Genomic DNA, 57,352 nt, shown 5'->3' on the forward strand with positions numbered 1-57,352 from the left:
GGCCCGGGAATTCGAATCGTCACAGGCAGAGCCGCTGACTCATGACCACGTCCTCAGGACGTGGTTTCCCAAGTGCGAATGAATTCGCTCCCACCGGGCCATCCTGCGAAGCTTGCATGCCATCGGCGATGCAGCCTATTTGGCGAACAGCTGGCCTATATCCTTGAAAGCCTTGAATTCCAGGGCGTTGCCGCAGGGGTCGAAGAGGAACATGGTGGCCTGCTCGCCGACCTGGCCCTTGAAGCGGATGTAGGGCTCGATCACGAACCTGATATCGAAGGATCGCAGGCGCTCGGCCAGGGCCTCCCACTGGTCCCACTCCAGGACGACGCCGAAATGCGGTACCGGTACGTCATGGCCATCGACCGGGTTGCTGTGGACGCTCTCCTGCGAGGAGGTCTTGGGATGCTCGTGGATCACCAACTGGTGGCCGAAAAAGTTGAAGTCCACCCACTGGGTGCTGGAGCGGCCTTCCTCCAGGCCGAAAACCTCGCCGTAGAAGGCTCGGGCGGCGGGGAGGTCGTAAACGGGAATCGCCAGATGGAAGGGGGAAAGGCTCATCGAATTCTCCGGTAGGGATGTTGTCGTTGCGGCGCGAGGCTATATGGGCAGGCAGGTCGAGCGTTTGATCTCCTTGAGCGAGAAGCCGGTGTACATCTCCTTGACGTTGCCCAGGGTGCGGATGCGATGCAGGGCGAGTTCGTGGAAAGCCGCCATGTCCTTCACGACGACCTGCAACAGGTAGTCGTAGCGTCCCGAGACAGTGTGGCAGGCCACGACGTTCGGCAGCTTCTGGATGCCCTGTTCGAACTTCAGCATCGCCTCTTCCGAGTGGGAGTCCAGGGTGATGTTGATGAAGGCGAAAAGGCCAAGCCCCAGGGCCTCCTGATTCAAGGTGGCGTGATAGCCGACGATGACCTCTTCTTCCAGGCGCTTCAGCCGCTTCCAGCAGGCTGGCGGAGACAGGTTGATCCGGGATGCCACCTCCGCATTCGTCAGTCGGCCGTTGATCTGAAGAATCTCCAGGATCGCGCGATCGACGCTATCCAGTTCTGTCATGCCTTGTCCTCCCGTTGATGGTTGGGTCCGCCTCAGCCGCGTCAGGGCCTGCATTCCGCGGCGAATGGATAATTTTATTAACCAGAAACACGAAAAAACAAAATAAAAGGAAAGAACATTTCCTGATCAAAAAAATAACATTCAATCACGGCCCGAGCTTTCTCCGCAGTGCTGATGTCGCCTTTACCCAGGTCTTCGGCACGGAGGCAGGCCGCCTGCAGCCCAACAAAAACAAGTAGCCCCGGAGGCAGCTGTGAGCCTATTCAGAACCAAAAACCTCGACGCAATGGTCATGAGCAGCCAGGCACCTGGCGGATTGAAGAAGGTCCTCGGCCCCTTCGATCTCGTGTTGATCGGCATCGGTGCAATCGTCGGTACAGGGATCTTCGTGCTGACGGGAACCGGAGCACTGACCGCGGGCCCCGCCCTGACCATTTCCTTCGTTATCGCAGCCATGGCCTGTGCCTTCGCCGCGCTCTGCTACGCCGAATTCGCTTCTTCGGTTCCCGTTGCCGGCTCCATCTACACCTACAGCTACGCCACCCTGGGCGAACTGGTGGCCTGGATCATCGGCTGGGATCTGATGCTCGAATATGGCCTGGCCAGTTCGGCGGTATCCGTCGGCTGGTCCGGGTACTTCCAGTCATTGCTGAGCGGCTTCGGGATTTCCCTGCCGGTTGAACTCACGGCGGCCCCGGGCTCGGTTCCCGGCGTCGAGACCTGGATCAACCTGCCCGCGCTGCTGATCATGATCGGCCTGACCGCCATGCTGTCGTTCGGCATTCGCGAATCGGCGCGGATCAACAACCTGATGGTGGCGATCAAGATTGCCGTGGTCCTGCTGTTCATCGTGGTGGGCGCCAACCATGTGCAGCCGGCCAACTGGCAGCCGTTCGCACCTTTCGGCTACAGCGGAGTCTTCAGCGCGGCGGCCCTGGTGTTCTTCGCCTTCATCGGGTTCGATGCCGTGTCGTCGGCGGCCGAAGAGGTCAAACGCCCGGATCGGGACCTGCCCATCGGCATCATCGGTTCGCTGGCGGTCTGCGCCATTCTCTACGTCGCGGTGTCCATGATCATGACGGGCATCGTTCCGTACCAGGAGTTCCTCGGCGTGGACCACCCGGTCTCCCTGGCGCTGCAGCGAGCCAACGAAAACTGGTTCGCCGGCTTCATCGACCTGGGCGCCATCCTCGGCATGACCACGGTGATCCTGGTGATGGCCTACGGTCAGACCCGCATCATCTTCGCCATGTCGCGCGATGGTCTTCTGCCCCAGCGTCTGTCCAGCGTTCACCCCGGCTTCGGCACCCCGTTCTTCGCCACCTGGATGGTCGGCATCGTCTTCGGCCTGGTGGCCGCCCTCGTTCCGCTGAACGTCCTCGCCGAGCTGATCAACATCGGTACCCTGGCCGCCTTCTGCCTGATCGCCGTCGCGGTAATGGTGCTGCGCAAGAGCCGACCGGATCTCCCGCGCGCCTTCCGTTGCCCGGCCGTCCCCGTCGTGCCGCTGCTGGCCATCGGCTTCTGCCTCACGCTGATGACCTTCCTCCAGGCTGCCACCTGGATCGCCTTCGGTGCCTGGCTCGTCATCGGCCTGGCGGTGTACTTCGCCTATGCGCGCAAGCGCTCCTTGCTGAACTGACCGCTCGGGTCTCTTCACCGCCCGCCCCATCCTGCGAAGCCAGGGCATCAGGCCCGCAGGATGGGACCGGAACAGACCCTTGTGGGGGCGAATTCATTTGAACGTGGGAAACCACGTCCTGAGGACGTGGTCATGAGTCAGCGGCTCTGCCTGTGACGATTCGAATTCCCGGGCCAGCAGGATGAAGCCGATCCGGTAGGGTGCGCCGTGCGCACCGGCGGTTTGACGTGGTGCCGAAGCCGAACCCGGAATCGGTGCGCGCAGCGCACCCTAGGGTCCAGGCCAGGCGAAAGGGGGCGGCCTTGTGCACGGGGGAGGATTCGCCCCCTTCCAGGGGGCCAAGAGCAAGTCCAGGTTCTACGAACGTGGATGTTTACTCGCCAAGGGCAACGCAGTTGCCCCTAGCAACTTCTCGGAGCGTCCAAACGGTCAGACGCGTTCACGCATCTGGCTGCCGTGGTGGGCCGGCAACGCTGCGGAAATCACGGCAGCCGCGACCACGAAAGCTGTCGATGTCCAGAGGCACGCCTCCAGCCCGTAAGCCTGGAAAATCCAGCCGGACAGCAGGGTTCCGATCAGCCGTCCCAGGGCGTTGGACATGTAGTAGAAGCCCACATCCAGCGACACTCCGTCTTCCTTGGCGTAGCTGACGATCAGGTAGCTGTGCAGCGAAGAGTTCACCGCGAACAGCGCACCGAACAGCATCAGCCCCCCGAGCAGCGTGGCCTGGGCCGGCCATTGCGCGTTGATGCCCACGGCGATGGCGGCGGGCAGGCCGGCCAGCAGTGCCGCCCAGGCGAAGGCGGCGCGCCCATCCGGCACCTGCCCGCGCCGCTTGCCGGTGATGGCCGGCGCGAGGGACTGCACGATGCCGTAGCCGATGATCCAGGCGGCGAGGAAGCCGCCGACCAGCCAGAAGTCCCAGCCGAACGCCGTGCTCAGGTAAACCGGTAGCGCCACCACGAACCAGATATCCCGCGCGCCGAACAGGAACAGCCGCGCCGCCGAGAGGATGTTGATCGCCCGGCTCTTGGAGAGGATGTCGCGGAATTTGGGCTTGACCTTGGCCTTGCCGAGATCCTTCTTCAGCAGGCACAGGCTGGAGAGCCAGATCGATGCCAGCACGGCGGCCATGGCCAGCACGGAGCCCGTGAAACCGAGCAGGGCGAGCAGGGCGCCGCCGAGGAAGAATCCGACGCCCTTGAGCGCATTCTTCGAGCCCGTGAGGATCGCCACCCACTGGTACAGCCTGCCCTGCTGGCCGTCCGGTACCAGGAGCTTGATGGAGCTCTTGGCACTCATCTTGTTGAGGTCCTTGGCGATACCGGAAAGCGCCTGCGCGCCCATCACCCAGGGCACGCTCAGCAGCGGAGCCGGCACTGCAAGCATCAGCAGTGCCACTACCTGCAGGGCCAGGCCGAGGTTCATGGTGCGGTTCAGTCCCAGGCGTGCGCCCAAGTAGCCGCCCACCAGGTTGGTGACGACGCCGAAGAACTCGTAGAAGAGGAAGAGCGCAGCGATCTGCAGCGGCGAGTAGCCCAGGGTGTGAAAGTGCAGCACCACCAACATGCGCAACGCACCGTCGGTAAGGGTGAAGGCCCAGTAATTGCCGGTCACCAGCAGGTACTGGCGCACCTCCGGCGCCAAGGCTGACAAGGTTTTCACTCCTCAGCCGGCCTGGCCGACCAGCCGGGCCAGCTCGACGGTGCGGTTGGCGTAGCCCCATTCGTTGTCGTACCAGGCGTAGAGCTTCACCTGGGTGCCGTTGACCACCAGGGTGGACAGCGCATCGACGATCGCCGAGCGCGGATCGGTGCGGTAGTCGATGGACACCAGCGGACGCTCCTCGAAGCCGAGGATGCCGTTCAGCTCGTTCTCGGCGGCGGCCTTGAGCAACTGGTTGACTTCCTCCGCCGTGGTCGCGCGTTCCACCTCGAACACGCAGTCGGTCAGCGAGGCGTTGGCCAGCGGCACGCGCACGGCATGGCCGTTCAGCCGGCCGCGCAGCTCGGGGAAGATTTCCGCAATCGCCGTGGCCGAGCCGGTGGTGGTGGGAATCAGGCTCATGCCCGAGGCGCGGGCACGGCGCAGATCCTGGTGCGGCTGGTCGAGGATGCTCTGGGTGTTGGTCAGGTCGTGGATGGTGGTGATCGAGCCGTGGCGGATGCCGAGCTTCTCGTGAATCACCTTGACCACCGGCGCCAGGCAGTTGGTGGTGCAGGACGCGGCGGTGACGATGCGATGTTCGGCGGCATTGAACAGATGCTGGTTGACGCCCATGACCACATTCAGCGCGCCCTTTTCCTTCACGGGGGCGCTCACCACCACCCGTTTCACGCCCTGGTCCAGGTAGGCCTGGAGCACGGCGACGGTTTTCATCTTGCCGCTGGACTCGATCACCAGATCGCAGTCCGACCAGTCGGTGTCGGCGATGGTCTTGTTGGCGGTGACCCGGATGCGCTTGCCCCCGATCACCACGCAATCCCCCTCGGCACCGGCCTCGTGGTGCCAGCGGCCATGGACCGAGTCGAAATTCAGCAGGTGGGCGTGGGTGGCGGCGTCGCCGGCGACGTCGTTGATCCGGACGAACTCGAACTCCGGCCAATCCCAGGCGGCGCGCAGCGCCAGGCGACCGATACGGCCGAAACCGTTGATACCGACTTTGATGCTCATGCTCGTGTTCTCAGATGGCTATTGGGGGAAGTGCGAGTGCCAGCGGCTCCGCTCAATCCGCTGCCGGTGCCTGGCAGCAGAGCGTTGCCCGTTCCGGGCGGTTGCCCATCGCGTCCAGGCGCCCGGCATCGGGACTCATCCAGTGCTGGTTGGCTTCCAGTGCGGTGCGGAGCACGCTGCATACCCAACCCGGCAGATCGGGATGCAGGCGGTAGTACACCCATTGGCCCTGGCGCCGATCCGCCAGCAGGCCACAGCTGCGCAACTGCGCCAGGTGGCGGGAGATCTTCGGTTGGCTCTCCTCCAGGGCGCAGGTCAGCTCGCACACGCACAGCTCTTCCTCGCGGGTGATGAGCAGCATCAAGCGGACGCGGGTTTCATCGGCCAGGCACTTGAATACGGATGTGGGGGTCAGTCGATCAGCCATGGGGCATACCCAGACATATTCGGGAAAACGAATATATGGATTTTCGTATATAAGGCAAGACCTCCCGACCGGGAGCCTGCCTGCTGAACCTGTTCCCCTTGGCCAATTGCGGCGCTCGCAAACCGCCGACTAAACTCCACCCCATGACACGGCGCCTTCGCGTTCTCCTCATTCTGCTGATCAGCCTGACGCTTCCCCTGACCGGGATGGCGGGATTCGAGGCGCCGGCCGCCCCCTGTCCGATGCAAGCCGCTGGCCTGAGCGCCATGGCGGAAGGGGACCAGGATTGCTGCCATGACCTGGGCAAGATGGCCGAGCATGGCAAGAAGGCCTGCAAGACGGGCCAGGAATGCAAGACCGGCAGCATGCTCCAGGTGTCGGTCCTGAAGCCTCCCGTCACCCTGGCCGGGCCGGTGCTGGCCGATATGCCCCCCGCAGCGGTGCCCGACCGCTCACCTGCCGATCTCTGGCGACCTCCCTCCCTCTGATTCCTTTTCCGACCTGAACGCCTTCCCGCGTCCCTGGCGATTGCGGGTGGGTTTGCGCTCATGCGCCGAATATTCAGAGGAATCACCTGATGACTTCCGTGAGACCTTGCCCTGGGTGGGCCTTGCCTGCCACCCTGGCAATGATGCTGTTCGCCGTGCCAGGCCAGGGGGCCTCGCTGTCGCTGGACGAGGCCCTGCAGCTGGCGGAACGCAATGCTCCATCCCTGTCCGCGCAGGCCGCCAGGCTGGATGAGGCGAAGAACGCCGCGATACCCGCCGGTGAGCTACCGGACCCCAAGCTGGCCCTGGGCCTGCAGAACGTTCCCATCGAGGGTGAAGACCGCTGGAGCCTGGATCGCGACTTCATGACCATGCAGATGGTCGGCGTGATGCAGGAAGTGCCGAATCGCGACAAGCGCAGGGCCCGGGTCGAAACCGCCAAGGCCTCGATCGATCGGGCCACCGCCGAGGCCGAGGCCGAGCGCGCGAAGGTCCGCAGGGAAACCGCCCTGGCCTGGATCGCGACTTACACCAGCGAGCGCAAACTCGCCCGGTTCGACGACTTCTTCCGCGAGAACCGCCTGCTGGCAGAAGCCGTTCGCGCCCGCCTGGCGGGTGGGCGCGGGCAGGCGCAGGACGCCGTGGAGCCCAGGCAGGAGGCGGCCGAACTGGCCGAACAGCAGGACGACCTGGTGCTCCAGGTGGCCCAGGCGCGCGCAGCGCTCAAGCGCTGGATAGGCGACGCCGCCGCGGAGCCTCTTGCTGGCGACTTCCCGCGCTGGCCCATCGATGCCCCGCGCTACCTGCAGGCCCTGCATCGTCACCCCGAACTGGCGGCCTATGAGCCGATGGCGCGGGAAGCCGAGGCCCAGGTGCGCGAAGCCGAAGCGGCGAAGAAACCCGACTGGAGCTGGGAGCTGGATTACCAACGCCGGGGGCGCGAGTTCGGCGACATGATGACCGTGCAATTCACCTTCGACCTGCCGGTCTTCGCCGGCTCGCGGCAAGATCCGGCGATCGCGGCACGGCGGGCCCAGGTCAATCGACTGGAAGCCGACCGCGAGGCGCAGCTGCGTGAACACGGGCAACAGCTGGAAGCGGACCTGGCGGACTACCAGCGCCTGGAGCGGGCGGTGAGCCGCAGCCGCTCCACGCTGGTGCCGTTGGCCGAAGAGAAGGTGAGCCTCGCCCTGGCGGGCTATCGCGCCGGGAACACCGAACTGGCCAGCGTCATCACGGCACGCCGCGAGCTGGTCCGGGCCAGGCTCAAGGAGATCGACCTGCAGGGCCTCAAGGCCCTGGCTGCGGCCCGCCTGTACTTCACCTACGGGGAGGGCCGGCCATGAGTCGTGCTTCCTGGAAGTCAGTGGCGTTGATGAGCACGACGTTGCTCCTGGGGGCGGCCGGCGGGTACTGGTTCGCCGCCCGGGAGCACACGCCGGGGGCCGCCGTCGAGGCCGGCAGTGACCCGCGATCGCCCAAGGACGGTCGCCAGCCGCTCTACTGGTACGACCCCATGTTCCCGCAGCAGAAGTTCGACCAGCCCGGCAAGTCGCCCTTCATGGACATGCAGCTGGTGCCCAGGTATGCGGATGAGGCGGAGGAGGGTGCCTCCGTTCGCATCGATCCGGCCATCCGGCAGAACCTCGGCGTGCGGCTGGCCACCGTGACCCGGGGAAGACTGCAGCAAACCCTGCAGGTAACCGGTGTCCTGGCCTTCAATGCACGGGAAGTGGCGCAGGTGCAGGCGCGCGCCAGCGGCTTCGTCGAGCGCACCTACGCGCGAGCCCCGGGGGACCGGGTGGCCGCCGGCGAGCCCCTTGCCGACGTCTTGATCCCCGAATGGGCAGCGGCGCAGGAAGAGTTCCTCGCGTTGCGCCGCTCCGGCGACCCGGCTCTGGCGGCGGCGGCGCGCCAGCGCTTGCAGCTGGCCGGGATGCCAGGGGCGCTGATCGACCGTGTCGAGCGGCGCGGCAAGGCCGAACCGGTCATGACCCTGAGCAGTCCGGTCAGCGGCGTGATCCGGGACCTTGAGGTGCGCACCGGCATGGTCCTGTCCAGCGGGCAGACACTGGCCAGGATCAACGGCGTGGAGCAGGTCTGGCTGGATGTGGCCGTTCCGGAAGCCCAGTCCGGAGCGCTGAGGGTTGGCCAGAGGGTCGAAGCCCGGCTGCCGGCCCTGCCCGGCGAAGTGATCGAGGGGGTGCTGTCCAGCCTGCTGCCCGAGGCTGATCCGCAAAGCCGCACCCTGCGCGTTCGCATCGAACTGGACAACCCCGATGGCCGCCTGCGGCCGGGCATGACGGCCCAGGTACGCCTGAACCAGCAAAGCCCGGGCGATGTGCTGCTGGTGCCCAGCGAGGCGGTCATTCGCACGGGCAAACGCGCGCTGGCGATGGTTGCCGGGGAGGAGGGGCGCTTCCGGCCGGTGGAGATCCGGCTGGGGCAGGAAAGCGATGGTCAGACTGCAGTGCTCGCCGGCCTGGAGGCGGGGCAGCGGGTGGTGGCGTCCGGGCAGTTCCTCATCGATTCCGAAGCCAGCCTGAAGGGCATCGAAGCCCGGGCACTGGCAGAACCCGCGCCTGTCCAGGAGCAACCGGCCTTGCATGAAGCCGAGGGCAGGGTCGTGGAAATCGGCGAGCAGTCGCTGACCGTCGCCCACGGCCCGTTCAAGACCCTGGGCATGCCGGGCATGACCATGACCTTTCCGCTGGCCAGGCCCGAACTGGCGCAAGGACTGAAAGCGGGTGACCGCGTCAGCCTGAAGGTGCGCGAGGGCGATTCCGGACTGCTGATCGAGCAACTGAAAAAACTGGAGGCCTCGCCATGATCGCGAAGCTGATCCGCTGGTCGGTCGCCAACCGCTTGCTGGTGCTGCTGGCCACGCTGTTCGCGGTGGCCTGGGGCATCTGGTCACTGCGCGATACGCCGATAGACGCCTTGCCCGACCTGTCCGACGTCCAGGTCATCATCCGTACCAGCTATCCGGGCCAGGCCCCGCAGATCGTCGAGAACCAGGTCACCTACCCGCTGGCCACCACCATGTTGTCGGTACCGGGGGCGAAAACGGTCAGGGGGTTCTCGTTCTTCGGCGACAGCTTCGTCCATGTGCTGTTCGAGGATGGCACCGACCTGTACTGGGCGCGCTCGCAAGTGCTCGAGTACCTGAATCAGGTACAGGGCCGGCTGCCGGCCGCCGCCAGGCCTGCCCTGGGTCCGGATGCCACCGGCGTCGGCTGGATCTTCCAGTACGCCCTGGTGGACCGCAGCGGAACCCACGACCTGGCGCAGCTCCGGGCGTTGCAGGACTGGTTCCTCAAGTTCGAGCTGAAGACCCTGCCCAACGTCGCCGAGGTGGCCTCGGTGGGCGGCATGGTGAGGCAGTACCAGATCCAGCTCGACCCGACCCGCCTCGCCGGCCTGGGCATTACCCAGGCCGAGGTGGTCGAGGCCATCGGCAGGTCCAACCAGGAAACCGGGGGCGCCGTGCTGGAGCTGGGCGAAGCCGAGTTCATGGTCAGGGCATCCGGTTACCTGAAGACCCTCGCCGACTTCCGCGCCGTCCCGCTCAAGCTGACGCCCGCGGGCACCCCCGTGACCCTCGGCGATGTGGCGACCATCCAGCTCGGGCCGGAAATGCGCCGCGGCATCGCCGAACTCGATGGCGAAGGGGAAGCCGTCGGCGGCGTGGTGATCCTGCGTACCGGCAAGAACGCCCGCGACACCATCGAGGCGGTGAAGGCCAGGCTGGAGGAGCTGCGCAAGAGCCTCCCCGAGGGTGTGGAGATAGTCACCACCTACGACCGCAGCCAACTGATCGAGCGGGCCGTGCGCAACCTCGGCCAGAAGCTGATCGAGGAGTTCATCGTCGTCGCGCTGGTCTGCGCGGCGTTCCTCTGGCACCTGCGCTCGTCCATGGTGGCCATCGTCTCCCTGCCGGTGGGTGTGCTGATCGCGTTCGCGGTCATGCGCGTGCAGGGCATCAACGCCAACATCATGTCCCTCGGTGGCATCGCCATTGCCATAGGCGCCATGGTCGACGCGGCGGTGGTGATGATCGAGAACGCCCACAAGCGGGTCGAGGCCTGGAACGCCAGCCATCCCGGCGAAACCTTGCGCGGCGAACAGCACTGGCGGGTGATGACCGAGGCGGCGATCGAAGTCGGGCCGGCCCTGTTCTTCAGCCTGATGATCATCACCCTGTCGTTCGTGCCGGTTTTCACCCTGGAGGCCCAGGAGGGGCGTCTGTTCGGTCCGCTGGCCTTCACCAAGACCTATGCGATGGCCGCCGCCGCCGGCCTGGCGGTCACCCTGGTTCCGGTGCTGATGGGGTACTGGATTCGTGGCCGGCTTCCAGCCGAACGGAACAACCCGCTCAACCGCGCCCTCATCCATCTGTACCAGCCGGCCCTGGATCTCGTCCTGCGCTTCCCGAAAGCCACGCTGCTGCTGGCCTTGCTGGCGTTCCTCACCGCGCTCTGGCCCGCTTCGCGCCTGGGGGGCGAGTTTCTCCCGCCGCTGGACGAAGGCGACCTGCTCTACATGCCGTCGGCATTGCCCGGGCTGTCCGCGCAAAAGGCCTCGGAACTCCTGCAGCAGACCGACCGCCTGATCAGGACGGTTCCCGAAGTCGCCAGTGTCTTCGGCAAGGCCGGGCGCGCCGAATCGGCCACCGATCCCGCGCCCCTGGAGATGTTCGAGACCACCATAGCCTTCAAGCCGAAGGCGCAATGGCGGGCGGGCATGACCAGCGAAAAGCTGGTGGAGGAGCTGGATCGCGTGGTCCGGGTGCCAGGCCTGACCAACATCTGGATCCCGCCGATCCGCAATCGGATCGACATGCTGGCAACGGGCATCAAGAGCCCCATCGGGGTGAAGGTCGCGGGAACCAGCCTCGCGGACATCGACCAGGCGACCCGGGCCATCGAGCGTGCCGCCAGGACCGTCCCCGGCGTGAGCTCGGCCCTTGCCGAACGCCTGACCGGCGGGCGCTACATCGATGTGGACATCGATCGCCAGGCCGCCGCTCGCTACGGGATGAACATCGCCGACGTGCAGGCCATAGTCGCCAGTGCCATTGGCGGCGAGAACATCGGGGAAACGGTGGAGGGCCTGGCCCGTTATCCGATCAACCTGCGCTACCCGCGCGAATGGCGTGACTCGGTCGAAGCCCTTCGACAATTGCCCATCTATACCCGCCTGGGTGGCCAGATCACCCTCGGGACGGTGGCGAGCATCGGCATCGTCGATGGGCCGCCCATGCTCAAGAGCGAAAACGCCCGTCCCTCCGGCTGGGTCTACATCGACGTGCGCGGACGGGACCTGGCATCGGTCGTGGCCGACTTGCGTCGGACAGTGGCGGACAGCGTCAGGCTTTCACCCGGCATGAGCCTCAGCTATTCCGGGCAGTTCGAGTTCCTGGAAAGAGCCAACGCCAGGCTGAAGCTGGTGGTGCCGGCCACCCTGGCGATCATCTTCGTGCTGCTCTACCTCACCTTCGGACGTTTCGATGAGGCCTTGCTGATCATGGCCACGCTGCCATTCGCGCTGACCGGCGGGGTCTGGCTCCTCTACCTGATGGGCTTCAACCTGTCGGTCGCCACCGGCGTCGGTTTCATCGCCCTGGCTGGCGTTGCCGCCGAGTTCGGCGTGATCATGCTGCTCTACCTGAAGAATGCCTGGGCCCAGCGACAGGGCAGCGGGCAAACCACGCACGATGACCTGCTCGGCGCCATTCGGGAGGGGGCGGTGCAACGTGTGCGTCCCAAGGCGATGACCGTGGCCGTCATCATCGCCGGCCTGCTGCCGATCCTCTGGAGCGGCGGAACCGGCAGCGAGGTGATGAGCCGGATCGCCGTCCCCATGGTCGGCGGCATGATCACGGCGCCGCTGTTGTCCCTCTTCGTCATCCCGGCGGCGTACTGGCTCATGCGTCGCCGCGGGCAGCGCCATGCGACCGCGCCCGTCGAACTCGGAGAATCCACATGAGGGCGGCGGTTGCGCGATCCCGGGCTCGACAAGGACCTACGAGGTTTCACCGGCCTTCTGCGCCAGGCGTTCCCGGCAGAAATCCACGAACAGTTGTGCCGGCTTGGTCAGCTGGCCGCGCTTGAGGCGGGCGGCCACCAGGCCGGAGGTGGCCACTGGCTCGCTGATGTCGACGGTGACCACCTTCTTGCCGTCGTAGGTGCATTCCGAATGCGGGCGGGTGACCAGCAGGGAGAAGCCGAAGCCCTGGCCGACCATGCCGCGCACCATCTCGATGGATGGCGAGCTGAAGACGATATTGGGCGTCAGGCCCAGCTCGTGGAACAGGCTGACGAAGTAGGTGCGGCTGGGTTGCACGTCCAGCAGGATCATCGGCTCCAGGCAGAGGTCGCGCAGGGAGACCTGGGCCTGGCTGGCGAAGCGATGGTTTTCCGGCAGCAGGGCGTAGGGTTTCTGTGGCGGCATCAGCGGTTCGGTGGCGATGGTGCTGTCCAGGTCGTGGTCGTAGAGGAAGGCCAGGTCGAAGGTGCCGGCGGTCAGGCCCTGGACCAGTTCCTGCTGTTCGCCGTCGCGGATGCGGATGTCCACCCCCGGGTACTGTTCGCGGAAGCCGGCGATCAGCTGCGGCAGGTAGAGCGGGGCGACGGTTTCGAAGCAGCCGATGTCGATCTGCCCGGCGACTATATCGTTGTCGGCCAGGGCGTTCTGCTCGAACTCGCGGGCCACCCGCAGCAGTTCCTGGGCTTTTTCATAGAAGCGCGTGCCGCTGGGGGTCAGGGACACGCCCTGGGCGTGGTGGCGGATGAACAGCTGCACGCCGAAGCTTTCTTCCAGGCCCTTGATGGCGGTGGAGATGGACGGCTGGGCGATGTACAGCTTGCGCGACGCCTCGGCCACGCTGCCGGCTTCCACCGTCGTCACGAAATACTTGAGTTGTCGCAAGGTATAGGTAGCCACGGGCACCTCTGTCGCTGGGCCGCGGGCGCTCGCGCGGGCGGCTCGTTGTGCTTGTCGTTGTGGGTTGCACCTTACCCCAGACGGCGCCTGTGGAACCGCACGGCCTGCCGAGTTTTTTCATATGACTCGAGCATATTTTTAATAATTTTCCTCTGCCGGAAGCTGGCGCACCATCTGCCTCGACCCGAATAACAACATGACCGCGCAGACGGTCGACTGGGAGTGCAGCGTGTTCGATCTCGGCTATTGGCAGCAGCGAGCTGCCCGGCAAGCATTCAACGACAAGGCGCTGATCGGTGGCCGCCAGGTGAGTGCCGCCTCCGGCGCAACCTTCGATTCGATCAACCCGGCCACCAACCAGTTGCTGGCCCGCGTCGCCGCCTGCGGCGAGGCGGACGTGGACCTGGCCGTGCGCAGCGCGCGCCGCGCCTTCGACCAAGGCCCCTGGGCGCGCATGGCGCCGGTGGAACGCAAGAAAGTGCTGTTGCGCCTGGCCGAGCTGATGCTGGCCCACCGCGAAGAACTGGCCCTGCTGGATTCGCTGAACATGGGCAAGCCGGTGATGGATGCCTACAACATCGACGTGCCCGGCGCCGCCCATGTGTTCGCCTGGTACGGCGAGGCCCTGGACAAGCTCTACGACCAGGTGGCGCCCACCGCGCCCAATGCCCTGGCCACCATCACCCGCGAGGCGCTGGGCGTGGTCGCCGCCGTGGTGCCCTGGAACTTCCCCCTCGACATGGCCGCCTGGAAGCTGGCGCCGGCCCTGGCCGCCGGTAACAGCGTGGTGCTCAAACCCGCCGAGCAGTCGCCGTTCTCCGCCCTGCGCCTGGCCGAGCTGGCCCTGGAAGCGGGCATCCCGGAAGGCGTGCTGAACGTGGTGCCGGGCCTCGGCGAGAGCGCCGGCAAGGCACTCGGCCTGCACCCGGACGTGGATTGCCTGGTGTTCACCGGTTCCACCCAGGTGGGCAAGTACTTCATGCAGTACTCGGCCCAGTCCAACCTCAAGCAGGTCTGGCTGGAATGCGGCGGCAAGAGTCCGAACCTGGTCTTCGAAGACTGCCGCGACCTCGACCTCGCCGCCGAGAAGGCCGCGTTCGGCATCTTCTTCAACCAGGGCGAGGTCTGCTCGGCCAACTCGCGCCTCTACGTACAGCGCTCGATCCGCGACGAATTCACCGAACGCCTGCTGGCCAAGGCCCGCGCCTGGATGCCCGGCGACCCGCTGGACCCGGCCAGCCGCGCCGGCGCCATCGTCGACGCCGGGCAGACCGCCCGCGTCATGGCCTTCATCGAAGGCGCGCAAGGGGAGGGCGCGCGGCTGCTGGCCGGCGGCAAGCGCCTGACCTTCAACGGCTCCAGCAATTTCGTCGAACCCACGGTCTTCGCCGATGTGCGCGGCGACATGCAGCTGGCGCGGGAAGAGGTGTTCGGCCCGGTGCTGGCGATCAGCACCTTCGACAGCGAGGAAGAAGCCGTGCGCCTGGCCAACGACAGCATCTACGGCCTGGCCGCCTCGGTGTGGAGCGATGATCTCAACCGCGCCCATCGCGTGGCCCGCGCGCTGAAGGCGGGCACGGTATCGGTGAACACGGTGGACGCCCTGGACGTCGCCGTGCCCTTCGGCGGCGGCAAGCAGTCCGGCTTCGGCCGCGACCTCTCGCTGCATTCCTTCGACAAGTACAGCCAGTTGAAGACCACCTGGTTCCAGCTGCGCTGAGACGCCACCGGCCGCATGCCCCTGCAGCAAGCGGCCGTTCACAACAAGAAATCCAATCCCGTGCGTGGTGCACGCGCGGGCTGCGGCCTCCTGGCCACGACTGCCTCAGCAACTGACCACAACTTACAAGTAGTGAGGGAGTATCCATGTTCAAGTCCTTGCCCCCGTGCATCCGCGCCACCGTCGGCCTTGCCCTGCTGGCCGCCGCCAGCGGTTCGGCCCAGGCCCAGTCCGACAAGCTCACGGTGATTTCCTTCGGCGGCGCCACCAAGGCCGCGCAGGATGCGGCCTATTTCCAACCCTTCGAACAAAGCGGCGCCGGTAAGGTGGTGGCCGGCGAGTACAACGGCGAACTGTCCAAGGTGAAGGCCATGGTGGATATCGGCCAGGTCACCTGGGACGTGGTGGAGGTGGAAAGCCCCGAGCTCTTGCGCGGTTGCGAGGAGGGCCTGTTCGAGCGTATCGATCCGGCCGTGCTCGGCGAGTCGGCCAGCTACATGCCCGGCACCGTCAGCGAATGCGGCGTGGCCAGCTACGTCTGGTCCATGGTGCTGGCCTACAACTCCGACAAGCTGGCCGCCGCGCCCAGCTCCTGGGCGGACTTCTGGGACGTCCAGCGCTTCCCCGGCAAGCGTGGCCTGCGCAAGGGCGCCAAGTACACCCTGGAAGCGGCGCTGCTGGCCGACGGGGTGAAGCGCGAGGACCTCTACAAGGTGCTGGAGACTCCGGACGGCGTGGCCCGTGCCTTCCGCAAGCTGGACCAGATCAAGCCGCATATCCAGTGGTGGGAAGCCGGCGCCCAGCCGCCGCAATGGCTGGTGGCCGGCGACGTGGTGATGTCCGCTGCCTACAACGGCCGCATCGCCGCGGCGCAGAAGGAGGGCTCCAAGCTGGCCATCGTCTGGAACGGCAACCTCTACGACCCGGACCACTGGGCCATCGTCCGCGGCAGCCCGAACAAGGCGCTCGCCGAACGCTTCATCGTCTTCGCCAGCCAGGCCGAGACCCAGAAGACCTTCTCCAGCCAGATCCCCTACGGCCCGGTGCACAAGGACGCCCTGGCGCAACTGCCCGCCGCCACCCAGGCGCAACTGCCCACCGCACCGGCCAACCTGGCCGAGGCGCAACTGGTGAGCGCGGAGTTCTGGGTCAACCACGGCGAGGAGCTGGAAGAGCGCTTCAACGCCTGGGCGGCGCGCTGATCCATCTGCAATGGGTGGGCCGGGCGGCGTTCCGCTTCAGCCCACCCTACGTCTGAAACCTGCGTCCCGCGGACGCCGCCGGGCACGGCGGCCGAACGGGCGGATAACAAGTACAAGATCGGGAGAGTGTCATGAGTGCAAGTGTGTCCATTCCTGCCCATGGGCAGGCGGAAGCGGGCGGTTTCCGCCGTGTGCTGGGTCTGGGGGCGCTGCTGTCGGTGGCCATCGGCCTGGTGGTGTCACAGGGTGTGATGGTGCTGATGCTGCAGGGCGCCGGCTTCTCCGGCCTGGGTTTCATCGTGCCGCTGGGGCTGGCTTACCTGTTGGCCCTGAGCTATGCGTTTTCCTTCTCCGAACTGTCGCTGATGATTCCTCGCGCTGGCGGCCTCAGCAGTTACACCGAAGTCGCCCTGGGGCATTTCCCGGCCATCCTGGCGACCTTCTCCGGCTACGTGGTGGTGGCCATGTTCGCCCTGTCGGCGGAACTGCTGCTGCTCGACCTGATCGTCGGCAAGGTCTACCCGGGCGTCTTCCCGCCCTTTTCCGTCGCCTTCGGCGTGCTCGGCCTGTTCACCGTGCTCAACCTGATGGGCATCGACATCTTCGCCAAGCTGCAGACCGCCCTGGCGGTGGTGATGGTGTTCGTGCTGCTGTTGCTGGGCGTCGCCGCCATCGTCGAAGGCGCGCCGACACAAACCGCCGGCAGCGTGCTGCACGGCGACTGGAACCCCATGGGCGCCGGTGTGCTGACCCTCACCGCGCTGGCCGTATGGGGCTTCGTCGGCGCCGAGTTCGTCTGCCCGCTGGTGGAGGAAACCAAGCGGCCGGAGCGCAACATCCCTCGCTCGATGATCATCGGCCTGACGGTGATCTTCGTGACCATCGGCCTCTACTGCCTGGGCGCACTGTTCATGGTGCCGCAGGAGGCACTGACCACTGACGCGCTGCCGCACTACCTGTTCGCCACCACCGTGTTCGGCAAGGCCGGCGAGCTGTTCCTGGTGATCGCCTCGGTGACCGCCACCTTCAGCACCCTGAACTCCTCGCTGGCGGCCATCCCGCGCATGCTCTACGGCATGGCGCAGAACGGCCAGGCCTTCCCGGTGTTCAAGCGCCTCAGTCCGAATGCCCGTACGCCCTGGGTATCGGTGCTGTTCGTCGCCGCCATCACCGGCCTGCCGATCCTGGTGCTGGGGCAGGACGCCGCTTCGGTCAACCTGCTGCTGCTGGCCGCCGCCCTGGCCTGGCTGCTGGCCTACATCATCGTCCACCTGGATGTGATCGCCCTGCGCCGCCGCTACCCGGCCATCGCGCGTCCCTTCAAGACGCCCTTCTATCCGCTGCCGCAGCTGTTCGGCATCGCCGGGATGTTCTACGCCATCTGGTACGCCTCGCCGAGCCCGGACATGACCGGCAAGATCTTCGGCATCGCCGGCGTGGTGCTGGGGCTGGTGTCGCTGATCGCCGTGCTCTGGATCAAGTTCGTGATGCGCAAGGACCTGTTCCGCCCAGAACCTCTGGAGCGGATCCAGTGAGGCGCCGTTCCTGACCGCTTCACCTGGAGGCCCTGTCCCCGGCCGGCGGACAGGGCAGCTTTTTCATATAGCTCGAAGACATATTTAGTATTTTCCCTGCCCGGCGGCTTCGGCCAGCATCAAGGCAGCAGAAAACGGGACGAGGAGACCCCATCGATGAACGCAGAATTCAAGGCCCAACGCGAAACCCGTGACTACCAGGCAGCCGATGCGGCCCACCACATCCACGCCTTCCTCGACCAGAAGGCGCTGAACGCCGAAGGGCCGCGGGTGATCGTCGGTGGCGAGCGCCTCCACCTCTGGGACAACGACGGCAAGCGCTACCTCGACGGCATGTCCGGCCTCTGGTGCACCAACCTCGGCTACGGCCGCAAGGACCTCACCGCGGCCGCCACCCGGCAGCTGGAGCAGCTGCCGTACTACAACATGTTCTTCCACACCACCCACCCGGCGGTGGTGGAACTCTCCGAACTGCTCTTCAGCCTGCTGCCGGGCCACTACAGCCACGCCATCTACACCAACTCCGGCTCCGAGGCCAACGAGGTGCTGATCCGCACCGTGCGTCGCTACTGGCAGATCCTCGGCAAGCCGCAGAAGAAGATCATGATCGGCCGCTGGAACGGCTACCACGGCTCCACCCTGGGCGCCACGGCCCTCGGCGGCATGAAGTTCATGCACGAGATGGGCGGCATGCTGCCGGACATCGCCCACATCGACGAGCCGTACCACTTCGCCAATGGCGGCGACCTGAGCCCGGAAGAATTCGGCCTGCGCGCCGCGCGCCAGCTGGAGGAGAAGATCCTCGAACTGGGTGCCGAGAACGTTGCCGCCTTCGTCGCCGAACCCTTCCAGGGCGCCGGCGGCATGATCTTCCCGCCGGAAACCTACTGGCCGGAAATCCAGCGCATCTGCCGCAAGTACGACGTACTGCTGTGCGCCGATGAAGTGATCGGCGGCTTCGGCCGCACCGGCGAGTGGTTCGCCCACCAGCACTTCGGTTTCGAGCCGGACACCCTGTCCATCGCCAAGGGCCTGACCAGCGGCTACATCCCCATGGGCGGCCTGATCCTCAGCAAGCGCATGGCCGAGGTCCTGGTGGAGCAGGGCGGCGTGTTCGCCCACGGCCTGACCTACTCCGGCCACCCGGTGGCGGCGGCGGTGGCCATCGCCAATCTCAAGGCGCTGCGCGACGAGGGCGTGGTGACCCAGGTCAAGAACGACACCGGCCCCTACCTGCAGCAGTGCCTGCGCGAGGTGTTCGGCAACCATCCGCTGGTGGGCGATATCCAGGGCACCGGTTTCGTCGCCGCGCTGCAGCTGGCCGAAGACAAGGCCACCCGCAAGCGCTTCGCCAACGAGAACGACATCGCCTGGCGCTGCCGCACCATCGGCTTCGAGGAGGGCGTGATCATCCGCTCCACCCTTGGCCGGATGATCATGGCGCCGGCCCTGGTGGCCACCCGCGCGGAAATCGACGAGCTGGTCGGCAAGACCAGGATCGCGGTGGATCGCACCGCACAGGAGCTGGGCCGTCTCTGACGCCCGCTACGAAGTGCCGGTTCAGGGCCGGCGCTTCGCTCACCACAGCTGCTAGGCAGTGTTACGGCGCCCGGGATTGCTGCCCGCGCGCCGTTTTTTTGTGCCCGGGGCAGTTTTCTGTAGGGGCGAATTCATTCGCCAAGGGTTGCGAAGCAGCCCCAATGGTCGACCCAGGGCAGACCTGCGGCCTGCTTGGCGAATGAATTCGCCCCTACAGGAAAAGCACGACTGCCAGGCGGCCTGCGGTCTGCCCGCATTGTTCGCGATCCACGAACTCTGATATCGGCAAAAGCGGCATTGTTGGGGGAGGGCGCCTTTTGTAGCTTGGGCCTGCCGCACGAGCCGGCCGGCGGGGCTGCCTCCCCGCAGGGTCGCTGTCGCGGCCACAGGCAAACTCATAACAACAAGGTCAATGCCATGCGTCCTCTCTCACCTCGTTCCCGATCCATTCCGCTGGTTTCCCCCATCCTCCCGCACCAGGTGGCGCCCGACTGACGGCTGACCCCGGCGGGGCACCATCGAACCCCGCCTGATACCGGTCCCGCACCGATCACCGCAGACGCCCCATCGCGCGAGCCGCAGGTTCGCGCGAACGGGAGGCCTTTGCCCCGAAAACCAGAACACCAGCAGGAATGTCCTGAATGCGCGTCAACAACAGCCGGGTCACTTCATCGGCGCTCGGTACCCTGATGCTGGGTGCCGGCCTTCTTTCTTCCTGGAATGCCCAGGCCTCTGGCATCCCCTTTGCCGGCAACCGGCCGCAGAGCTTCCAGTTCAGCTCGGATTTCACCGAGCCCTACGACTCGTTCGGCCAGTACGTGCAGTGGAACGACGACAGCAAGCGCTTCGACGACGACGGCGACAAGGTCGACGGCAGCGGCACCGACACCTACGTCGGCCTCTCCTCGCTGTTGCATTACTGGAAGGTCGATGGCCTGCCGAACAACGGCTTCATCGCCAGCATCACCGTGCCGGAAGTGGCGGTGCGCGGGAACGGCGTGCGCGTCAGCGGCCTGGGCGATCCGCTGGTGGGCGGCCTGGTCTGGTACAACCCCGAGCCGCTGCGCACCCTCGGCGCGCAGGCCTACGTCCAGGTGCCGGTGGGCGCCGACTCGGTGAGCAGCGACACCTGGTCCTTCTGGCCGTCGCTCTTCTACAACGAGTGGTTCGGCAAGGTGAACATCGACCTGCTGGTGGGCGGCATCCTCCGTGGCGACGGCCCCCACGGCACCGAGCCGGGCAACACCTTCCACGCCAACCTGCGCCTTGGCTACAACGTGCTCGACCGGCCCACCTACCAGGTGACGCCGTTCCTGAGCTCCGACCACCAGAAGACCTGGGGTTCTGACGACCGCTGGGGCCGGATCATCCCCGACTCCGAGTCCAACGAGACGGCCGTCGGCGCCGGCGTGCTGTTCCAGCTCAAGCCGGGCATCCAGAGCCTCTACGCCCAGAAGATGTGGGACCAGGTCTCGCTGCACTACTCCAAGGGCGTGCACGGCCGCAACACCAGCGTTACCGACGGCCTGTTCCTGCAGCTCTGGCACTACTGGTGAGCCTTCCATCCCGCTGATTCCTCCCGCTGCCGAGCGCGCGGCGGGCCTTCGATCCCCTGGAGAATCGACATGAACGACGAACAGAAACTCGCCACCTCTCGGCGCAACTTCATCAAGGCCGCCGGTGCCGGCACCGCCGCCATGGCCCTCGGCGGCCTGGTGGTCGGCAAGGCCGGCGCCGCCGACAAACCCTTCGACAGCGAGCACGATATCGTGGTCTGCGGCGGCGGAGGCGGCGGCCTGCCCACCGCGCTGTTCGCCCGCTGGCTGGGCAACGACGTGGTCATCCTGGAGAAGGCCGCGAGCCCCGGCGGCACGGCGGCCAAGGCGGCGTTCTGGTACTGGGTGCCGAACAACAAGGCCATGCGCGATGCCGGCATGAGCGACCCCAAGGCCGACTTCCTGCGCTATGTGGCGCGCCTCACCCGGCCGCAATCCTTCGACCCGGCGCTGCCGAAGCTCGGCCTGAGCGACTGGGAGTACGAAATGTGCGAGGCCATCTACGACAGCGCCTCGCCCGCCGCCGAGCTGCTGGCCGAGAAGGACGCCTTGCCCTACCGCCATTGCGCCGACGTGCCGGACTACTGGTGCGAGATTCCCGAGGACAAGGCGCCCAAGGGCCGCGTGCTGGTGCCCCGCGATGCGCGCCCGAGCATGTCCGACGGCGGCCGCGTGGCGATCCGCACCCTCACCGCCGCCGCCCGCCGCGATGGCGTGGCGATCCGCACCGGCCATCGGGTCACCCGCGTGATCACCAACGAACAGGGCGCCGCCATCGGCGTCGAGGTGGAAACCGAGGAAGGCACCCTGCAGCGGGTGCGCGCGCGCAAGGCGGTGATCTTCGCCAGCGGCGGCTTCACCCACGATGCGGAGCTGCGCCGCAATTTCCTCAACGCGCCGGTCTACGGCGGCTGCGCCACCCTGACCAACGAGGGCGACTTCATCCGCATCGCCAGCGAACTGGGTGTGCAGCTGCGCAACATGAACTACGCCTGGCATTGTCCGATCCTGCTGGAGAAGGCCCTGGCCAAGGACGGTTCCATGTCCGGCATCTTCACCATGACCGGCGATTCCATGCTCATGGTGAACAAGTACGGCAAGCGCGTGATGAACGAGAAGACCGTCTACAACGAGATGGTCCCCGGCTTCTTCCAGTGGGACGGACTGAAGGCCGAGTATCCCAACCTGGTGATGATCTCCATCTGGGACCAGCGCGCCCAGACCTACTGCGCCAGCGACGAGTACGGCTCGCCCATCGTCCCGGCCGGCGGCAACGACCGTCATGTGATCAAGGGCGACACCCTGGAGGCCCTGGCCAAGGCCATCGGCGAACGCCTGGAGAAGTACCGCTCCGAGACTGGCGGGCTGACGCTCGCGGACGACTTCCTCGCCAACCTGAAGGCCAGCATCGCGCGCTTCAACGATCTGGCGAAGGCCGGCAGGGACAGCGACTTCCATCGCGGCGAACTGACCGTCGAGCAGCTCTTCAACGGCAGCGTGAAGCCGGGCGAGAACAGCGAAAACCCGACCCTTCACCCGCTGGCGGGGGAGGGGCCGTACTACGCGGCACTGATCACCGGCGGCAACCTGGACACCAAGGGCGGGCCCAAGACCAACTCCCACGGCCAGGTGCTGGACAACGCCAACCAGCCCATCCCGGGACTCTACGGCGTCGGCAACTGCGTCGCCTCGGCGTCCGGCCGCGCCTACTGGGCCGGCGGCGCGACCCTCGGGCCGATCCTGGCCTTCGCCTATCGCGCGGCGAACAAGGCCCATCTCGAATCCAGGAAGGCCTGACGGCCGCCACTTCCGCGAGGCAATCACCATGCGATACCCCTTCAAGCGCGAGCTGGCCCTGGGCCTGCTGCTCACCGTCGGCGTGGCCCAGGCCGACGACCTGGCCCTGGCCGCAAAGCTGACCAGCAACCACTGCGCGGTCTGCCACACCTTCAAGCAGGGCGAACCCCATGGCCAGGGCCCGAACCTGTACGGGCTGATCGGCCGCAAGGCGGGCAGCGCGGCCGGTTTCACCTACTCCGAGGGCTTCCGCCAGGCCATGGCCGACAAGACCTGGGACAACCAGCTGCTCGATGCCTGGCTGGCCGACACCCAGGCCGTGGCACCGGGCAATGCCATGACCTACTTCCAGGACGACCCGGCCAAGCGCGCGCGGATCATCCAGTACGTCCAGTCCCTGCACTGACCCTTTCATCGCCAACCGGGAGATTCCCATGCTGAGCACACAGACCATGACCGACGAGCAGCGCAAGTCGGTCGCCCTGGAATACCTGAAAGCCTTCGACAATGGCGGCATCACCTCCACTGGCGGCAGCATCCTCGACCTCTTCGCCGAGGACGCCCAGGTGCTGTTCCCCAAATGGGGCCTGGCCACCGGCCGCGAGCAGATCGGCCGGATGTTCGGCGACCTCGGCGGCCGCCTGAAGTCGATCACCCATGATTACTCGCACTTCAACTGGATCTTTTCCGGCTCCGACCTGGTGGTCTGCGAAGGCACCAGCTTCGGCGAGCATGTCGACGGCCCCTGGCGCGCCGGCGTGCCGAGCTGGGGGGCGGGGTGCTGGTGCGACGTGTTCGAGATCCGCGACTGGAAGATCCAGCGCTGTTTCATCTACCTCGACCCCGACTACGGCGGCCGCGACACCGCGCGCTATCCCTGGCTGAACCGCTGAGGGCGCGGGCGGGCGTTCCCGGCGAACGCCCGCCTCATCCGACTTTCCCGCGAGGAGAAACACATGGGTATCACCGACTGGAAGCACTGGCTGGTCATCATCGTCGTCGCCGTCCTGCTATTCGGCAGCAAGCGCCTCAAGACCCTCGGCCCGGACCTGGGCGAGGCCATCAAGGGCTTTCGCCGGAGCATGGGCCCGGAGGCGGCGGACAGCCCGCCGGAGGTGCCGGCCCCGTCGCCCGCCATTGGCCAGACGGTGGCGCAGGCGTCCACCCCTGGTGCCGAGGTACCGGCATCCTCGCAAAGGGGTTGAAGTGGTTCAACGGGGCGACGAGTGGTGGTATGAGCTATATTGCGCTCATAATATTACGTGTGTAATTTAAGTCAGACGCTCGGATTCCCGAGCCCTTTCCCTGGAGACAGAACCATGAGCGAACAGAAGCACCAAGGCGTTGCCCTGATCACCGGCGCGTCCACCGGCATCGGTGCCACCTATGCCAAGCGCCTGGCGGAGCGAGGCCACGACCTGCTGCTGGTCGCCCGTGACCTGGAGCGCCTGGAAGCCCTGGCGGCCCAGTTGCACGAGCAGCATGGGGTGCAGGTGGAAGTGCTGAAGGCCGACCTCACCGACAGGGCCGACCTGAATCGCGTGGCCCAGCGCCTGCGCAGCGATCCCGCCATCAGCACGCTGGTGAACAACGCCGGCGTGGCCCTCAGCGGCAGCCTGCTGGATACCGACCTGGACCGTTTCGACGCCATGATCCAGCTCAACGTGGTGGCCGTGACCCACCTGGCCGCGGCGGCCGCCGCCAACTTCGTCGCCCAGGGGCGCGGCACCCTGATCAACATCGCCTCGGTGCTGGCCCTGGCCCCGGAAATGTTCAACGGCACCTACAGCGGCACCAAGGCCTATGTACTCAACCTCAGCCAGTCGCTGAACAAGGAAGTGGGGGACAAGGGCGTGCGCGTGCAAGTGGTGCTGCCGGGGGCGACCCGTACCGAGATCTGGGAGCGCTCGGGCACCGGCATCGAGAACATCCCCCAGGAAATCCTCATGGACGTGGGCGAGATGGTGGACGCTGCGCTGGCCGGCCTGGACCAGGGCGAGCTGGTGACCATTCCCGCATTGCCGGACAAGGCCGACTGGGAGCGCTTCACCGCCGCGCGCTTCCACATGGCGCCGAACCTGTCCCTGTCCAGGGCCGCTGCGCGCTACAAGGCGTAAGCGCCCAGGAAGCCGAAGGCCGGGCGAATGAATCGGCCCTTACAGGAAGCGCGCAGACCCTCGGGGGTTGCACGGACTGCCCCCTCTCCCTCCGGGAGAGGGTTGGGGTGAGGGAAGCCATCGGCCGGCTCGGAGCCAATCCTTCTCGCGAATGAATTCGCTCCCACGGGCTACGGCACTGCGATAACGGATCGATGGGTTTCGCTTCGCTCTACACCATCCTACGGGGAATGCGCTTTGTAGGATGGGGCGGGCGGCGCTCCGCTAGAGCGAAGCGATACCCATCAAGGCGGTCGGCGCCGCCTTCAATGCGTGCCCGAGGTGTCGTGTTCCTCGCCGCGGCCATAGACGTCGTCCAGCCGCGTGATGTCGTCCTCGCCCAGGTAGCTGCCGGTCTGCACCTCGATCAGCACCAGCGGGATCTTGCCGGGATTGGACAGACGGTGGACCGAGGTGATGGGAATGTCGGTGGACTGGTTCTCGGTGAGCAGGAATACCTTGTCGTCGCAGGTCACCTGGGCGGTGCCCGAGACCACTATCCAGTGCTCGGCACGGTGGTGGTGCATCTGCAGCGACAGCTGGCCGCCGGGCTTGACGGTGATGTGCTTGACCTGGAAGCGCCCGCCGGTGTCCACCGAGTCGTAGGAACCCCAGGGCCGGTAGACCTGGCAGTGGTTCTCGGTCTCGCAGCGGCCCATGCCCGTGAGTTTTTCCACCAGTTGCTTGACCTCCTGCACGCGGTCCTTGCGCGCGACCATGATGGCATCCTTGGTTTCCACCACCACGACGTCATCCAGGCCGATGATCGACACCAGCTTGCCGTTGCCGTGCACCAGGCAGTTGTGGCTGTCCTGCACCACCACGTCCCCCTTGATGACATTGCCGTCGTCATCCTTCTCGTGCACGTCCCAGATCGACGACCAGCAGCCGACGTCGCTCCAGCCGGCGTCCAGCGGTACCACGCAGGCGCGCTCGGTCTTCTCCATCACCGCGTAGTCGATGGAGTTCTCCGGGCAGCAGGCGAAGGTGGCTTCGTCGATGTCGATATGGTCGTCCTGATGACTGCTGCGCTCCAGGGCCTGCCGGCAGGTCTCGTGGATGTCGGAATCGTGCTTCCGCAATTCCTCGAGGTAGCGGCTGGCGCGGAACAGGAACATGCCGCTGTTCCACAGGTAGTCGCCGGAGGCCAGGTACTGGCGCGCGGTTTCCTCGTCCGGTTTCTCGACGAACCGGGCGACGCGGCTGACCCCTTCCGGCAGCCGGGGGTCCGGCTCATGGCGAATGTAGCCGTAGCCGGTTTCCGGCCGGGTCGCCGGCACGCCGAACAGCACCAGCTCGCCTTGCTCGGCAGCGTCGGCGGCCAGTGCCAGGGCCCGCTGGAAGGCCTCCGGGTTTTCCAGTACATGGTCGGAGGGCAGTACCAGCAGCAGCTCGTCACGGCCCTCGTTGAGCAACTGCATGGCGGCGATGGCCACCGCCGGCGCGGTGTTGCGGCCGAAGGGTTCGAGCAGGATCACCCGGGGCGCGAGCTGCAGTGCGTCGAGCTGTTCCCGGACGATGAAGCGGTGGTCCTTGTTGCAGACCAGGATGGGAGCCTGCATGCCGTCGAGCCTCAGGCGTTCGAGGGTCTGCTGGAACAGCGTGCGCTCGCCGGTGAGGGCGAGGAACTGCTTGGGGAACTGGCGGCGCGAGAGCGGCCACAACCTTGAGCCGCTACCACCTGAGAGGACGACGGGAGTCATGATGTTTTCTCCTGCTGGTTGCTTGAGCGTGCTGCACCCGGGGTGCGCAAGCTTCAGTCGCTGGACGCCGGGCGCTTGACCCAGACCGGCGCGAGCCTTCCGGTATTGCCGGTGACGTACAGGCAGACGACCTCGCCGCGGCTGAAGGCGACCGGCTTGAGGTCGCTGACCTTGCGCTCGCCGGCGAACAGCGCGAGGTTGACCTTGACCGGGTTGATCTCGCGGTCGCCGGAGCTTTGCGGCGCGACGTTCTCCACCACCGGCGTCTTGCCATCGGCGGTCTTCACGGTGAGTGGCGTGTCACTGAGGTTCTGTACCCGCAGCAGGGCCTTCTGCTTGTTCTGGTAGGGCTTCTCTTCCACCAGCCGGGGCTGGCCGCCGGGCAGGTTGACCAGGGTGTAGTAACGGTTCGGGTCAAGCTGCACCGGCACGCTCTGGGCGCCGACCCTGGCGTTGTAGCTGCCGCCGGGCAGGAAGCTGAATTCGGTGCTGGACTGAGGGCCTACATCCTCCAGCCTGGCGCTGCCGACATTGGCGCTGACTTCCTCGTTGCTGGCGTTGTACAGGCGAACGAAGGTCGATCCCTTGGGCGCGGCGGGACCGTAGAGGGCGGCGTCGTCGGCCCGGGCCTGCCAGGTGCCCAGGCTGGCGAGCAGCAGCGCGCCGGTGGCGAGCAGGTGGATGCGGTGAGGTGCGTGAGCGATCGGTTTCATGGGTGGTTTCTCCCTGGTGATGCGGATTCGGCGGTAATGGCGCGGTGTTGCCCGCTCGACCCGGCGGCTACCAGCCGGGCGATCCAGGTCGCGTCGAACTGGCTCAGGTCGGGCGACATCGGCAGATAGCGTTCGGGGAACTCCCAGATCACCCATTGCGGCGGGGAGTCCCGGAACGCGCCGGTTTGCAGGTACTTGAGCATCGGCGGTAGCGGCCCGTGCCCGCTTTCGGCGAAGTCCAGCACGTCGCTGCCAAGGGCCTGGCGCAGGGCGCCGGAAAAGTTCCAGGCGGGGTCGTCGCTGTAGCTGGTCCCGACCAGGGCAACCGGAATGCGGACCTCTGCGAACAGGGCCGCCGAGGCGTCCTGCCGAGTCGCCGCGAGGGCGTGGGTGATTCGTGGCTGGAGGCGGTCGGGCGGCGGTAGCAGGCCGCTGAACAGTGGGTCCAGCGGCAGGAACTTCGCCAGGTCGCCCAGGTACGACCTGCTGGCGGAGGGTTCGGTGGCGAACCCTTGTCGCTCGCCCAGCGGCGGCCCGTTGCGTTGCAGCGCATGCGCCACTTCGCGAGCGACCAGTTCGGCGCCGTGGGGCGTCCAGTGGGTATCGGTGCGCAGGAACAGCTGCCCGCTGGGCTTTTCCTTCAGCAGGCTCGCCAGCAGGTCGGGGGCGACGATGTCGGCATGCTGAGCCGCCTGATGCAGCCGCCGATACAGGTCGCGCTGCTGCCGGGTGGGTTTCGCCTCGGCCAGGTATTCCGGGTACAGGCGGGCTTTTGCCGGGACTATCACCAGCAGCAGTCTCACGCCGCGTTCGCTGAGCTGCTGGTCGATGCCGCGGATGAGTTGCAGGTTGGCCCCGATCTGCTGCTCGCCGCGGGGCTGGGGGTTGAACTCCTCGTCGCTGAACAGCCAGCCGTGCCTGCCCAGCACCACCCCCGGCCGGCCTTCGCCGAACAGGCTGTAGTCGAGCGCGGCCCAGAGATTGGTGCCCAGGCGCTTCAAGGGGAACTCGGCGTCGTAGTGGTTCTCCACCGCCTTGGCCAGCTTGCCGTCGTGCAGGGTGGCGTCGGCTGGCAGGCCGAGGTCCACGAACGCGCGCACCGACCAGGCGCCCAGGCCGAGCAGGAGGCCGAGGAACAGGGCGATGTAGGTGTTGCGGGACAGTGGGCTCATGACGCCACCTCAGAACTGGAAGTACAGGAATGGCGAGTAGCTCTGCGCCGAGAGCTTCAGGACCGAGGCGCAGAACAGCAGGAGCAGCAGCGGGTGCTGCACCCTGCCTATCCAGGCCAGGGCCTGCCCGCCCCGGGCGGGTGCTGGCGGCGCATCTGCCGCCACCCCGGGTGCGCCATGGGCCAGCGGCCGGGTGTAGAAGTCGTGGAGGCCGAACAGCGCCAGACAGAGGTAGGCGATCACCAGCGTGACCAGTTGCAGGTCGGTGATGCCCACCTGGCCGAGTTCCGACAGCCACCAGCCGCTGAAGCCGAACATCGCCTGGTACATGCGGCCGGCGACCTCCAGGTTCTCGGCGCGGAACAGCACCCAGCCGAGGATCACCAGCAGGAAGGTGAAGGCCCACTTCAGCGGGTTGAAGCGGCGCGGCGCGGCGTCCACCTCGCGGGCGCGCTCGATGGCCAGCCAGATGCCGTGCCAGGCGCCCCAGATGACGAAGGTGAAGTTGGCGCCGTGCCACAGGCCGCCCAGCAGCATGGTGAGGATCAGGTTGCGGTAGGTCTGGAAGGTGGTGCCGCGGTTGCCGCCCAGGCTGATGTACAGGTAGTCCCGCAGCCAGGTGGACAGGCTGATGTGCCAGCGCCGCCAGAATTCGCTGATGGACTGGCTGATGTAGGGCTGCTTGAAGTTCTCCAGGAAGCGGAAACCCATCATCAGGCCGAGGCCGATGGCCATGTCGCTGTAACCGGAGAAGTCGAAGTACAGCTGCGCGGTGTAGGCCAGGGCACCCAGCCAGGCATCGGCGGCGCTGGGGTTTTCCAGGGCGAAGCAATGGGCCACCAGCGGCGCCAGGGTATCGGCGATGAAGACCTTCTTGATGAAGCCCTGCATGAAGCGGGTGCAGCCCTCGGCGAACTTGTCGAGGTTGTGGGTGCGCTGGTGGAACTGGCCGGAAAGGTCGCGAAAACGCAGCACCGGGCCGGCGATCAGGTGCGGGAAGATCGCCACGAAGGCGGCGAAGTCCACCAGCCTGTGGGTCGCCGGGGTGTCGCCGCGGTAGACGTCGATGATGTAGCTGATGGACTCGAAGATGTAGAACGAGATGCCGATGGGCAGCAGGATGTGGGTGAGCACGAAGGGTGCCATGCCGAAGCTGGTGATGATGGCGTTGAGGCTGTCGACGCCGAAGTTGGCGTACTTGAAGTAGCCGAGGATGCACAGGTCCACCACCACTGCGAGGGTCAACCAGTGCCGTGCTGGCCTGGTGCGCACCCCGGCGGCGCCTATGCGCAGGCCGATCCAGTAGTTGAACAGCGTGACCAGGGCGAACAGGGCGAGGAAATCCACCCGCCACCAGGCGTAGAACAGGTAGCTGGCGGCCAGCAGCAACAGGTTGTGATAACGCTGCCCGCTCAGGTAGTACAAGCCGAGGAAGATTGGCAGGAACAGGAACAGGAACACGTTGGATGAAAACACCATCGGCGTTTCCTCCATAGAAGAACTGTCAGGGCCTTGCGGCCCACCCGTTTCTCCCCTGGTTCAAGGTGCCGCGCCCGCCGCTTCTAGGTGCGATCGGGTTACCGCCTGGATATCCCCGCCACCCGCTGCGCCCGCCATGCGCAGCGCCGGCGGTATCAGCCTTTGTTCTCCTTTGCCTTGGGATCGAACAGCCGGGTCAGGTCACCGCCGAGGCGGAAGTTGCGGAACGGCTGCATGGACCGTTTCCACTTGAGCGTCGCCTCGCTGCAGCGATAGAGCGTGCAGTAGGGCTCCAGCCAGGAGAACTTGCCGTGCTCCTCGAGCTCGGAGACGTTCTGTTCCTTGCCCGTCTTGTCGGCGAATGCGGTCGGGTCTGCGATGCCTTGCATCACCCGCTCGGCCAGCCGGCGCAGCGCCGCGTCGTGCTCGGCGCGCAGGTCGACGCCATTGGCCTGGGCGAAGGCCGCGACCATCGCCAGCGGCGGCAGGCTGTAGTTGTGATAGGTCAGGGCGCGTTGCTGGCGCCTAAGCTCGTTGGGCAGGAAGCCCTGGTCGTCGACCTGGCCCGCGGCGACCCGGAACTGCCGCACCGACCAGTCGAACAGGTCGCGGCGGTCGCTCACCACCGCGGCGGCCATGACCGACCAGGCGGCCCAGTAGGAGTGGTTGTTTATCTCTTTGAGCGGCAGGTCGCTCCAGTCCATGACCGTCTGCTCGGCCAGCCGGGTGAACCAGTCCTCGATCCGCCGGCTCTGCTGGCCGTAGGGGGCGAGGGGCCGCGAGCTGGAGAACTTCAGCCGCAGCCAGGCCGCGGCCAGGCTGCCCAGGGCCCATTTGCGCATGGACTTGCCGGTGTGGTTGAACTCGGTGGACAGCAGCGCACCGGCACCGGCCCAGGCGTCGAGCCACTCCAGGGTGCACTGCAGGCTCTCGGGCTTGCCGTCGCGCATGTAGCGCATCACCTGCTTGTTGACGCCCCGTTCCAGGTCGTTGATCGGTTTGGTCTTCTCGCGGAACGCCTTCTCGGCTTCGCGATTGAGGGTCGCGCGTGCCTTGTCCGAGCCTTCGTACTTGCTGCGGAACACCAGGGCTTCGGTATAGGGCTCGGGTGTTTCCTGGTCGCACTGGCGCGGCTCGGCCTCGCGTTCCTTCTCGACGGGGGCGTAGTAGCCGGGCGGCGGCACCAGGCCGGCGCTCGCCGCCGCCGGGACGAGCAGGAGCCCGGAAAGGAGGAGCAGCAGGCCGCGTGCGCGCATCATCCCGTGCTCAGGGGGCGGCCCGGGCCGTCTGCTGCGACGGGGCGCTGTCATTGCGCTGGCATACCCTGACCTCGACATCCTGCGGCGGGCTGCCCGCCGGTGGGCCTTGCAGCTCCAGGGAAAGCAGGGTCATGCCGGCCCAGTCGCGGTCGGTACGCAGCTCGAAGGCGAAGCGGCCATCGGTGTCCACTGCCTTGGGCTTGTCGAGCTTCAGCGTCTCGCGACGGCCATTGAGGTGCCAGATGGTGGCCTGCATGGTTTTCACCGAAGGGTCGGCGAAGCGCACATCCACCTGGTAGCGGTCGTTGCGCACGTCCTTCAGGCCGCCGCTGCCGTTGACCAGCACTTCGTTGTTCCCCGGGCGCAGGCGGGTGCGGGCCGACAGCACCGCCGGCTTGCCCTCGCAGCCGTTGTCGAGCATGGCGAAGAGTTGCCGGTAGGTGCTTTCCTGGTCGAGGTTGTAGAGCGGCGAGAATTCCCAGATGAGGATCTTCGGTGGATGCTCGAGAAACTCCTTGCTGCCCAGCAGTTGCAGCATGGCGCCTTCCAGGCCGCCGCCGGGGAGGGCGGCGTTGTACACCTCGGTGCCCAGGTACTCGGAGAGGAAGCCGGCGAAATTGTAGTTCGGGCCGCTGTGGCTGGTGCCGATGAGGTACACCTGCGGCTCGCCGGCATCGCCGAACAGCGCGTCGCCGGCGCTGGCGTCCTTGGGTTCGGTGCTGAACTGGTCCATGTATTCGATGGCGTAGCTGCTGCCGCACAGCTGGCCGGCGACTTTGTGCAGGGTGCCTTTCTTGCCCATGCGGCCGACCACCTTGCTGACGAACTCGCGCTTTGGAATGCCCTGGTAGACCGGCATCCGCTTGACCGTTTCGGCCACCAGCCTGGCGGTGCGTTGCGCACCGTAGGGGGTCCAGTGCTGGTCGCCGCGGAAGTAGAAGGCATGTTCTTCCTGCTCGCCCGCCAGTACCGAGAGGTCGGGCACCTGGTAACCCAGGCCGCGGAGGCGGTCGAGCATGGCGCGGTAGTTGGCCAGGGCGCGCGGGTAGTCGAAGCTGGCCAGTTCCGCCGGCTTGAGCTTGTTGCGGTTCACCAGGCCACGGGTCGGCTGGTAGACCACCACCAGTTCGATGCCCTTGCGCTGGAAGGCATCGTGGAGCTGCTGCAGGCGGCGGTAGCCGGCGGGCGAGGTCTGGAATTCGGTGCGCAGGTCCTCGCCGGTGCGGAACAGCCAGTCGCCCTGGGCTTGCACCAGCGTGATGAAATTCTTCTGGTAGTTGGTGGTGTACAGGCTGGCGTCATGCGCCGCCGGACAGAGGCTGCAGCAGGGCGCTGCCTGGTAGACCGGCCCCTGCGCCTGGGCCGTGCCGGCTGCCGTGGCCAGCAGCAGGGCCAGCGAAAGGTGCATCGATTGGCTTGCGTTCATGACGGTCAACCTCAGGGTTGAAGATCTGACTGACTGTCCACCAGGTCGATTCGAACGGCTTTCCGCTGGCGCACCAGCAGATCGAATATTTCTTCCTGGCGCTCGCCCAGGATGCCGCTGAAGGTGATGCCCGATGCCTTGTCGGGCATGGCCATGTCCACCCGATAGAGTTGGAGGGACAGCGGCGAGTCGATGACCAGCGGGACGGAGCCATTGCCGGCCAGCTGGCCGCCCACCAGCACCATGGACACCTTGGTCTCGTAGGGATCGAGCTTGAGGTTGCGGTGCTGGTCGGCGAGGTCCTTGATATGCCCGTACACGCCGGAGAGGCCGTTGCCGACCACGAGGTTCTCGTACAGGCGGATGTTCACGCTGTTGCGCAGGCGGATGCCGTGGCGGGTGTTGCCTGCCACCTGGTTGCCCCACAGCAGGTTGTCCGGGCTCTCGTAGAGCGTGATGCCATCGGAACGGTTGCGGTAGACGTCGTTGTAGGCCACCAGGGTGTTGCTGCTGTCGCGGTCGAGGACGATGCCGGAGAGCGCGTTGTCATGCACCTGGTTGTTGAAGATCCAGCTGTCGTTGACCTCGCGGGAAAGGATGATGCCGTGCTTGCCCCGCGTCCCGTGGACGCTGTTGCCGGCGATGATCAGCCGGCGCGAGTGGTCGTGCGGGTCGATGCCGTAGACGATGTTGTCGCGGTAGGTGTTGTCCTTGATCACCACGTCGTCGGCTCCGAAGCAGTAGAAGCCGAACCACAGCTCGCTGAATTCCGAGTCCAGCAGCCAGCCGGTGGGAGGCTTGCGGCCCATGCGCTTGCTCATGGAGGGCGTGTACTGGGAAATGCTGAAACCGAAGGATTTCTCGCCGCTGTAGCCGAGGTGGCTGATCCGGCTCCCGACCACGTAGGTCTCGGTGCCGCCCCAGGCCAGCAGGAAGGGGCGGAACTCCCTGTCCCGGCGGAAGCTGGCCGCGCCGTTGGCCGCCTCGCGCCAGCCGATGATGCTGCTGTCGGTGACGAACAACCTGCCGTCGTTGACCAGGAATGCGCCGCGCTCCTGGGACAGGCGCAGGGTCGCACGGTCGATGTGCAGGGTCGCGCCGCGCGCCACCACGATCGGCAGGCGGGCCAGGTAGACCCCGTCGGCGGTAGCCCGGAAGTACTGGCGGGGCAGCTTCTGCGCCAGGGTGGCGAGGGTGGCGTAGCCGTCCTCGATGAAGATCGCCTGGGGCATGCCACCCTGCCGCCTGACCCATTCGCCCATGCGGTTGTTGCCGCCGATGAAGTGCTTCAGGGTGGGTTGCTGCAACATGCGCCGCACGCTGATCCGGCCGGGCTTGTCGCGCTGGATCTTCGCCGCCACGGCGCTGGCGGTGTAGCCGGACAGGTCCGGCAACTCGGGCGCCTTCAGGGCCAGTCTTTCCTCCGGTGGACTGCTGAGGGCATAGGTCCTGGCCGCTGCGCCGGCCTTGGCCGGCTTGTCGGCGAGAGGGGGGCTCGGTGGCGCGGCCAGTGCGATGCCGGCCAGCAGGCTGACCAGCAGGGCTGAGGCCAGGGAGCAGGAAGCGCGCCACCGGCTGTTCATTGCAGGATTCCTCCTGTCAGAAGCGCCAGATCACGTCCACGAGGGCCCGGTGCATCTTCGAATCGACGCCACTGCCATAGGCATCGCCGGAGAAGAACAGGCCACCACGCAAGCGCACCAGTGCGGAGGGTTCGTCGATCGCCTGGCTCATGGAGTCGGGCAGCAGGCCTTCCTTGAAGTACTTGGTCAGCACCAGGTCGACCTCCTGGCCGATGTCCTCGTCATCGGTGGCCAGCGCCGCGTTGACGCCGCTGTCGCCGATGGGCTGGTCGCCGTCCACGCGCCAGAAGCGGTGGTAGACCAGACTGGCGTCATACTCGTCGCGCAGCTGCCAGGAGGTGAACAGGGTCGCCACCTGCAGGTTGCTCAACTCGCCACGGAAAGCCTCGCCGAAACGGTGCACCCGCGAGCGCGTGCCGGTGAAGCTGTTGCGGTTGCTCTCCAGGCCGGTCTGCTGGAAGTTCTCGTCGCCGTCATCGCCGCCGCCGCTGCCGCGCGCATAGGCGATACCCGCCTGCCAGCTCGGGTGGAAGCGCCAGCGCAGGCCGAGGTCGGTGCCCCAGGCGCTGACATCGGCGCTCTGCTTGCCGGCGGCGATGGTCTCGCCGCCGGGGCCGGCGGTGGTCAGCAACTGGTCGCGGTCGCCATCCAGCCAGATCAGGCTGGCCCAGTAGTTCAGCTGGTGTTCGTTGCGCCAGTCGAAGGCATCGCTGTTGGCCTGCAGGCCGAGCCAGGTCAGGTCGCCGGTGCTGTCCTTGTCCAGTTCCTCGACCGCTTCGCCGGCGTCGCGCAGGTCGCCATCGTCGCGGCTATGGTGGAGGTTCAGGCCCACCCAGTGGCCGGGTGTCCACTGGGTGGCGATGTCGCCATAGAAGTGCAGGCGGTCTTCGTCTTCCGGCGCCAGTTCGTCGATATCGGTGCGGTAATCGGAGAAACGCTCGGCCAGGCCGAGGTGGGCGCGCAGCAGGGTGGTGTCGAAGGTCCAGTTCAGCGCCTCGATGTTGGTGTCGCGCCAGAGGCTGTCATCGTTGCGCAGGCGCTGCCGGCCGAAGCGCAGTTCCTCCCCGGGGTAGGCGGTCAGGCCGGAATAGCCGATCCAGAACTCGCGCATGGCCAGGTAGCTGTCATCGGCCTGGCGATCGTTGCTGCTGCTACCGCCGGTGTCGCCTTCGAGGTCGGGGGACTGCAGGGGGTCCGTCTCGATGGTGTCGGTGGCCGCCACCGCCTGGGCCATGGCGTAGGCGCTCCAGTCGCCGCGCTGCAAATAGGCCCAGGGCCGCACGTCGATACCGATACCATTGACGTCGCCGCCATTGCGGGTGCCCAGGTCCCGATCATCTTCCGACTGGGCGGTGACCTTCACATCGAGTCCGAATGGTTTGTCCGGCGACGCCGCCCAGGTAGGCGCGCCGTACATCAGCGGAAGTGCCAGGCTAACGCGGATCCATTGTTCTAGTTTCATGGTCTGTTCCAGTTGGGCGGAAGGTCTTTAGAACTGTCGACGGCCCTCCGGCGGTCAGAACAGCTCCCCATGTGCTGCAGCACCTAGCATAGTGCCAGCCCCTCTGAACTGCCGCTCTTCCTCCAACCGCTTCTGCGCACCGGTTCTCTGCACGGGGGAAAGCTGCTGCTCCAACTGCATCGCCAGCTCCGGCGCCTCGGGCCTGCCTGCTTGCACCGCCAACTGGCTGAACACATAGGCATTGACCGGGTCGGGACGCACGCCGCGGCCCTGGCTGAACATCTGCGCCAGGGCGTAGTCGGCGTTGGCATGGCCGCCGCGTGCGGCGCGGAGCAGGTGTTCCAGCGCCTTGTCCGGGTAGACCTGGCCGAGGAATCCACGGCGATAGATCTGCCCCAGGTAGTAGTTGGCGCTGAGCTCGGTCGCCGCCGCCTTGAGCAGGTGCTGCTCGGCCTTCGCCGGGTCCATGGGCACCAGCTTGCCCTCGTAGTAGAGCTTGCCGAGCAGCAGTTCGGCGCGCGGCGAGCCGGCCGCGCGGCCCTGTTCCAGGTAGGTCAGCATCTGCTCGGTGTCACCCTGGTCGGGGGCGTCGTAGATCAGGCGGGCCAGGCTGACCCAGGCCTCCGGATAGGTCTGGGCGATGGGTTCCAGCAAGGCCTTGGCCGAATCCATGTCGGGCGCGCCCAGGGTGGGGTCGGTCAGTACCCGCGCCACCGCGTCGAGGCGCTGGGGCGGTACCTGGCCGCTGCGGTAGGCCTCCTGCAGCCGGGCGATCAACGCCTGCTTCCGCTGCGCCTGGCCGCGCTTCCGGTACACCGTGGCCAGTTCGATATAGCAGGTGTCTTCCACCGCCAGTTGCGCTTCGCAGATGCGCTGGATCTCGTCCAGGTGCTGGTCGTAGCTGCCCTGGGCCCGGTACAGCAGCACCTGGGCCAGGTCCGCCTGGGGCAGGCCGTCGGCGCGCCACTGGCTTATCTGCCGCTGCGCATCGACCTCGGGGAAGCTCTGCGGGTGTGCCAGGTAGAGCAGGGCCAACGGCAACACGGTGTTGCGTTCGCCCGCGGCCATGGCGTCCTTGAGCAGGGTCTGTGCTTCGCGATATTCGGCCTCGCTGGCTCCGGGCTTGCCGGCCAGCAGCCGGCCCAGGCGCGCGGCGGCTCGGGGCGAGTTGGCAGCGGCCTGGCGATAGGTCGCTTCGGCGGCGCGCAACTGGGCCGGATCGCCGGTCGCCAGCTGGATGTCGGCGAGGCCCACCTGGGCATCGGCATAGCCGAGGTCGGCGAGCTGGCGATAGTTCCGCTCGGCGGTGCCGGTATCGCCACGGGCCATGGCTTCCTGGGCCAGGCGCTGGTCCGGAAGGCCGCTGCAGCCGGCGAGGCCTAGCGCGCCGAGCAGCAGCCAGCATGATCTTGGGCTATTCACGGTTCAGTTCTCCGACGAGTCCGCTGGTGCTCGTGACTCCATCCATCAGCCAGACGAAAGAGGGACCACGGCTGGCGCTGACTTCCACAGGCCGGCCGACCAGGGTGTTGTCCAGCGGCTGATCGGGCTGGATCTGCACGCGGATGTCGGCGGTCAGGTCGTTGTCGCCGGCGGGGTTCAGGTTGCTGCTGACCACCTTGCCGCCGCGCGCCCGGTCTTCCCCGGCGACCACGAAGCTGACGTGGCTGCCGGGATGCACGGCATTGAGCTTGGCGTAGGGGAACAGCGCTTCCACGCTGGCCTGGCTGCCACGGGGAGAGAGCTGGAACACCACGTCGCCCTTGTTGGCGAACTGTCCGTCGGCCACCAGTTGGCGCACCAGGGTGCAGTCGCAGGGGCTGGTCAGCGTGCCTTTCATCTGCCGGCCCAGCAGTTCCTCGATATCTGCCGGCTTGATGTTGTCGTTCAACTGGCCGCGGATCAGCTCCAGCATCGAGGTGTTGAAGGTGGCGATGGGCATGCCCTTGCGCACCTGGTGGCCATCGCCGATCAGGCTTTGCACGATGCCTTCGCGGGGCATGGTCACCTGCACGTTGGGCACGCTGACCTTGGCCGACAGCGCATGGGTGATGAAGTAGAGGTCGTACAGCGACTTGCCGATGAAGGCGAAGGCGGCCAGGCCGACGGCCAGCACCGCCAGGCTGAGGAGCAACGCCCGCAGGCGGCCGACCACGCCCAGGCCCGGCCGGACCTTGTCCTTGCGTGCCGTGCCGAAGTTGTTGCGCTGCAGGGTGGTCAGCATCTCGCCGACGCTGACCAGCTCGCCGGAAAGGTGCGCCGTGATCAGGTGGCGCAGGGCGACGATGTCGCGGGGATCGAGGTTGTGGAACTGGCAGCCGACCCGCTCGCCCGGCGTCATCGAGCGCACCTGGAATTCCACCGGCATGGCCAGCTCCAGCTTGTCGATGGCGAATACCAGTTCGCCCTTGTAGTGACCGCCCACCGTTATCGCCAGCCGGTCGGTCTCGAAGCTGAATCCACCGGCCGAAAGCTCCTGCAGGGCGATCTCGATCGGTGGCTGCTGCTTCCTGGCGAAGCGGATCTTCGCCGGTATCCGTACCCGGGCATGCTGACGCTGGATTTCCGATTCATGCACGACATCGATGGCGGTGTTCATGGACGTTTTCCTACTCCATAGGGCGCGGCTCAGACCACCAGCAGCAGGGTGGCGACGAACAGGCTGGTGGCCGAGAAGGTCATGGACCGCGATGACCAGGTGTTGAACCAGTGCTGGAAGCGGCCGAGGTCACGCTCGAGCGTGGTCTGCTGGCGCGTCCAGGATTGCCGGTCGAGGTGGAAGAACACGTAGATCTTCACCAGGGCGCCGACCAGCTGGTTGTAATAAAGGAGCACGGGATAGGCGGGGCCGATGGGGTGGCCGGTGACCGACAGCAGCAGCGCCAGGATCAGCCGCGTCATGCCGATCCACAGCAGGTAGATCAGCAGGTAGGCGATGCTGTACTTGAGGCTGGCGATGATCGCCACCGTCAGGCCGAGCAGGCAGGTCCACATGGAAATGCGCTGGTCGAGCAGTACCAGGCTGGCGAACCAGCCGAGCTTTCCCGGGCCGAGCATCATCGCCCGGGCGTTCTGCCGCAGGTTGTTGCCGTACCAGCGGAACATCAGCCTGCGGCTGGACTTGAAGAAGCTCTTCTCCGGCGGGTGCTCGACCGTGTTGATCGCCGCATCCGGCACGTAGAAGGTGTCGTAGCCCAGGCGCATCAGGCTGTACCAGCTGGACTTGTCGTCGCCGGTGAGGAACTGGAAGCGACCCAGGCGCCAGTGGTCCAGATGGTCGCTTTCCACGTCGGCGATGAACTCCGGGTCGGTCACTACCCTGGCACGGAACACCGACATCCGCCCGGTCAGGGTCAGCACCCGCCTGGACAGCGCCATGGAGCACATGTTGATGTGGCGCTGGGCGAAGCGCAGCTTGTGCCACTCGCTCATGATGTAGCTGCCACGGACCTCGCAGAACTCGTTGGTGGTGAGCCCGCCCATCCTGGGGAAGAGTTGGAAATAGGGCACGGTCCTGGCGAAGACCCCGGGTTCGAGGACGCTGTCGCCGTCTACCACCACCACCACCGCGTTCGCGTCCGGCAGATGCCGGGAAATGGCGCGGAAGCCGTTGGCCAGGCCGTCGCGCTTGCCGGTGCCGGCGATGCGCACGAAGTGCAGCTTGACCCGTGCCGGCGGCTCGCACCTGGCCCAGAGGCTCCTCACCAGCATCTCGTCGGACAGCTCGACTATGGAGCAGACCAGTGTCACCGGGTGGCCATAGGCGATGGCCTCTTCGATGACCGAGCGGTAGACCTGGGCGGTGGTCAGGGCGTCGATGCGGAAGCTGGTGACCAGCACGCAGACGTGGGGCAGGGCCACTTCCTTCATCAGTCGCCGCGCCCGGCGCCGATAGCGTGGGAACACCAGGTAGAGGAACAGCAGGCCGCGCACGAAGTGGACCAAGCCCATGGAGTAGCGCCAGATGCCGACGGCGCCGAGCAGCAGGACGAAGTCCTTCGACAGCGGGTCGAACAGGGTCTGCGGCACGGCCAGGGCAAGGCCCATGAGCAGGCTGAGGTAGAACAGCCAGCCGGCGGCATTGATCACACCCTGGGTGAGCCTTTCCATCGTTCCGTGTCCATCATGGGGTTCAGACAAGGCGAGCTGCCGAATCGCCAATTCGTTCAGGGCCATCCGGGAGCGCGCCACCGCCGTTCAACTCACCAACAGATGCCTTCGCTGCAACCGTCGCTGGCGTGCTCCATGAAACCCACCAGGTCGACTATGTGCTTGCCCTCGGGCACGTTGCGCACGAGGTCGCGGAAGCGTTCGTCGGCATTGCCGAGCACGATGATTTCCGCGTGTTCGATGACACCCTCGAAATCGCTGTGGAGCAGCGAGGACACATGGGGAATCTTCGATTCGATGTAGTCCTTGTTCGCTCCGTGGACCCGCGCGTACTCGACGTTGGCGTCGAAGATGCGCAGGTTGAAACCCTTGCCGATCAGCATTTCCGCCAGCGCCACCAGCGGGCTCTCGCGCAGGTCGTCGGTGCCGGCCTTGAAGCTCAGGCCGAGGAGGGCGACCTTGCGCCTGTCGTGGCCAGCGATGATGTCGAAGGCCTTCTGCACCTGGCCGGCGTTGCTGCGCATGAGCGAGCCGATCAGCGGCGTCTCCACGTCCAGTTGCCCGGCGCGGTAGGTGAGGGCGCGCACGTCCTTGGGCAGGCAGGAGCCGCCGAAGGCGAAACCCGGGCGCATGTAGTAGCGGGACAGGTTCAGCCGCTGGTCCCGGCAGATCACCTCCATCACCTCGCGGCCATCGACGCCGAGCGCCTTGGCGATGTTGCCGATCTCGTTGGCGAAGGCCACCTTGGTCGCGTGCCAGACGTTGCAGGTGTACTTGATCATCTCGGCGACATCGATGCTCTTGCGCACGATGGGGGCATCGAGTTCCTCGTAGAGGCACTGCAGCAGGTCGCCGGAGTCGCGATCCAGTTCGCCGATCACCGTCATGGGCGGGAAGTTGTAGTCCTGGATAGCCGTGCTTTCGCGCAGGAATTCGGGATTGACCGCGACGCCGAAATCGATGCCGGCCTGCTTGCCGGAGCAGTCCTCGAGGATCGGGATCACCACGTTCTTCACGGTGCCCGGCAGCACGGTGCTGCGTACGACTACCGTGTGGCGCTCGGCCTTGTCGCGCAGGGCGAAACCTATCTCGCGACAGACGGCTTCGACGAAGTTGAGCGCCAGGTCGCCATTCTTCTTGCTCGGCGTGCCGACGCAGAGCAGGGACAGGTCGCTGGCGGCGATTGCCTCATACACGTCGGTGGTACCGCGCAACCGGCCGTTCCGGATCCCCTCCTGCAGCAGTTCCTGCAATCCCGGCTCGACTATGGGCGACTTGCCCTGGTCGATCAGCTCGACCTTGATGGCCGACACATCCACGCCGATTACCAGATGCCCGCGGGCGGCGAGACAACCCGCGCAGACGGCTCCTACATAGCCGAGTCCGAAAATGCTGATTCGCATTCCTGTTCTCCTCGCTCCACTTTTTCCCAATACCCAAACCGCTGGGCAATAAGAAACCTCTTGCTTCCCGTTCTGCCCTTGTCTGCGGGAGAACTTCGAGCTGTGGTCTTCATGGCGGGTTCGCGGTTCGTGAGATATGTGAGAGGCGGCCGAAGATTTAAGTTCAGGCTATGTGTCGCCGTTCTTGAAACGAATGGCTATGATCTTTATTGCTAAATTTGAATTTATAAATTATTGATATTTAATGTTTTTGTTAGTTTTCTTGTGGTTTTTGGCTTGCCCGCTGGATTGCTTGAAGGATTCGCGATCACGATAACTCTGGAGATTTTGTGGGATTATTTTGGCGCCATGAAAGTGTTGGATTTTTTCAAGCGTCCGATTGATAAGGGGCTTGAGAGATAGTGCTTCTTCCTGGCTGGCGTTTTTTCCTGAGTTGTATCCGACATGAAACAAATGGATGGACACAGGAGTAAAAATCCACGTTCGTAGAACCTGGACTTGCGCTAGCCCCCTGGAAGGGGGCGAATCCTCCCCGTGCACAAGACCGCCCCCTTTCGCCTGGCCTGGACCCTAGGGTGCGCTGCGCGCACCGATTCCGGGATCGGCTTCGGCACCACGTCAAACCGCCGGTGCGCACGGTGCACCCTACCGCATCGGCTTCATCCTGCTGGCCTGGGTATTCGAATCGTCACGGGCAGAGCCGCTGACTCATGAGCACGCCCCAAGGACGTGGTTTCCCAAGTTCAAACGAAAAAGGCCGGAACGAGGTCCGGCCTTTCTGATTCGCTTCGGTCGCCCGCTCGTGCCGGGATCGACGCCTCAGGCGAAGACGAAGTACTTGCGCACGGTCTCCACCACTTCCCAGGTGCCTTTCATCCCGGGTTCGATGACGAACACGTCACCGGCCTTCAGGTGCTTGGGCTCCTCGCCTTCCGGGGTGATGATGCAGTAGCCATCCAGGAAGTGGCAGAACTCCCATTTCTCGTAGTTCACCTCGAACTTGCCGGGGGTGCAGATCCAGGTGCCCATGATCTTGCTGCCGTCCTGGGAGACGTAGGCATTGAGGTTGACGGTGTGCGGGTCGCCGCCGATGCGCTTCCATTTGGTGGCATCCACCACCGGAGTGGGGCAGGTTTCGCGCAGAACGGTGATGAAGTCGGACATTTCAGCTCCAATCGATCTGATGAAAGGTCCGTCACCATAGGTCTAATGTCGTGCCGGGAGTTGTCTGGATTCGACCCCGAGGTGCCTGTATACGCGCCGGCAGAAGTCGCAAAAGGGCGCTAAGTTGAATTCCAGGGGTCAGGTCTCCGGCCTCAGGCGGCGGCCCGCGACGGGTTGCCTCGGCAGTAACCCTGTGGGGCGGTCGCTCCGCAAGGAGGTGCTCCCATGAACACCCAGTGGTTCAGGCATGACAACGTCGCCTCGGATGGCAGCTTCGACAAGTGGTGGGACACCTACGGCGAATGGTTCGACTCCCAGGACCAGCTGCTCAGCGGCGAGAGCGGGATCCAGCGCCTGCATGCCCCGGACGGCCAGGTGCTGTACAGCAAGCGCCAGATCAACCATTTCCACCGCGATCTGGTCCATCCCTTCGGCGAGCCGACCATCCTCCATGAGATGAAGGCCATGCAGGCCCTGGCCCAGTTGGGCATTCGCGTGCCCAAGGTGGTATACAGCGCCGCGCGCAAGACCGAGACCGAATGGCAGGCGCTGCTCGTCACCGAGAGCCTGGATGGCTTCATCAGCCTCGAGGAATGGTATGGCCAGCCGGCATCGCCCGGGCTCCGCCAGCAGCTGATCCAGCAACTGGCCAACACAATCGGGCGCATGCACCGCGCCGGCTGGGAGCATGGCCGGCTCTACCCGAAGAACATCTTCGTCAAGGTCAGCGGCGAGCGCGAGAAGAAGGTGGAGATCGCCTTGCTGGGCCTGGCCAAGAGCTGCCATCGCCTGACCGCCCACAGCGCGTCCCTGCATGACTTCGAGCAGTTCAAGCAGCACCGCAAGCCGATGCCGGATGACGACTGGAAGGCCTTCGCCAGCGCCTACCGGGAGGTCATGGAAAGCGACTACGTGCGTTGAATGACCGGCGGCCGATCGCGAAGGGGTTCGCGGTTGCCGCCCGGCCCTGCAATTTTGTCCAAGAAGCGCGACGTACCACGGAGTAAAGTGGCGCCCATGGACCAGAGCAATCACATTCCCAGCTACCTGCCCGGCGTTCGCCTGATCGACGCCGAGTATCAGCGCTTCAGCTTCCCCCGGCACTTCCACCTGGAGTACCACCTGGGGCTGCTGGTGCGCGGTCGGCAGCGTTACCTGCACCAGGGCGAAAGCCACCAGGCCGGCGCCGGGGATGTACTGCTGATGGCCCCCGAGCAGATCCACGACGGCGCCGGCGTCGATGGCCAGGGCTACCAGCTCCGCGTACTGGCCTTCGATCCGCAGTGGCTGGACGACGCCAGCCGCAGCCTCAGCGACGACCGCCAGGGCGCGCCGCGGCTGACCACAAGCATCCTCCGCGACGCCGCCCTGCGCAGTGAGCTGCAGGGGCTGCACGCCGCGCTGCTGGAGGGCTCGCGGCTGGAGCAGGAAAGCCGGCTCTGGTCGGCACTGGCCAAGTTGCTGGAGCAGGGCTCCACCTTGCGCATCCGCGAGCCGGAGCAGGGCTTCGATACGCGAACCTGGAAACAGCTGCGGGACTGGCTGGAATCGCGCCTGGATGCACCGCCTTCACTGGAGGAGCTGGCCGCGTTCTGCGGCCTCAGCCCCTGGCAGGCCTTGCGCCGCTTCAACCGCCAGTGCGGCCTTCCGCCGCACCAGTGGCTGACCCAGTTGCGCCTGGAGCGAGCGCTGCCACGGGTGTTGCGTGGTGAAAACCTGAGCGAAGTGGCCCTGGACCTTGGCTTCTACGACCAGGCGCACTTCTCGCGGCTATTCCGCCGCACCTATGGTGTGCCACCGGCCAGGCTGCGCAACCGCTGACCCCGATCCCCGCTGAACCCCCACTATCCTGGAGAACTTCCATGCAGGAGACTTCCGTCTTGCTGTCGCTGGCGGCGGTGTTCGCCGTCGCCCTGGTCAGCCCCGGCCCCGACGTCGCGCTGGTGGTGCGCACCGCCGTGCACCAGGGCCGCCGCGCCGGCCTGCTCAGCGCCCTGGGCCTGGCCTGCGGCATCCTCATCCACGGCACCCTGGTGCTGACCGGCGTGGCGCTGCTGGTCAGCCGTTCGCCCATCCTGTTCGATCTGCTCCAGCTGGTGGGGGCGAGCTACCTCGGCTGGCTCGGCGTCGGCGCGGTGCGGGCCTGGCGGCAGCGCGGGGAAGGCGGCGGTGGGAGCCTGGATGGCGCACTGGCGCCGTCAGCCCTGGGGCCCTGGCTGCGCGGGCTGGCCACCAACCTGTTCAATCCCAAGGCCCTGGTGTTCTTCCTCGCCTTGCTGTCGGGGCTGATCCCGGCGGACATGTCCGTCGCCGGCAAGCTGGGGGCCGCCGCCATCCTCTTCGGCATGGGCCTGGCCTGGTTCAGCCTGCTGGGCCTGGTGCTCACCCGTGGCAGCAACCAGCAGCTGCTGCTGCGCGCCGCGCCGGCCATCGACCTGGCCTGCGGGCTGGTGTTCCTGCTGGTGGCCCTGGGGCTGGTGGGGCGCCTGCTGGCGCCCGGAGTTTGGCAATAGAGCCATCATCACTGGCGGTTACGGTCATTGCCGCGTGCGCGGGGCTGCCGGACAATCCCGGCATTCCCCGACGAGCCGGACGCCATGCACACCATATTCTTCGCCCATGCCAACGGCTTTCCTTCGGCCACCTACGGCAAGCTCTTCGCCGCATTGGCCCCGGACTTCCGCATCGAGCACCTGGAGCAGCACGGCCATGACCCGCGCTTCCCGGTGAACGACAACTGGGAGAACCTGGTGGACGAGCTCATCCACCACCTGCAGGCACGTGGTGAGCCGGTGTGGGGGCTGGGCCATTCCCTCGGCGGCGTCCTGCACTTCCACGCGGCCCTGCGCCGGCCAGACCTCTATCGCGGCGTGGTGATGCTGGACTCCCCGGTGCTGACCCTGGCCGACCGCATCGTCATCCGCGCCGCCAAACGCTTCGGTTTCATCGACCGCATCACCCCCGCCGGCCGCACCCTGGGCCGCCGCGAGGAGTTCGGCGATTTCGACGAAGCCCGCGACTACTTCGCCGGCAAGACCCTGTTCCGCCGCTTCGACCCGGACTGCCTGGACGCCTACGTCCGGCACGGCCTGGCGCGCCAGGGCGAAACCCTGCGGCTGAAGTTCGATGCGGCCACCGAAATCAGCATCTATCGCAGCGTGCCGCACCGCACGCCGGGGCGCCCGCAGCAGCTCGAAGTGCCCCTGGCCCTGGTGCGCGGGCGTCACAGCCGCGTGGTGCTGCCGCACCATGCGCGCCTGGTGAAACGCGTGCCGCAAGGGGAGTATCTGTCGCTGCCGGGTGGACACATGTTCCCCCTCGAACGCCCCGGGGAAACCGCCGATCTGCTCAAAACCCTTATCGGTCGCTGGAGCGGCCGCCGACAGGAGCCCCGCGCATGAGTGCCCAGGTCGAAGAAATCCGCCTCAACCTGCCCCATATCGAGCTGGCCGCGCACCTCTACGGTCCGGAAGACGGACAGCCGGTGATCGCCCTGCATGGCTGGCTCGACAACGCCAACAGCTTCGCCCGCCTGGCGCCGTGCCTGCCGGGGTTGCGTATCGTCGCCCTGGACTTCGCCGGCCACGGCCTTTCGGCCCATCGCGCGCCGGGAGCCAGCTACCTGCTCTGGGATTACGCCGCCGATGTGCTGCTGGTGGCCGAACAACTGGGCTGGGAACGCTTTTCCCTGCTGGGGCACTCCATGGGCGCCATCGTTTCGGTGATGCTGGCCGCGGCCATGCCGGAGCGGGTCGAGCGCCTGGCGCTGATCGACGGTCTGATGCCCTACACGGGCGAAGCCGAACAGGCGCCCGCGAAGCTGGGTGAGGCCCTGCGGGCACAGCTGGCATTGCCGGACAAGCGCAAGCCGGTCTACGCCGACATCGACCGCGCGGTACAGGCGCGCATGCGCGGCACCGGCGCGGTCAGCCGCGAAGCTGCCGAACTCCTGGCCCGGCGCGGGCTGATGCCGGTGCATGGCGGCTACACCTGGCGCACCGACAGCCGCCTGACCCTGCCATCGCCGCTGCGCATGACCCGTGCCCATGCCGTGGCCTTCGCCCGGGCGGTGCAGTGCCCGGCCATGCTGGTGCTGGCGGAGGAGGGCCTGCTGCATGTGGAGCCGAAATTCTCCAGCCTCATGGAGGGGCTGTCCTTCGACGTTCGCCTCCTCCCCGGCAAGCACCACCTGCATCTGGATGACGAGGCGGGCGCACAGGCCGTAGCAGACTGTTTCAATCCCTTCTTCGCGATTCCTTGACTTGCACCCGCCAACCGGGAAGGCTGGCGGCTTTTGGTCAAGGAGCAGGGGTATGGACGACCATCGCGGAAAGGGCGCGCAGGGCAGGGCGGCCGGAGGCCATCGGCAGGAAAAGGACGCGAAGCTGGTCCAGACTGCTCACTCCGGGACTCATCGATAAGGATGCGCATGCGCCTCACCCTTCTTCTCGGCCTGCTGCTGGCCGCATCCGTCCAGGCTGGCGACCTGCCCGACAGCCACGACCTGGCGGCATTGCCACGCTTCCCCCACGCCGAGATCACCGATTTCAGCGAGTCCCCCGATCAGGAGCGGGTCTACCCGCAAAGCTCGATCCGCCGCATCAGCAACCAGCTGCGCATGGAGCGCAAGGTGGATGCCGAGGGCAAGCAGACCTCGGTGACCTACCGCCTGCCCGCCGGCCACAGTTCCACCGACGCCTTCGATCGTGCCCGCCAGGACCTGCTGGCCGGCGGCGCGGAGCTGCTCTACTGGTGCCAGGGACGTGACTGCGGCTCCAGCAGCCTCTGGGCCAATGCCATCTTCGGCAACTCGAAACTCTACGGCCCGGACGAGCAGCAGGCCTACCTCCTGTTGCGCCTGGCCGAACCGCACCAGGACAGCCTGCTGGCGCTCTACAGCATCACCCGCGGCAATCGCCGGGCCTACCTGCATGCCGAGCAACTGGACGCCAGTACCCCCCTGGGCGAGCTGCTGCCCACGCCCGACACCCTGATGCGTGAGCTCAAGAGCAGCGGCGAACTGCACCTGGTGCGCCTGCCCGCCGAACCGCCGGCCGCCTGGGCGACCCTGCTGGCACGCTGCCTGAACCTCGACAGCACCCTGCGCATCAGCCTTTCCGGCCCCGGTGCCGAGGCCTGGCGCGAGGCTCTGGTGGAGCAGGGGGTGCGTGCTTCGCGGCTGGAACTGGGCGAGGGCGGTGAGCCCGGCCTGCATCTGAACCTGCTGCGCTGAGAAACACTCGACATCAGTCTCTATGCTTGTGTCTGCCGGATGCGTGCTGCAGGGCGGCAGGCAGGGCTTTTCCCTCATGTAAGCCGGAGTGATCCACGGATGTTCAACAACGACCGACTTTTGGTGCAGATACTCCTGCTGGCCTTGCTCGGCGCCAGCCTCTGGGTGCTCGCCCCCTTCGTGTCGGCACTGTTCTGGGCCGCGGTGCTGGCCTTCGCCAGCTGGCCGCTGATGCGCCTGCTGAGCAATGCGCTGAAAGGTCGCGAATCCACTGCCGCGGCGTTGCTCACCGCGGGCTGGATGCTGCTGGTGGCGCTGCCCCTGGTGTGGCTGGTGAGCAACCTGGCCGAGCATGTGCGCGATGCCACCGAACTGGTGAAGGACGTCCAGGTGGAAGGCCTGCCGCCGCCACCGGACTGGCTGCCGCAGATACCCCTGGTGGGTGAGCGCCTGGTGCGCGCCTGGCACTCGATCGATGCCCAGGGCGCGGCGTTCTTCGCCAGCCTCAAGCCCTACATGGGCCAGGCCGGCAACTGGGTGCTGGCGCGCACCGCGCAGGTGGGCGGCGGCATGGTGGAACTGGTGCTGAGCCTGGTGCTGGTGTTCTTCTTCTACCGCGATGGCCCGCGCATGGCGGTTTTCGTCGAGCGTGCCCTGGAGCGGTTGATCGGCGATCGTGCCGAGCACTACCTGGAGCTGGTGGCCGGCACCGTGCAGCGAGTGGTCAACGGCGTGATCGGCACCGCCGCCGCCCAGGCACTGCTGGCCTTGATCGGCTTCTGGATCGCCGGCGTGCCCGGCGCCCTGGTGCTCGGCATCGTCACCTTCGCACTGAGCCTGATTCCCATGGGCCCGCCGCTGGTCTGGGTGCCGGCCACCGCCTGGCTGGTCTGGCACGGTGATTACGGCTACGCCGTGTTCCTCGGCATCTGGGGCATGTTCATCATCAGTGGCGTGGACAACGTGCTGAAGCCCTACCTCATCAGCCGCGGCGGCAACCTGCCGCTGGTGGTGGTGCTGCTCGGGGTGTTCGGCGGCATCCTCGCCTTCGGCTTCATGGGCCTGTTCCTCGGCCCGACCCTGCTGGCCGTGGCCTATAGCCTGATCTCCGACTGGATCGGGCAGCCCCAGCTGGTGGTGCCGAAGGAAGCTGTCGAGAAGGAGAACCGGCCATCCTGAGGAATACGGGGGGCCTGTTGTCATTCGTGCTGATGGTCAGGGCTGGGCACGAACCGCCATGCCGGTACGGACAGCCCCCACGGACCCCGGAACAGCAACCTTCCTTGAATGACTGTTGGCTGTCTGCGCAGCGTCGTGTCTGCGAGGGCGGTTATCTAGACTCCCGTTGCAGATGGTCTGCCCATTTGCCCGCAAAGCGATAGAGCGGCGCGAACGTTTCCGATAGCTCGATACCCAGTGGCGTGAGTGAGTAACCGCTATCGCCTGACTCAACGATGCCCGCCTTGCGGTCCGTAGGAACGAGCCCAATCGAACACCGAATCAATCGTCGAAATAAGATGGGCATCCAAACGAGCGCTAGAATCGGCGCTTCGTGAAACCGGACCAACCCGGCAAGATCGGACGAATAGCCCTCGAACTGGTTGGCACCTCGCTTGACACGCAAAGTGAGTGCAACTGAAGCTATACGCAAATTGCGCATGAATGCATGAAAGCACTCTTCGTTGAACTCACGACCTTTGAACGGCAACGCAAAGACTACCTGGACGACGACGAATACCGCGCGTTCCAGCAGATGCTTTTGAATGACCCCGAAGCCGGGGTGGTGATTGCTCATACCGGGGGACTACGGAAAATCCGCTTTGCTGATCCCAAGCGCAACAAGGGCAAGCGTGGCGGTATCCGGGTCATCTACTACTACTGGCACGCCGGCACGCAATTCTGGCTCTTCACCGTCTATGACAAGGACGAACTGGACGACCTGAGCAACGACCAGCGCAAGGCACTGAAAGCGGCGCTGGAAAGAGAAGTCAAAGCGAGAACGACCCCATGACCAAGCGCGATATTTTTGCCGAACTCATGCAAGGCTTCGACGACCTGGCCGCGGAACGCCAAGGCAAGTTGACCCTGCGCACCCACAAGGTAGAGGCCAAGCCTCTTGTGCCAGCCACTGGCCAGGAAATCCAGGCTGTCCGCAAGAAGCTCAAGATGTCCCAGGCGGTGTTCGCGCATGCCCTGCACGCCAAGCCGGCCACCCTGAAGAATTGGGAACAGGGCCGCTCCACCCCGAACGACCAGGCCACCGTCCTGATTCGCCTCCTTGGCAAGCACCCCGAGTTGATCCAGGAACTCGCCTGATCCAGCCGACGAGGGCATGTGTAGCGGCCCTTCTGTCCTACACACGAGGGCAATGAGTGGGTCGAAAGCAGCCGCTAGCCAGAGGTCGCTTTCGAGAGGCAACTGGCAGCCATTTGCGGAGGTCTTTCGCTTTTCAACTGGACATCTACGGAGTGGGGCTGTGGGTCGCCTATTCATGCAGGATGTTCAGCAGGTAACGACACCGCCCGCAATCGTGCGCCGCGTAGCTCACTTCCAATTCGCCCTCCAGGACCCAGAGCCTCTGCCGACGCTGGCTGGATCTGGCCTTCTATCGGAAAGTGCTGGCAACGCCGACGCATCCGAATGAGGACTGAACGATTCATACGACCGCGTCTGGCCGATCTCTGCCGGCCGTGACCGGCAGAAATCGTGCCTTTCACAGTCATTCAGCCAGCGCTGTAACAACCCGTTTGCGCGGTTGTGCAGGAATTTCACGGGGCCGGCATGGCCTCGCGTAAGCGATCCAGGAAAGGTTCGAACGTCGCTTGTCGCGCAATGGCTCGATTGTGGCCCAGTGATGGATTGTGAAATGCGGGTTGCCGACGAGGAACAGTTCAACCTCTGTGCGCGCCTCATCGATCCGGCCCGATTGGGCAAGGCTTGCCGCCAGGAAACGGCGTGAGCTTGTACGGTAGGTCTCGTCCCTGCGCAGGGTCTCGATGGCAGCTTCGTATTCGCCGGCCGCATATTGCGCCTGGCCGAGGGTGAGGTAGTACCAACTTGCCGGAAACGGGTTCAGCCGGAACGCCTTGCGAATGTGCTCAAGACCCTCTTCGACATGCCCGGCCAGGACGGCGATGTCGGATAAGGTCGCCCAGATATCGGCCTCGTTCGGATCGAGTTCGATCGCCTTGGTGAACTCCGAATCCGCCTGGGCGAAGCAGCGCTCATAGGCAAGCAGGTTGGCCAGGACCCAACGGCAACCGGCATCGTTGGGATCGATCGCCACTGCTTTGCGCGCCAGTTCCAACGCAATGCTACGGGTAGGTTCGATCGGTTCGCCCCAATGCACCCAACCCATCCAGTGGTTCATGGCAAGCCAGCGATAGGCCTCGGCGTATTCCGGATCGAGCGCTACTGCGCGCGTGAGCTTCAGATGCGCTTCCCGCGCCGTCTGCGGCGAATCATCGATCAGCTTGCGGGCCCGCACGCAGAGATCGTAGGCCTCGAGGTTCCTGGGCCGATTGCGCGGCGGTGGAGCACGCAGCCGGCCGAGTAACGCCTCGACGATCTTGCCGGTGACCTCGTCCTGAACGGCAAAGATATCTTCCAGGCTGCGATCGAAGCGTTCCGCCCATTGATGATCGCCACTCAGCGCATCGACCAGTTGGGCGTTGATGCGCACGCGCCCCGCGGCGCGTCTCGCGCTACCTTCCAGCAGGTAGCGCACGCCAAGGTCCTGGGCGATCTCGCCGGAGGCCAAGGTGCAGGAAAACCGATCGGCGTTTCGGGGCTCAGCTTGCATGCACGTAGGTGCCCGGCGAGGCCTCCAGCGGTGGATGGTCCTGATTGCCCAGGGCCGCCAGGGTTTCGCGTTGAGCTCCGGAGCGCGCCTGAATCCAGTCCAGCCACGCCGGCCACCAGCTGCCGTTGTGCTGCTGCGCGTCGAAATACCAGGCGCGCGGGTCGGAAGACAGCTTGCCGTTCTCCAGGTAGTTGGCCTTGGGGTTGCCGGGCGGGTTGAGGATGCTCTGGATATGCCCGCTGTTGGACAGCACGAAGCGTCGTTCGCCACCGAGCAGCAGGGTCGAGCGGTAGACCGTGTCCCAGGGGGTGATATGGTCATTGGTGCCGGCGACGCTGAAACTGTCCACCGTGACCTTCCGCAAGTCGACTGGGGTGCCGCAGATCTCCAGGCCGCCGCTGCGGGTCAGCGGGTTGTGCTTGAAGAGGTCGAGAAAATCGCCGTGCAGCGCAGCCGGCAAACGGGTGTTGTCGTTGTTCCAGTAGAGAATGTCGAAGGCCGGCGGCTGCTTGCCGAGCAGGTAGTTGTTGACCCAGTAGTTCCAGACCAGGTCGTTGGGTCGCATCCAGGCGAATACCCTCGCCATGTCGCGGCCGTCCAGCACGCCCCGGCGATAGGAGCGGCGCTTGGCCGCCTCCAGGGTTTCCTCGTTGACGAACAGCGCGGCCGGGCTCTCCACCCGGCTGTCCAGCAGGCTCACCAGATAGCTGGCGCTGGCCACCTTGTGCAACTGCCGCTTGGCCTGCAGGTGGCCTTGCAGGGCGGCGATGGTCAGGCCGCCGGCGCAGGCGCCCGCCAGGTTGACCGCCTTGCTGCCGGTGATGGCGCGGCAGGCATCGAGCGCTTCTTTCAGCGCCTCCACGTAGTTCGACAGGCCGCACTCGCGATGGCGTGCGTCCGGGTTGCGCCAGCTCACCATGAACACCTGCAGGCCGTTCTTCAGCGCGTATTGCACGAAGCTCTTCTCCGGGCTGAGGTCGAAGATGTAGTACTTGTTGATCTGCGGCGGGACGATCAATAGCGGCTGCCGGTATTGCTTCTCGCTCATCGGCTGGTACTGGATGAGCTCCAGCAGGTCGTTGCGCAACACCACGGCACCGGGAGTGGTGGCGATGTTCCGGCCGACTTCGAAAGCCGCCTTGCTGACCTGGCTGGGCATGCCGCCGTTGTGCAGCAGGTCGTCCGCGAGGTGACGCAGGCCGTGGAACAGGCTGAGCCCGCCGGTGTTGAACATCTCCTTGAGCGCCGCCGGGTTGAGCAGGCCGTTGGTGGGTGACAGCGCATCGCCGAGCAGCGTCACGATGAAACGTGCCCGGACCTGGTCATCGGCCGAAAGATCGCTCTCGTCGATCCAGGCGTTGAGCTGCTTCTGCCAGGCCAGATAGGCCTGCAAGCCACGGCGGTAGAAGGGATTGAGGCGCCACGACGGGTCCTGGAAACGCGCATCCTGGACAGGGGGCTGGTGCGGTGTGTCGCCAAGCAGCACGCGACCCAGTTGGCCACCCAGGGCCAGGACATGTCGGGTACTGTGCACCGGTTGCCTGAGGCCCTGCAGCGCCAGGGTGCGCAGGGTGGAGAACATAGCCCGGCCGCGCAGGCCGGGGGTGGAGCCTTCTTCTGCTGTCACAAGGGTCGCGGGTTCAGGCAAGGTGCCCGCTGCTGGTTTATTTCGCATGGACCATACTCCGTCTTCCTCCCGCCGGGGAGCCGAATCGAAAAGGGGTTGAACCAGGGGCTGCGCGGGTGCATCCATCTGCCGGGCGAACCGTCGCCCCAGCGGCACACCCCCGCCAATGGGTCAGGGAGCTGCGCGCCGTACCCTGAGTACGCGGTCGCTGGCGGCGTAGCGGTGTCGACCGTCCAGCGGCCGCGCGCTGGCCGGCTTGATCAGGCCGGAATCCGGCTGCAGAAAGCCGAGCAAGGCCTGCCGGGTGGCTTGCCAGGCCTCCTTGTGTTCCATATCGAGGAAGTGTCCGGTGTTGCGGATGGTGCGGAACTGGCACTGATGGGCATGGTCGGCGAACAGGCGGGCGTCCCCCGCCGAGGTGTACTCGTCCCATTCGCCATTGACGAACAGCAGCGGAATATCGATAGCGGCGGCGCAGGCGACATAGCGCTGGGTACCTTGCTCGAGCACCTCATTGAAATGAGCGTGCATCTGCCGGTATTCGTGTTCGGCCAGGCTGCTGATGTGGCGGAAATTGAAGCGTTTGAACAGCGGCGGCAGGTGCTTGCCGATGGTGGTGTTGATCAGGCGGCCCACCTTGATGCGGTCGCAGGTCTGCAGCACGTTCAGGCCGCTCTCCAGGTAGTTGCGCATTGGCTGATTGATCCGCGCGGCGAATGAAGCGATCACCGCCTTCTCGATCCGCCGCGGCCGCTGGGCCAGCGCCAGCAGGGTAGCCGCGCCACCCCAGGAGAAGGACAGCACATGGTCGGCGGCGACCCTTTCGATCAATTCCAGCAGAATCTCTGCCTCGTCTTCCTCGCTGATTGGCCGACCCGGGCAGTTATGCGGTTTCGACTGGCCGGCGTAGGGCTGGTCGTAGAGCACCACGTTGAACCGCGGCTGCAGGTAACGCACCGTCTGGGCGAACGATGCGGTGGTCGCGAACGCGCCGTTGACCAGAATGATGGTCTTCCTGGCGGCGGGGTTACCGTAACGCTCCGTATGAACCTTGTACTTCCTGTGAATGTCGACGATGGCGGTTTCCGGCTTCATGGATTTTCTCTCGCACGGATTGGGCTGAGCGGACAGCCGGAGCAGCTGTTCGCAGGGCTATTCCACAGACAGCAGAACGCCTCGGCCTGACATACGAGTGCCAAGCGAATGAGTTGACTACCTGGTTACTTTCGATGAGCCGCGAAAGTCGTATGGCATGAGTCCTTTCTGGGCACCGGGGCGGTGAGAACACCTGTGTGCCCGGCATGCGCGGTTCGACTTCCCTTGGCCTCACGAGGGACGAAAGCTGTGGGGAGTTCAACTATGCTGGCTCGGTCGAAACGCCACCATCGTCGTTTCCCGGAGAAGGCTGTGGCGATTTCGGGCGAGCATTTGTCGTGGATCGACTACGCGCCGTCGTGAAGGAAGCGGAGAAGCCCGCAGCAGTGGGCGGGAGATTTGTCCCTAGCCGTGGCTATAACTCGAAAAACTGCAGACTCCACTGGTCATGGGGGCACTTCTGTGCAGGTTGGCGGAACCGGAAGGGGATTTCCGGCCCTGGCAGTCCCGGCTGTGTGCGTTCTGTATCGGGACGCTGACACAGCATTGCGGAAGTCGATAGTAGGGTGCGCCGCGCGCACCGAGCGGAGTTGATCTCGGAGCCTGGGTATCAGTCGGTGCGCATGGCGCACCCTACGGGCCAATTTCGAGCAATCGCTGCCCACCTCTAGCGTGGACGGCTCCCTCTGAGAGAGGGCAGGGGTGAGGGTTGCCGATCTCACTCACGGTGTCTGAATACACATTCCTGATGCTCCGCCACGTTCCCGGGACTCGTTCCTTTGCGTCTTTCCTTTCGACAATGGCAAAAGTGGACCAAAGATTTATTTTCTCCACTCTAGACTTCCGCTCGTGGCCGGTTTCTATCGGTCGTGATCGGCAGAAGTCGACCCGAAGCGGTCGGTCGCAACAGGCAGAAACCGGCCAGGAGCAGACGCCCACCCGCCAGCTTCCAGCTCAGAGCAATCATTTAAAGCTGGCCGTGGTCATTTATTATTAATTGATATCAGTGCTATCCAATTAGTGCCATTTATCAATTAATCGTTGAGGGTTAGGTTGTATCTCAGGAATTTCAGGCCGAGAGCAACGCATGCCCCCAAGCACCCTTCTCAAGTGCGGAACCGCAGCCAGGGCGGAATCTCTTTGTCTCACTCTGGCTATCTGTACGACGGCCAGCGCTACCGAGCCCGGCCCGCTGACCATCGAGAGTCAGGGCAGCCTGATTGCGGTGGGGGCATTCACTCAGCCGGGCAGCTTTGATCCCTTTCTACCGATGAAGCCCGATGGCTAGAGCTATCACGGCGATCACGTGTATGCGTTCTATCAGGTGCCGGCCCACGCTCGACCGTTGCCCATCGTCATGTGGCATAGGGCCGGGCAATCCGCGACGTCCTGGGAGACGACGGCAGACGGCGCGCGAGGGATTGACCTGGATTGATCCACCACTGCGGCGATAGCTGCCGTGCCCCTTCAGAAGTAGCAATTGGCAGGAGTACTCATGAATCGACCAACGATAAAGGCCACCCTGATGGCCGCCATGATCGGAATGTCGGCGGCCGAGGTTGTGGCGGCGGACTACAAGCAGAACCCGTTCACCTTCGCCTACGACGGTGCGATTACGAAGAACGAACCGGGCAAGATCAACGTCCACACGGTCACGTACAAGCTCAACGGCTTGGACATCTCCGCCAACGTTTACACCCCTGCGAACTATGAGCCGGGGAAGAAGTATCCCGCAGTCGTTGTGGCACATCCGAATGGTGGGGTGAAGGAACAGGTCGCCGGGCTGTATGCGCAACGACTGGCAGACCAGGGCTATATCACCATCGCGGCGGATGCAGCGTATCAAGGTGCGAGTGGCGGTGAGCCACGCTATGTGGACAAACCTGCCTACCGCGTCGAGGACATCCACGGAATGGCGGACTACATCGCCCAATATCCGGGCGTCGATAGTGCGCGCCTGGGCTTGCTCGGCATTTGTGGCGGTGGCGGCTATTCGCTGAAAGCGGCGCAAACCGACAAGCGCTTTCAGTCGATTGCGACCCTGAGCATGTTCAACTCAGGACAGGTTCGCCGCAACGGCTACATGGATTCGCAACTGTCGACCATCCAGGAGCGTTTGCAGCAGGCTTCGGCCGCCCGCGCCCAGGAGGCAGCAGGCGGGAAGGTTCTTTACGCCAATGACGTACAGCTGACCGACGAACAAATCGCCAAGCTACCCTTCGAGCTGTATCGCCAAGGACTGGTCTACTACGGCAAGACCCACGCCCATCCGAACTCCAGCGGGAAGTACACACTCAGCAGCCTGCTGGACCTGATGAGCTTCGATGCCACCGATGAGATCGAACTGATCGACAAGCCGTTGCTGATGATCGCGGGCAGCAAGGCCGACAGCCTGTACATGTCAGAGCAGGCCTTTGCCAAGGCCAGCGGTACCAAGGACAAGGAGTTGTTCAAGGTCGACGGAGCCACGCATATCGAGACCTACTGGGTTCCCAAGTACGTGGATGCCGCAATGGACAAGCTGACAGCCTTCTACGCCAGGACGCTCTGAGCACAGATTCCTATTGGGGATAATGAGGTGAGATCGCAATGGAAAATGTCGCAGGTAAGGTAGTCGTCATCACAGGTGGCAGTTCCGGCCTTGGCGCTGAAACCGCCCGCCATCTCGTAAAGGCGGGCGCCAAGGTGGCGCTCGGTGCGCGTCGTCTGGATCGGCTGGAGGCGCTCGCGCAGGAGTTGGGCAGCGAGAACTGCACCGTCTTCAAGGTGGACGTCGCCGAACGCGATCAGGTCGGGGCCTTTGTCAATCACGCGGTGAAAACCTTCGGGCGAATCGACGTGATGATCAACAATGCAGGCGTGATGCCGCTCGGGCCGTTGGAACTGCTGCGCCTCGATGAGTGGGATCAATGCATCGACGTCAACATCAAGGGCGTCCTGTGGGGTATTGCTGCTGCGCTGCCCCATTTCAAGGCGCAGAACTCCGGCCAGTTCATCAACGTTGCGTCCGTAGCCGGCCATAGGGTCGGTGTGGGTACTGCCATCTACTCGGCCACCAAGCACTCGGTACGCGTGATTTCCGAAGGGCTACGTCAGGAAGTGAAGCCCTACAACATCCGCACCACCATCCTGTCACCGGGTGCGGTGGATACGGAATTGCCTGCATCGGTGAAAGCTGAAGGTATCGCTCAGGGCGTCGCGCAGTTCTACGAGGCCACTGCCATTCCGGCTTCGAGCTTCGCCCGCTGCGTTCTGTTCGCGATGAGTCAACCCGAGGATGTGGATATCAACGAGATCCTGTTCCGTCCCACGAAGCAGGATTTATGAGGCCAATCACCCTGAAGGACCCTTCATCATGAACAAGACCTTGTTGGGGCTGGCG

49 protein-coding genes and 1 pseudogene (1 of these 50 cut by a window edge) are annotated in these 57,352 nt (G+C 65.5%); 28 read left to right on the forward strand and 22 right to left on the reverse strand.

Annotated elements, in window-relative coordinates; translation table 11 throughout:
• Positions 1-135 precede the first annotated feature (135 nt).
• A complete protein-coding gene (locus ACFPU0_RS23825; RefSeq protein WP_377695758.1) occupies positions 136-561 on the reverse strand; it encodes a VOC family protein in 426 nt (141 codons plus the stop codon).
• Between the two features lie 39 nt (positions 562-600).
• A complete protein-coding gene (locus tag ACFPU0_RS23830; protein ID WP_377695759.1) occupies positions 601-1,059 on the reverse strand; it encodes an Lrp/AsnC family transcriptional regulator in 459 nt (152 codons plus the stop codon).
• A 253-nt stretch (positions 1,060-1,312) separates the two neighbouring features.
• On the opposite strand from ACFPU0_RS23830, the gene ACFPU0_RS23835 reads away from it, so the two are divergent.
• Positions 1,313-2,701: an amino acid permease gene (locus ACFPU0_RS23835; RefSeq protein WP_377695760.1), complete on the forward strand. Its 1,389-nt coding sequence runs from the start codon at positions 1,313-1,315 to the stop codon at positions 2,699-2,701.
• Between the two features lie 429 nt (positions 2,702-3,130).
• On the opposite strand, the gene arsJ is transcribed toward ACFPU0_RS23835, so the two are convergent.
• The 3 genes from arsJ to ACFPU0_RS23850 are packed head-to-tail and all read right to left on the reverse strand — an operon-like array spanning position 3,131 to position 5,801.
• Positions 3,131-4,366, reverse strand: coding sequence for an organoarsenical effux MFS transporter ArsJ (arsJ, locus tag ACFPU0_RS23840; RefSeq protein ID WP_377695761.1), 1,236 nt, complete (start codon positions 4,364-4,366; stop codon positions 3,131-3,133).
• Positions 4,367-4,369: 3 nt separating this feature from the next.
• Positions 4,370-5,374: an ArsJ-associated glyceraldehyde-3-phosphate dehydrogenase gene (locus ACFPU0_RS23845; RefSeq protein ID WP_377695762.1), complete on the reverse strand. Its 1,005-nt coding sequence runs from the start codon at positions 5,372-5,374 to the stop codon at positions 4,370-4,372.
• A gap of 52 nt (positions 5,375-5,426) precedes the next feature.
• The gene (locus ACFPU0_RS23850; protein ID WP_377695763.1) at positions 5,427-5,801 is read right to left on the reverse strand and encodes a metalloregulator ArsR/SmtB family transcription factor; all 375 of its coding nucleotides are present in this window, start codon (positions 5,799-5,801) and stop codon (positions 5,427-5,429) included.
• 143 nt (positions 5,802-5,944) lie between these two features.
• Between ACFPU0_RS23850 and ACFPU0_RS23855 the strand changes: the two genes are divergently transcribed.
• The 4 genes from ACFPU0_RS23855 to ACFPU0_RS23870 all read left to right on the forward strand — a co-directional run bounded on the left by ACFPU0_RS23855 (position 5,945) and on the right by ACFPU0_RS23870 (position 12,277).
• Positions 5,945-6,289, forward strand: coding sequence for a hypothetical protein (locus ACFPU0_RS23855; protein ID WP_377695764.1), 345 nt, complete (start codon positions 5,945-5,947; stop codon positions 6,287-6,289).
• Between the two features lie 89 nt (positions 6,290-6,378).
• Positions 6,379-7,635, forward strand: a complete 1,257-nt coding sequence (locus tag ACFPU0_RS23860) for a TolC family protein (RefSeq protein WP_377695765.1) — start codon at positions 6,379-6,381, stop codon at positions 7,633-7,635.
• Positions 7,632-9,119 (forward strand): efflux RND transporter periplasmic adaptor subunit, encoded by a 1,488-nt coding sequence (locus ACFPU0_RS23865; RefSeq protein ID WP_377695766.1) that lies wholly within the window; start codon positions 7,632-7,634, stop codon positions 9,117-9,119. The genes ACFPU0_RS23860 and ACFPU0_RS23865 overlap by 4 nt, the downstream gene beginning before the upstream one ends.
• On the forward strand, positions 9,116-12,277 hold the full coding sequence (locus tag ACFPU0_RS23870; RefSeq protein ID WP_377695767.1) for an efflux RND transporter permease subunit: 3,162 nt from the start codon (positions 9,116-9,118) through the stop codon (positions 12,275-12,277). The genes ACFPU0_RS23865 and ACFPU0_RS23870 overlap by 4 nt, the downstream gene beginning before the upstream one ends.
• Before the next feature lie 36 nt (positions 12,278-12,313).
• Here ACFPU0_RS23870 and ACFPU0_RS23875 read toward each other — a convergent pair whose 3' ends face one another.
• Complete coding sequence (locus tag ACFPU0_RS23875) at positions 12,314-13,234, reverse strand: LysR substrate-binding domain-containing protein (RefSeq protein ID WP_377695768.1); 921 nt, start codon at positions 13,232-13,234, stop codon at positions 12,314-12,316.
• A 229-nt stretch (positions 13,235-13,463) separates the two neighbouring features.
• Between ACFPU0_RS23875 and ACFPU0_RS23880 the strand changes: the two genes are divergently transcribed.
• The 10 genes from ACFPU0_RS23880 to ACFPU0_RS23925 all read left to right on the forward strand — a co-directional run bounded on the left by ACFPU0_RS23880 (position 13,464) and on the right by ACFPU0_RS23925 (position 24,700).
• The gene (locus tag ACFPU0_RS23880) at positions 13,464-14,954 is read left to right on the forward strand and encodes an aldehyde dehydrogenase (RefSeq protein WP_377695933.1); all 1,491 of its coding nucleotides are present in this window, start codon (positions 13,464-13,466) and stop codon (positions 14,952-14,954) included.
• A 146-nt stretch (positions 14,955-15,100) separates the two neighbouring features.
• A complete protein-coding gene (locus tag ACFPU0_RS23885) occupies positions 15,101-16,156 on the forward strand; it encodes an ABC transporter substrate-binding protein (protein WP_377695769.1) in 1,056 nt (351 codons plus the stop codon).
• A 131-nt stretch (positions 16,157-16,287) separates the two neighbouring features.
• Positions 16,288-17,691 carry an APC family permease gene (locus ACFPU0_RS23890; protein WP_377695770.1) on the forward strand — a complete coding sequence of 468 codons (1,404 nt, stop codon included), beginning with the start codon at positions 16,288-16,290 and terminating at the stop codon, positions 17,689-17,691.
• Between the two features lie 156 nt (positions 17,692-17,847).
• Positions 17,848-19,230 (forward strand): aspartate aminotransferase family protein, encoded by a 1,383-nt coding sequence (locus tag ACFPU0_RS23895; protein ID WP_377695771.1) that lies wholly within the window; start codon positions 17,848-17,850, stop codon positions 19,228-19,230.
• A 641-nt stretch (positions 19,231-19,871) separates the two neighbouring features.
• The gene (locus tag ACFPU0_RS23900) at positions 19,872-20,786 is read left to right on the forward strand and encodes a transporter (RefSeq protein WP_377695772.1); all 915 of its coding nucleotides are present in this window, start codon (positions 19,872-19,874) and stop codon (positions 20,784-20,786) included.
• A gap of 69 nt (positions 20,787-20,855) precedes the next feature.
• Positions 20,856-22,583, forward strand: a complete 1,728-nt coding sequence (locus tag ACFPU0_RS23905; RefSeq protein WP_377695773.1) for an FAD-dependent oxidoreductase — start codon at positions 20,856-20,858, stop codon at positions 22,581-22,583.
• Between the two features lie 28 nt (positions 22,584-22,611).
• Positions 22,612-22,989, forward strand: coding sequence for a c-type cytochrome (locus tag ACFPU0_RS23910; RefSeq protein WP_377695774.1), 378 nt, complete (start codon positions 22,612-22,614; stop codon positions 22,987-22,989).
• Positions 22,990-23,017: 28 nt separating this feature from the next.
• Positions 23,018-23,476, forward strand: coding sequence for a nuclear transport factor 2 family protein (locus ACFPU0_RS23915; RefSeq protein WP_377695775.1), 459 nt, complete (start codon positions 23,018-23,020; stop codon positions 23,474-23,476).
• 63 nt (positions 23,477-23,539) lie between these two features.
• Positions 23,540-23,788 carry a twin-arginine translocase TatA/TatE family subunit gene (gene tatA / locus ACFPU0_RS23920; RefSeq protein WP_377695776.1) on the forward strand — a complete coding sequence of 83 codons (249 nt, stop codon included), beginning with the start codon at positions 23,540-23,542 and terminating at the stop codon, positions 23,786-23,788.
• A gap of 114 nt (positions 23,789-23,902) precedes the next feature.
• Entirely contained in the window at positions 23,903-24,700 is a 798-nt protein-coding gene (locus tag ACFPU0_RS23925; protein WP_377695777.1) for an SDR family NAD(P)-dependent oxidoreductase, read from the forward strand.
• Between the two features lie 305 nt (positions 24,701-25,005).
• On the opposite strand, the gene ACFPU0_RS23930 is transcribed toward ACFPU0_RS23925, so the two are convergent.
• The 13 genes from ACFPU0_RS23930 to ACFPU0_RS23990 form a co-directional block, all read right to left on the reverse strand.
• The gene (locus ACFPU0_RS23930) at positions 25,006-26,442 is read right to left on the reverse strand and encodes a mannose-1-phosphate guanylyltransferase/mannose-6-phosphate isomerase (RefSeq protein ID WP_377695778.1); all 1,437 of its coding nucleotides are present in this window, start codon (positions 26,440-26,442) and stop codon (positions 25,006-25,008) included.
• 53 nt (positions 26,443-26,495) lie between these two features.
• A complete protein-coding gene (locus ACFPU0_RS23935; RefSeq protein WP_377695779.1) occupies positions 26,496-27,155 on the reverse strand; it encodes an alginate O-acetyltransferase AlgF in 660 nt (219 codons plus the stop codon).
• Positions 27,152-28,327 carry an alginate O-acetyltransferase gene (locus ACFPU0_RS23940; RefSeq protein ID WP_377695780.1) on the reverse strand — a complete coding sequence of 392 codons (1,176 nt, stop codon included), beginning with the start codon at positions 28,325-28,327 and terminating at the stop codon, positions 27,152-27,154. Before ACFPU0_RS23940 ends, ACFPU0_RS23935 begins: the two co-directional genes overlap by 4 nt.
• A 9-nt stretch (positions 28,328-28,336) precedes the next feature.
• The gene (locus ACFPU0_RS23945) at positions 28,337-29,806 is read right to left on the reverse strand and encodes an MBOAT family O-acyltransferase (RefSeq protein ID WP_377695781.1); all 1,470 of its coding nucleotides are present in this window, start codon (positions 29,804-29,806) and stop codon (positions 28,337-28,339) included.
• Between the two features lie 155 nt (positions 29,807-29,961).
• Positions 29,962-31,065, reverse strand: coding sequence for a mannuronate-specific alginate lyase (locus tag ACFPU0_RS23950; protein ID WP_377695782.1), 1,104 nt, complete (start codon positions 31,063-31,065; stop codon positions 29,962-29,964).
• Between the two features lie 7 nt (positions 31,066-31,072).
• A complete protein-coding gene (locus tag ACFPU0_RS23955; RefSeq protein WP_377695783.1) occupies positions 31,073-32,491 on the reverse strand; it encodes an alginate O-acetyltransferase in 1,419 nt (472 codons plus the stop codon).
• A gap of 11 nt (positions 32,492-32,502) precedes the next feature.
• Entirely contained in the window at positions 32,503-34,074 is a 1,572-nt protein-coding gene (algG, locus tag ACFPU0_RS23960; protein WP_377695784.1) for a mannuronan 5-epimerase AlgG, read from the reverse strand.
• 16 nt (positions 34,075-34,090) lie between these two features.
• The gene (locus tag ACFPU0_RS23965) at positions 34,091-35,536 is read right to left on the reverse strand and encodes an alginate export family protein (protein ID WP_377695785.1); all 1,446 of its coding nucleotides are present in this window, start codon (positions 35,534-35,536) and stop codon (positions 34,091-34,093) included.
• A 54-nt stretch (positions 35,537-35,590) separates the two neighbouring features.
• Complete coding sequence (gene algK / locus ACFPU0_RS23970) at positions 35,591-36,958, reverse strand: alginate biosynthesis TPR repeat lipoprotein AlgK (protein ID WP_377695786.1); 1,368 nt, start codon at positions 36,956-36,958, stop codon at positions 35,591-35,593.
• A complete protein-coding gene (locus ACFPU0_RS23975) occupies positions 36,951-38,135 on the reverse strand; it encodes an HlyD family efflux transporter periplasmic adaptor subunit (protein ID WP_377695787.1) in 1,185 nt (394 codons plus the stop codon). Before ACFPU0_RS23975 ends, algK begins: the two co-directional genes overlap by 8 nt.
• Positions 38,136-38,164: 29 nt before the next feature.
• The gene (locus tag ACFPU0_RS23980; protein WP_377695788.1) at positions 38,165-39,646 is read right to left on the reverse strand and encodes a glycosyltransferase; all 1,482 of its coding nucleotides are present in this window, start codon (positions 39,644-39,646) and stop codon (positions 38,165-38,167) included.
• A gap of 92 nt (positions 39,647-39,738) precedes the next feature.
• Positions 39,739-41,049, reverse strand: coding sequence for a nucleotide sugar dehydrogenase (locus tag ACFPU0_RS23985; protein ID WP_377695789.1), 1,311 nt, complete (start codon positions 41,047-41,049; stop codon positions 39,739-39,741).
• Between the two features lie 819 nt (positions 41,050-41,868).
• Entirely contained in the window at positions 41,869-42,213 is a 345-nt protein-coding gene (locus tag ACFPU0_RS23990; RefSeq protein ID WP_377695790.1) for a cupin domain-containing protein, read from the reverse strand.
• Positions 42,214-42,438: 225 nt separating this feature from the next.
• Here ACFPU0_RS23990 and ACFPU0_RS23995 point away from each other — a divergent pair, with 225 nt between their 5' ends.
• From ACFPU0_RS23995 to ACFPU0_RS24035, 9 genes are all read left to right on the forward strand, one after another.
• On the forward strand, positions 42,439-43,134 hold the full coding sequence (locus tag ACFPU0_RS23995) for a lipopolysaccharide kinase InaA family protein (RefSeq protein WP_377695791.1): 696 nt from the start codon (positions 42,439-42,441) through the stop codon (positions 43,132-43,134).
• Between the two features lie 96 nt (positions 43,135-43,230).
• Entirely contained in the window at positions 43,231-44,034 is an 804-nt protein-coding gene (locus ACFPU0_RS24000; RefSeq protein ID WP_377695792.1) for an AraC family transcriptional regulator, read from the forward strand.
• A gap of 41 nt (positions 44,035-44,075) precedes the next feature.
• Complete coding sequence (locus ACFPU0_RS24005) at positions 44,076-44,726, forward strand: LysE family translocator (RefSeq protein WP_377695793.1); 651 nt, start codon at positions 44,076-44,078, stop codon at positions 44,724-44,726.
• Between the two features lie 84 nt (positions 44,727-44,810).
• On the forward strand, positions 44,811-45,614 hold the full coding sequence (locus ACFPU0_RS24010; protein ID WP_377695794.1) for an alpha/beta fold hydrolase: 804 nt from the start codon (positions 44,811-44,813) through the stop codon (positions 45,612-45,614).
• On the forward strand, positions 45,611-46,474 hold the full coding sequence (locus ACFPU0_RS24015; RefSeq protein WP_377695795.1) for an alpha/beta fold hydrolase: 864 nt from the start codon (positions 45,611-45,613) through the stop codon (positions 46,472-46,474). The genes ACFPU0_RS24010 and ACFPU0_RS24015 overlap by 4 nt, the downstream gene beginning before the upstream one ends.
• A 162-nt stretch (positions 46,475-46,636) precedes the next feature.
• Complete coding sequence (locus ACFPU0_RS24020; RefSeq protein WP_377695796.1) at positions 46,637-47,446, forward strand: DUF4892 domain-containing protein; 810 nt, start codon at positions 46,637-46,639, stop codon at positions 47,444-47,446.
• A 99-nt stretch (positions 47,447-47,545) separates the two neighbouring features.
• The gene (locus ACFPU0_RS24025) at positions 47,546-48,625 is read left to right on the forward strand and encodes an AI-2E family transporter (protein WP_377695797.1); all 1,080 of its coding nucleotides are present in this window, start codon (positions 47,546-47,548) and stop codon (positions 48,623-48,625) included.
• A gap of 487 nt (positions 48,626-49,112) precedes the next feature.
• Positions 49,113-49,457: a toxin gene (locus tag ACFPU0_RS24030; protein WP_377695798.1), complete on the forward strand. Its 345-nt coding sequence runs from the start codon at positions 49,113-49,115 to the stop codon at positions 49,455-49,457.
• On the forward strand, positions 49,454-49,762 hold the full coding sequence (locus tag ACFPU0_RS24035; protein WP_377695799.1) for a helix-turn-helix domain-containing protein: 309 nt from the start codon (positions 49,454-49,456) through the stop codon (positions 49,760-49,762). Before ACFPU0_RS24030 ends, ACFPU0_RS24035 begins: the two co-directional genes overlap by 4 nt.
• A 403-nt stretch (positions 49,763-50,165) precedes the next feature.
• On the opposite strand, the gene ACFPU0_RS24040 is transcribed toward ACFPU0_RS24035, so the two are convergent.
• From ACFPU0_RS24040 to ACFPU0_RS24050, 3 genes are all read right to left on the reverse strand, one after another.
• Entirely contained in the window at positions 50,166-51,173 is a 1,008-nt protein-coding gene (locus ACFPU0_RS24040; RefSeq protein ID WP_377695800.1) for a hypothetical protein, read from the reverse strand.
• A gap of 64 nt (positions 51,174-51,237) precedes the next feature.
• Complete coding sequence (gene phaC / locus ACFPU0_RS24045; RefSeq protein WP_377695801.1) at positions 51,238-52,923, reverse strand: class II poly(R)-hydroxyalkanoic acid synthase; 1,686 nt, start codon at positions 52,921-52,923, stop codon at positions 51,238-51,240.
• Positions 52,924-53,046: 123 nt separating this feature from the next.
• Positions 53,047-53,970 carry an alpha/beta fold hydrolase gene (locus ACFPU0_RS24050; RefSeq protein WP_377695802.1) on the reverse strand — a complete coding sequence of 308 codons (924 nt, stop codon included), beginning with the start codon at positions 53,968-53,970 and terminating at the stop codon, positions 53,047-53,049.
• A gap of 1,087 nt (positions 53,971-55,057) precedes the next feature.
• On the opposite strand from ACFPU0_RS24050, the pseudogene ACFPU0_RS24055 reads away from it, so the two are divergent.
• The 4 genes and pseudogenes from ACFPU0_RS24055 to ACFPU0_RS24070 form a co-directional block, all read left to right on the forward strand.
• Positions 55,058-55,390: pseudogene (locus tag ACFPU0_RS24055) on the forward strand (alpha/beta hydrolase); the annotation flags it as partial.
• 75 nt (positions 55,391-55,465) lie between these two features.
• The gene (locus tag ACFPU0_RS24060) at positions 55,466-56,521 is read left to right on the forward strand and encodes an alpha/beta hydrolase (protein WP_377695803.1); all 1,056 of its coding nucleotides are present in this window, start codon (positions 55,466-55,468) and stop codon (positions 56,519-56,521) included.
• Between the two features lie 38 nt (positions 56,522-56,559).
• Positions 56,560-57,297, forward strand: a complete 738-nt coding sequence (locus ACFPU0_RS24065; protein WP_377695804.1) for an SDR family oxidoreductase — start codon at positions 56,560-56,562, stop codon at positions 57,295-57,297.
• 28 nt (positions 57,298-57,325) lie between these two features.
• Positions 57,326-57,352, forward strand: the 5' portion of a protein-coding gene (locus tag ACFPU0_RS24070) for a cupin domain-containing protein (RefSeq protein ID WP_377695805.1). It continues 477 nt past the right edge of the window; the window shows 27 of its 504 coding nt (coding positions 1-27); its start codon is at positions 57,326-57,328; the stop codon falls past the right edge of the window.

It is taken from the genome of Pseudomonas sp. GCM10022186 (assembly GCF_042656385.1).
Lineage (GTDB): Bacteria > Pseudomonadota > Gammaproteobacteria > Pseudomonadales > Pseudomonadaceae > Metapseudomonas.

Coding starts and splice junctions, on each gene's coding strand:
- ACFPU0_RS24015 (WP_377695795.1), top strand. CDS start 45,611: ATGAGTGCCCAGGTCGAAGAAATCCGCCTCAACCTGCCCCATATCGAG.
- ACFPU0_RS24060 (WP_377695803.1), top strand. CDS start 55,466: ATGAATCGACCAACGATAAAGGCCACCCTGATGGCCGCCATGATCGGA.
- ACFPU0_RS23945 (WP_377695781.1), bottom strand. CDS start 29,806: ATGGTGTTTTCATCCAACGTGTTCCTGTTCCTGTTCCTGCCAATCTTC.
- ACFPU0_RS24000 (WP_377695792.1), top strand. CDS start 43,231: ATGGACCAGAGCAATCACATTCCCAGCTACCTGCCCGGCGTTCGCCTG.
- ACFPU0_RS23925 (WP_377695777.1), top strand. CDS start 23,903: ATGAGCGAACAGAAGCACCAAGGCGTTGCCCTGATCACCGGCGCGTCC.
- ACFPU0_RS23910 (WP_377695774.1), top strand. CDS start 22,612: ATGCGATACCCCTTCAAGCGCGAGCTGGCCCTGGGCCTGCTGCTCACC.
- ACFPU0_RS23850 (WP_377695763.1), bottom strand. CDS start 5,801: ATGGCTGATCGACTGACCCCCACATCCGTATTCAAGTGCCTGGCCGAT.
- ACFPU0_RS23895 (WP_377695771.1), top strand. CDS start 17,848: ATGAACGCAGAATTCAAGGCCCAACGCGAAACCCGTGACTACCAGGCA.
- ACFPU0_RS23855 (WP_377695764.1), top strand. CDS start 5,945: ATGACACGGCGCCTTCGCGTTCTCCTCATTCTGCTGATCAGCCTGACG.
- ACFPU0_RS23955 (WP_377695783.1), bottom strand. CDS start 32,491: ATGAACGCAAGCCAATCGATGCACCTTTCGCTGGCCCTGCTGCTGGCC.
- ACFPU0_RS24030 (WP_377695798.1), top strand. CDS start 49,113: ATGAAAGCACTCTTCGTTGAACTCACGACCTTTGAACGGCAACGCAAA.
- phaC (WP_377695801.1), bottom strand. CDS start 52,923: ATGCGAAATAAACCAGCAGCGGGCACCTTGCCTGAACCCGCGACCCTT.
- ACFPU0_RS24020 (WP_377695796.1), top strand. CDS start 46,637: ATGCGCATGCGCCTCACCCTTCTTCTCGGCCTGCTGCTGGCCGCATCC.
- ACFPU0_RS23980 (WP_377695788.1), bottom strand. CDS start 39,646: ATGGAAAGGCTCACCCAGGGTGTGATCAATGCCGCCGGCTGGCTGTTC.
- ACFPU0_RS23990 (WP_377695790.1), bottom strand. CDS start 42,213: ATGTCCGACTTCATCACCGTTCTGCGCGAAACCTGCCCCACTCCGGTG.
- tatA (WP_377695776.1), top strand. CDS start 23,540: ATGGGTATCACCGACTGGAAGCACTGGCTGGTCATCATCGTCGTCGCC.
- ACFPU0_RS23930 (WP_377695778.1), bottom strand. CDS start 26,442: ATGACTCCCGTCGTCCTCTCAGGTGGTAGCGGCTCAAGGTTGTGGCCG.
- ACFPU0_RS23985 (WP_377695789.1), bottom strand. CDS start 41,049: ATGCGAATCAGCATTTTCGGACTCGGCTATGTAGGAGCCGTCTGCGCG.
- ACFPU0_RS23935 (WP_377695779.1), bottom strand. CDS start 27,155: ATGAAACCGATCGCTCACGCACCTCACCGCATCCACCTGCTCGCCACC.
- algG (WP_377695784.1), bottom strand. CDS start 34,074: ATGAACAGCCGGTGGCGCGCTTCCTGCTCCCTGGCCTCAGCCCTGCTG.
- ACFPU0_RS24035 (WP_377695799.1), top strand. CDS start 49,454: ATGACCAAGCGCGATATTTTTGCCGAACTCATGCAAGGCTTCGACGAC.
- ACFPU0_RS23965 (WP_377695785.1), bottom strand. CDS start 35,536: ATGAAACTAGAACAATGGATCCGCGTTAGCCTGGCACTTCCGCTGATG.
- ACFPU0_RS23890 (WP_377695770.1), top strand. CDS start 16,288: ATGAGTGCAAGTGTGTCCATTCCTGCCCATGGGCAGGCGGAAGCGGGC.
- ACFPU0_RS23825 (WP_377695758.1), bottom strand. CDS start 561: ATGAGCCTTTCCCCCTTCCATCTGGCGATTCCCGTTTACGACCTCCCC.
- ACFPU0_RS23975 (WP_377695787.1), bottom strand. CDS start 38,135: ATGAACACCGCCATCGATGTCGTGCATGAATCGGAAATCCAGCGTCAG.
- ACFPU0_RS23845 (WP_377695762.1), bottom strand. CDS start 5,374: ATGAGCATCAAAGTCGGTATCAACGGTTTCGGCCGTATCGGTCGCCTG.
- ACFPU0_RS24010 (WP_377695794.1), top strand. CDS start 44,811: ATGCACACCATATTCTTCGCCCATGCCAACGGCTTTCCTTCGGCCACC.
- ACFPU0_RS23905 (WP_377695773.1), top strand. CDS start 20,856: ATGAACGACGAACAGAAACTCGCCACCTCTCGGCGCAACTTCATCAAG.
- ACFPU0_RS23950 (WP_377695782.1), bottom strand. CDS start 31,065: ATGATGCGCGCACGCGGCCTGCTGCTCCTCCTTTCCGGGCTCCTGCTC.
- ACFPU0_RS23870 (WP_377695767.1), top strand. CDS start 9,116: ATGATCGCGAAGCTGATCCGCTGGTCGGTCGCCAACCGCTTGCTGGTG.
- ACFPU0_RS24005 (WP_377695793.1), top strand. CDS start 44,076: ATGCAGGAGACTTCCGTCTTGCTGTCGCTGGCGGCGGTGTTCGCCGTC.
- ACFPU0_RS23995 (WP_377695791.1), top strand. CDS start 42,439: ATGAACACCCAGTGGTTCAGGCATGACAACGTCGCCTCGGATGGCAGC.
- ACFPU0_RS23860 (WP_377695765.1), top strand. CDS start 6,379: ATGACTTCCGTGAGACCTTGCCCTGGGTGGGCCTTGCCTGCCACCCTG.
- ACFPU0_RS24050 (WP_377695802.1), bottom strand. CDS start 53,970: ATGAAGCCGGAAACCGCCATCGTCGACATTCACAGGAAGTACAAGGTT.
- ACFPU0_RS23830 (WP_377695759.1), bottom strand. CDS start 1,059: ATGACAGAACTGGATAGCGTCGATCGCGCGATCCTGGAGATTCTTCAG.
- ACFPU0_RS23900 (WP_377695772.1), top strand. CDS start 19,872: ATGCGCGTCAACAACAGCCGGGTCACTTCATCGGCGCTCGGTACCCTG.
- ACFPU0_RS23915 (WP_377695775.1), top strand. CDS start 23,018: ATGCTGAGCACACAGACCATGACCGACGAGCAGCGCAAGTCGGTCGCC.
- ACFPU0_RS24025 (WP_377695797.1), top strand. CDS start 47,546: ATGTTCAACAACGACCGACTTTTGGTGCAGATACTCCTGCTGGCCTTG.
- ACFPU0_RS23885 (WP_377695769.1), top strand. CDS start 15,101: ATGTTCAAGTCCTTGCCCCCGTGCATCCGCGCCACCGTCGGCCTTGCC.
- ACFPU0_RS23865 (WP_377695766.1), top strand. CDS start 7,632: ATGAGTCGTGCTTCCTGGAAGTCAGTGGCGTTGATGAGCACGACGTTG.
- ACFPU0_RS24065 (WP_377695804.1), top strand. CDS start 56,560: ATGGAAAATGTCGCAGGTAAGGTAGTCGTCATCACAGGTGGCAGTTCC.
- ACFPU0_RS23940 (WP_377695780.1), bottom strand. CDS start 28,327: ATGAGCCCACTGTCCCGCAACACCTACATCGCCCTGTTCCTCGGCCTC.